The sequence below is a fragment of the Cypionkella psychrotolerans genome (genome assembly GCF_001294535.1).
GTDB lineage: Bacteria > Pseudomonadota > Alphaproteobacteria > Rhodobacterales > Rhodobacteraceae > Cypionkella > Cypionkella psychrotolerans.
On the sequence record NZ_LGIC01000065.1, the window covers coordinates 166,741 to 221,691 of the forward strand.

Here is a 54,951-nt window from a genome sequence, read left to right on the forward strand (position 1 = left end):
CTTCACGTCGCCCTTGAAGCGCTCTTTCAGTGAGTGCAGCGCTACAAGATTGTTCCCCTTGATCAGCAAGTTGTCTGAGACTTGAAACTCCCCGACAGGCTTTGCCTTGCCCGCCTTCACCGCGTCTGCGTCCCAGCGTTCCCAACCCGTCAGCACCTTGGGTTCAAACAACCGTGTGATGTCATCGGGGGCAAGGGTGGTGTTCCAGAACACCTCGTCGCGGCCTTGATCCTCTTTGGTCATGCCGCCTTCCAGTACGCAATCCTTGTAGGGCCATGACAGCACCACATCGCGCGATTGGCTGATGTAGTCGCGCCCCGTGGTCAGGCCGATCCGGTTGCCGAAAGCGGTGTAGCTGTCAGGCAGGAAAGCCTTGTTCGACACAAAGTCCTGAAACCGCACCTTGTCGAACACCAGCGCCCCAGCGACTTCGGTGAAGAAGTGCGCCTTGATTGGTTCGGATTGCAGGAGCAAGGCCAACAGTTTCGGGTCCATCTTAAGCGCGGCCTCGATCACCGCGTTCTTCAGAATCGTACCATCCGAAATGAAGGTCTGATCCTGTTGAAGAACGGTTTCCAAGTCTTGCAGAAGGTTCTGTTGCGCCATGCTTTTCGATCTCTCGCCGTCACTATGTTTCACTGATTTTCAATAGGTAGGAATGGGTTAGGAAACCTGCCTTGCCGCACCATCGCAGATTGAGTACTATCTTGCTAGGTGCCGCCGTGCCAACTTCCGCAGTGTATCCATTCCGATGAGTTAGGTCAGGCTTCGGCATCCCGAAACCGTTCGATGGCCTCTTTCAACTGCGACACCTTGTAGCCTTCGCTGAAATAGGTCTTCGCAGTCACCCCTTCCTTTTCATGTCCGACAAGAGTTTGCACCATGGGCAAGGCGACCCCGGCTTGTTGCAGCCTCGTGACTATCGTGTGCCGCAGGCTGTGGAAGACGTGCTGTTCTGTCTTCAAGGCAAGAGCCGGGAGGAAAGTTTCGTTGAACCAGCGCCCCTGATTTCGCCCGAAACCATGCTTGGGGCTGTAAGGGAAGTCGGGAAACAACCTTGCTTGCGGTCCGTTTTGCCGCCTGCGGTCAACAAAACCCAACACGCCCATTTCGATCAGTTTCGAATGCAGCGGAACAAACCGCCGTGCTGCGACAGTCTTCAGGTGCTTTTTCTTATCGGGGTCATCGTTGTTGATGCTGATACACCAAATGCCGTCGATTTCTTGCACATCGCTTGCCCGGAGTGCGCAGACTTCGTTCAATCTTGCACCTGTGAATATCGCGATCAGGCTAGCCCAACGATAGCTTTCCTTCTTCACCAACGGACTGTCAGCCGCAGTTAGTTCCCTGACCATCTTTACAATGGCCTCTGGCGGGAATGGCTTTCTTGTTTCATCCACACCTGCCGCCCGATTGCCTCCTCGAACCTTCATGCCTTCGAATGGATTTTCCTTGGCATATCCATTGTTTACAGCCCATGCGGTGAAGGTGTGAAATGCACTCAAGTATGCATTAAGCGTCACTGGACTCATAGGCTCGATACCTGGCACCTTTGCTGCATCTCGAAGACTCAGGTTTCGTGTAAACGGGTTCTTGTTCTTGTTTGGTGGCAAGGCAAGCAACACAGACTTAACATCTTGAGCATTCTTCTTGCTGATTGAAGCCATGGCGGTTGCACTGCCGACAAGTTCGACAAGGACACCCAGTGTTGCTTCTTGCTTTGCGCGGGTTCTTTCTACCCATGCCCCAATGCCGTCCTGTTCCTTGATGTACAGGGCAACCACTTCGGCAAGCGTCCTGCTGTCGCTGTCCGGTTGTTCCTGCTGAATTGCGGCATCCTTCTGCCTCGGATGCAGCCCAGTCGTCAGGTCCACGGATTGCAGTTTCTTTCGGTGATCATCAACCGCGTTCCAGTAGGCCAGCATGCCCGTTCGGAAGAGTTCCAGCACATCAGATTTGCTCGCCTCTATCTCAGTCCGAGGACGCCCCGAAAACGATGCAACCTTTTCAAGCGTCTTTTCGACCTCTTCAGGTCCGACCATTTCCCAGTAGTCTTCGGCCCCGGCAGCAAGGATTGAACGCGCGTTGTCTTCTGCAACCGGGTTGTACTTGTGAAGTGGCCCCTGATTGTCCAACCGCGCAATGGTATGCTGCAGCGTCTGCTGCAACACACCCTGAACAATGGTCCGAATTTCATCGTAACGCATGGAACTGCCAACCACCTGCAATCGAAGGCTTTCTCCGCAAGATGCAAGGTGTCGTGCCAGAAAGCCAGCCCGTTTCGGACACCGTGTTTGCAGGGAGATTCGCAGCCTTTGCCGCGAGACTGGGGCATTTGGGATAGGCCAGCGGAAGTAGAAAACCCCGTGCCGTGACCGGGAAAGGTAGGCTGCAAGTTTCATCGTGTGGCACCCTTGTGTGGCACACCTGAAAATCTGCAGTCTAAGTCATTGATTTAGAAGGAACTGGTGGAGCCAGGGAGGATCGAACTCCCGACCTCTTGAATGCCATTCAAGCGCTCTCCCATCTGAGCTATGACCCCATCTTTGGCACAACGTTGGGCGCGTCGTGATCGTCTTGGTGGGCGGTGTTTAGGCGAGGGCGCGGGGGGGTGCAAGAGGAAAATGCAAGCCTCCCCACGCCCGGCTTGATCAGCTTAAACGTCTTCCTCGTCGCCGGCCACGTCAGTCAGATCATCCAGCGACACGGTGTCGTCGGCGTCATCTTCCAAGAGCTCATCGTCGAGTTCGGCATCATCGGCGACGCCTGCGACCAGCAGATCATCATCTGCCTCCAGATCATCAACCAGCACCGCATCATCGTCTTTTTCAGGCTGCACACGCGCGATCACGGCGGCAGCCATTTTGCGGCGTGCCGATTCGATGTCCACGACCTCACCCGTGTACGGGCTGACGATCGGGCTGCGGTTCAGGTCGTAAAAGCGCTTGCCGGTGGTCGGGCATACGCGCTTGGTGCCCCATTCTGCCAATGGCATGGTTTTCCCTTTGTTCAGGCTGGCCCTTGCGGGCTGTCAATTCGGAATGTAGCCGCTTGCCACAGGCTTGAGCGACTGTCAAAGGCTTTTGTCAGTGTTACCGCAGTTGCGGCTGCGATGCAGATAGGTATGCTGCGGTCCCATGTCCAGAGGTGCGATTTTGCTGCTTCCCGGCCCACCCCCAATAGAGATCACTCTGCGTCGCAATGCCCGCGCGCGGCGGTTTTCCTTGCGCGTATCGCAGACCAATGGCGCGGTGACACTGTCGTTGCCGACGCGGGCGCGGGAGGCCGAGGCGATGGCCTTTGCTCGCGCGCAGGAACCTTGGATCCGTGCGGCGGTAGCGCGGATGCCGCAGGTGGTCGGGGTTGGTATCGGTTCGGTGCTGCCGTTTGAAGGGCGGGCCTTGCGGCTGGAGAACGGCGCAGGGCGGTCGGTGCGGGTGGAGGGCGATTCGCTTGTCGTGCCGGGCGATCCTGAACGCGCAGCGGCGCGGGTGTCAGCTTTTCTGCGGGTGCAGGCACGCAATCGGTTGGTGGCGGCATCGGATCACTACGCCGGGCTGATCGGGCGTAAAGTTAGCCAAGTAACGCTGCGCGACACCCGCTCACGGTGGGGATCTTGCACCTCGGATGGGTCGCTGATGTATTCGTGGCGGCTGATCATGGCGCCGCCTCGGGTGCTGGACTATGTCGCAGCCCATGAGGTGGCGCATATGCTGGAGATGAACCATTCGGATCGGTTCTGGGCTGTGGTGCAGCACTTGTTTCCGGGCTGGCAGGCAGAACGCGGGTGGTTAAAGCGGGAAGGCGGGGCGCTACAGGCGATCCGGTTTGATGGCGGCGATCTTGATGGCGCTTGACCGCAGCAAGCTCTGGGTGCTTGGCTAGGCCATGATTTCACCCTATCCCATCCCGCCGCGATTGGCCGACCCAAATGCTGCCGCCCATGAGCGGGTGTATCGCAGCCTGCGCCAGCAGGTGTTGCATGGCGAACTTGCGCCCGGTCAGGCGATGACCCTGCGCGGTATTGCGGAACAATTTGGCGTCTCGATGACCCCGGCGCGCGAGGCGGCGCGGCGGTTGGTGGCTGAGGGGGCGTTTACGATGTCTTCGTCAGGGCGGATTTCAACACCGGAACTTACCCCGGAACGCATTGAGGAACTGGCCGCGATCCGCGCTATGCTGGAGCCGGAGATGGCGTCGCGGGCGCTGCCGCGAGCGCATTTCGCGTTGATCGACCGTTTGGCTGCGATCAATGCGCTGAACCAAGAGGCGGTGATGAACCAAGATGCGGTGGGCTATGTGCGCACCAATCTGGAGTTTCACCGCACGCTTTATCTGCGCGCCCAGACCCCGGCGATGCTGGCCCTGTGCGAGACGGTCTGGCTGCAACTGGGGCCGACAATGCGCGCGCTTTACCAGAAGTTGCGTAGGCGGGACATGCCGCAACACCACCGGATGATCCTCGCGGCCTTGCGGGCAGGCGATGAGCCGGGGCTGCGCTTGGCGGTGCGCACGGATGTCACACAGGGGCTGCGACATTTGGCGTCCTAGGCGACGGAATCGCTGGCCTGTGGCGTTTCAGCTGTGACTTACACAGGAGTTGCCATGCGCCCGCTTTCCACCATCGACCGCCGCACCGTCTTGAAGGCGCTTACACTCGCTCCATTGGCGATGCTGCCCGGCGGTCTGGCGACGCGGGCTGAAACTGCCGGGTTGATCTCCACCGATGTCTGCCAGTTGCAACAAGAAGTGACGGAGGGGCCGTTCTACATCGACCCCAAACTGCTGCGCTCCGATATCACCGAGGGCAAACCGGGCCTGCCTATGCAGTTGCGTTTGCAGGTGGTGACGGCGGATTGCGTGCCCGTGGTGGGCGCGCGAGTGGATGTGTGGCATTGCGATGCTTTGGGGGTGTATGCCGGCGTGCAGAATATGGGGGACGGCGGTGATACCAGTGGCCAAACTTTTCTGCGTGGCACGCAACAGACGGATAATGCTGGCACTGTGACATTTCAAACCGTGTTCCCCGGCTGGTATCGCGGGCGCACGACGCATGTGCATTATAAGGTGTTTCTGGATGCACAAACCGTGCTGACCAGCCAGATTTTCTTTGATGAGGCGGTCAATGCTGAGATTTACGCCGAGCATCCCGCCTATGCCCGCCAAGCTGAACGCGACATGCTAAACGCCGACGATGGCATTGCCGCTGATGCCGGGGATGGCGCTTATGCGCGGGTCAAAATGACCGAGCCGGATGGCGCAATGGAGGCGGCTTTGGTGGTCGGGATCAGCCCGGACGGAGGCTCTGCCGGGCTGCTGGATTGGCTGTGGAAAAAGGCCTGAGGCGGCGCGCGTCCCTGCCTTACGGGCGATCTTCGCATAAGCGAAGACGCCTGTAAGGGCGGAGGAGCGTGCTTAGGCGTGAATCGCACCGTCGCCACAAGCCAGCGCCGCTTCGCGCACCGCTTCGCTATAGGTGGGGTGGGCGTGGCAAGTCATCGCCAGATCTTGTGCTGACGCGCCAAATTCCATCGCCACGCAGACCTCGTGGATCAGATCGCCTGCGCCCGGCCCGATGATATGGCAACCCAAGATGCGGTCGGTGGTCGCATCCGCGAGCATTTTCACGAAACCCTCGGCCTGAAACACCGCTTTGGCGCGCGCATTGCCCATGAACGGGAATTTGCCGACCTTGTAAGCGCGGCCCTGTTCTTTCAGCTGTTCTTCGGTGGCCCCCACCGATGCCACTTCTGGCGAGGTGTAAACCACGCCGGGGATGACGCCATAATTCACATGGCCCGCTTTGCCAGCCATGATCTCGGCCAAAGCCATGCCCTCGTCTTCGGCTTTATGCGCCAGCATTGGGCCGACAATCGCATCACCAATCGCATACAAGCCGCTGATATTGGTGGCGAAATGTGCATCGGTCTTGACCTGACCACGCGGCAGCATCTCAACCCCCAACGCCTCTAGCCCCAGACCTTTGACGAAAGGTTTGCGCCCTGTCGCGACCAGAACCACCTCGGCTTCCAGGCTGGCTTCAGTGTCGTTCTTGCGCAGTTTGTAAGTCACCTGGGCCATGCCGTCTTTGGTTTCAACACCCTGCACGGCAGCCCCCAGAACGAACTTAAAGCCTTGTTTCGTCAGGATCCGTTGGAAGGATTTAGCCACCTCAGCATCCATGCCGGGAGTGATCGCATCCAGATACTCGACCACTGTCACCTGCGTGCCCAACCGCGCATAAACCGAGCCCATCTCCAGCCCGATCACACCTGCCCCAATCACCACCATGGTTTTCGGGATCGACGGCAGCGCCAAAGCCCCGGTGGAGGTCACCACAATCGTCTCATCCACGGTGACACCGGGCAGGCTCGACGGCTCGGACCCCGTTGCAATCACGATGTTTTTCGCCTCATGCACCTCGTCGCCGATCTGTACTTTGCCCGGCGCGGGGATAGTGGCCCAGCCTTTCAGCCAGGTGATCTTGTTCTTCTTGAACAGAAACTCGATGCCCTTGGTGTTGCCATTCACAACATCGGTTTTGTAGGACTGCATTTTCAACCAATCGACCGTCGGCGCGCCACCCATAAGCCCCATTTTCTCAAAGTTTTCATGCACTTCATGCAAGCTATGCGTCGCATGCAGCAGGGCTTTCGACGGGATGCAGCCGATATTCAGGCAGGTGCCGCCCAAAGTCTCGCGCCCCTCGACCACGGCCACGTTCAGGCCCAGTTGCGCGGCCCGGATGGCGCAAACATAGCCGCCGGGGCCAGCACCGATGATGATTGCGTCAAAACTTGCCATGGGTTTTCCTTCGTAGGGTTGGCGTGTGAGCCTGTACAGACTGTGTACAGACGCGTGTGTCAGATCAAAGCCGCCACGATCATGGTGAGGCTGGCGAAAAAGCCCACCGCCCAGATGGCCGAGCGCCATGGCCGCAGCCCAAAGGCATAGGCCGGGACGTAAAGCACGCGGGCGGCGAGGTAGATATAAGCGGCGTATTGGGTGACCGCGCTGGATTGGTTGCCCAAGGTCACCACGACGACGGCGAGGGTGAACAGGACCAGCGCCTCAAAATGATTGGTAAGGGCGCGTTGCAGCCGCGCGGTGCGCAGCGACAACTGCCGCGAAGGTGGGCGGTCGCGCGGGCTAGAGGTATAGCCGGTGCCCAGTTGCAGATTGGCCGGGATGGCGAACAGCGCGTATTGTCCGACTTGCAGCAGGCCTGCGAGCGCGAGGGCGGTGAGTTCGGGGGTCATTCTGCGGCCACTTTCTTTGCACGTTTGCGACGTTGATCCCACAGCTTGCGGTTCTCGGCGGTCAGGTAGCTGTCGCGCTGCTGTACCAGCCAAGCCAGCGCAGTTTTGTGCTGGGCCCGCAACTGCGGATCGGCATCATAGGTGGCCAGACGCGCGTTGACGCTGGGAAGATGGCGCTGGATCGAGCGGTCTTCTCCGGTGGCGCGTTCGGCAATAGTCCACATCTTTGAACCGAGCACATGGTTGGCGTGTTGCTTTGCCATGCCGTCGCCGCGGATGTTTTTCAGCAGGAACACATCTTCCGAGCGCACGAAATAATGGTGAATGTCGGCGTTCACCCAAGTCAGGTCTTCATCCTTGATGCCGCGATAATTGGCGGAAGTCGGGTGTGACTGGCCACGATTGGGGATTTTGCGGCCCGCGCTGTTGCGCACGATCACATCGGGGGCGAGCGGGTCTTTCGGCATATGGTCGATGGCGCGGGCAAAGCGGTTGGGGCGGAACAGGGATTTGTGGAACACCAGTTGTTCCTCGATCTGGGCGGAGCACTGGGTTTGCTCGGCCAGCAAGCTGCCACCCTGCCAGATTTGCCGCCCACCGCTGGCGATAAACCGCCACGCGATAGCGACGGTATCGCAGGGGCCGACGGCTTGCAGCAGGTCGCCCACCATACCCGCCCCGGTGGTGATGTTGAGAAACTCATCGGCATCAATGTGCAGCAGCCATTCCACATCCGCCATCGCCGGATGCGCTAAGGCTCGGGCGAGGCCTATGGCCTGCGGGGCCTCACCGGGGGTAACCTCATTGCGGATGTGAATTACAGGCTCCAGTTCCGCCAGTCGATCCGCCATCAGATCGGTGCCATCCTGACAGGTGTTGGTGACCATAAAGATGCGGTCAAAACCGATGCTGAGATGATAGGCCACCCATTCCAGCACAAACACCGCCTCGTTGCGCATACACACCACAACGGCGCGCTTGGTGCGGGGGGAGGGTGTGGCAGAGGTGGACATCAGAGTGGCGAGTTCGAGGGTCATGAAACGATCTGTTCTTTGGCTTTGGAAAGCCATTTAATTAGAGCTATACTTACTGCAATTTCTATTATTGTAATCGCATACATAAACAGAGAAAATATCCCGATCATGTTGCTACTGATTGCATCAAGTAGAGTGTCGCCTGCCCAAAGCAAAAATAACATCATAGCAATCTTGTTGCGTTTTTTTATAAACACAAAAAAAATGCAAAGAATAGCAGCGGTTATAAATCCAGAAATAAAACTCCAACCGGGCGTTGCCAAGTAGAATTGGAACGCTGTAGATAATAGGCTTAAGAATAAACGAAGGAAAATCTCAACTTTAAGCCCAAGCAGAGCCGCACTAATTGCACGATTCTGATCCCCATAGCTGATTACTTCGGCTTCTGGCACTTGTATAATCCTTAAGATCAACTCTTATGGTTTGAATGGGGTGCGCAATAGATGCGCACCCTAGATTTTCACAAATCCATCAACAACCGACGCGGATCTTCCAACGCTTCCTTCACCCGTACCAAGAACGTCACCGCGCCCTTACCGTCCACAACCCGGTGATCGTAGGACAAAGCCAGATACATCATGGGACGGATGACGATTTGGCCTGCAACCACGACCGGGCGGTCCTGGATTTTGTGCATCCCCAGAATCCCCGATTGCGGCGGGTTCAGGATCGGCGAGGACATCAGCGAGCCGTAAACGCCGCCGTTCGAGATGGTGAACGAACCGCCCTGCATTTCAGCCATCGACAGCTTGCCATCCCGCGCGCGCAGGCCGAGTTCCGAGATTTTCTTCTCAATCGCGGCAAAGCCCATCTGGTCGGCATCGCGCACCACAGGCACGACAAGGCCGTTCGGAGTGCCGACGGCGACGCCCATGTGGACGTAGTTTTTGTAAACCACATCCTGCCCGTCAATCTCGGCGTTCACTTCCGGGATTTCTTTCAAAGCATGGGTGCAGGCTTTGACAAAGAACGACATGAAGCCCAGTTTCACGCCGTGCTTTTTCTCGAAGATGTCTTTGTATTCATTGCGCAAAGACATGATGCCGGACATGTCCACCTCGTTATAGGTGGTCAGCATGGCGGCGGTATTTTGTGCGTCTTTCAGACGGCGCGCGATGGTGGCGCGCAGGCGGGTCATTTTGACGCGTTCCTCGCGGGCGGCGTCGTCAGCAGGCACCGGTGCGCGCGGGATGGCGGCTACGGCAGGGGCGGCGGCAAGCGGGGCTGCGGTTGCGGCACGCGCCACGTCTTCCTTCATCACCCGGCCATCGCGGCCAGTGCCTTGGACTTGATCGGCAGACAGACCCGCCTCGGCCATCGCCTTCTTGGCGGAAGGCGCGTTTTCCACGTCGCGCGGGGTCAGCACTTCTGGGCCGGCACCGGGCGAGCCGACCGTCGCGGCAGCAGCCACCGATTTCGGCTCTTCGGCTTTCAACGGAATCGGCGCTGCGGTTTTGGCACCCACAGCACCTTCGGTCACAATCGCGAGCCGCGCATTGGCGGCCACGGTTGTACCTTCAGGGGCGAGGATTTCCGTCAGAACGCCCGCCACGGGGGAGGGCACTTCGACGGAAACTTTATCGGTTTCCAACTCGCACAGCATCTCATCCAGCTTGACCACATCGCCGGGTTTTTTGAACCAAGTCGATACGGTGGCTTCGGAGACGCTTTCGCCCAAAGAGGGCACCATTACATCCGTCATATCATTCTCCTGCGCGGGCGGTGGTTGGGGACGGGCCGCCCAGCGCCTCATTCACCAAGGTTTGCTGTTCGTATTTGTGTTTGGACGCAAGGCCCGTGGCCGGCGAGGCCGAAGCTGCACGGCCAGCATAGCGGGGCCGGGTGTTGGTTGCACCGATATTGGTCAATAGCGCCTCTAGTTCCGGCTCGATGTGCGACCAAGCGCCCATGTTCTTCGGTTCTTCTTGGCACCAAACCCATTCCGCGCCCTTGAACCGCGAAAGTTCAGCCGTGAGCGATTGCTTGGGCACCGGATACAACTGTTCGACCCGCAAAAGATAGGTGTCGGTCAACCCGCGTGCATCACGCTCAGCCAGCAGATCGTAGTAGACCTTGCCCGAACACAGCACGACGCGCTTGATGCCATCATCGGCATTCAGCTTGGTTTCCGAATGACCCTTTTGCGCATCATCCCACAAAACGCGGTGGAAGTAGCTGGCTTCGGTGAAATCCGACGCATCCGATACAGCCATCGGGTGCCGCAGCAGGGATTTCGGCGTCATCAGGATCAGCGGCTTTCGGAAATCGCGATGCATCTGACGGCGCAGGATGTGGAAGTAGTTTGATGGCGTGGTGCAGTTTGCCACGATCCAGTTGTCATGCGCTGACATCTGCAAGAAGCGTTCCAGCCGCGCCGAAGAGTGTTCCGGCCCCTGTCCTTCATAGCCATGCGGCAACAGACAGACCAGGCCCGACATCCGCAGCCATTTGCTCTCACCCGAGTTGATGAACTGATCGAACATGATCTGCGCGCCATTGGCGAAATCACCGAACTGCGCTTCCCACATCGTCAGCGCGTTGGGTTCGGACAGCGAATAGCCATACTCAAAGCCCAGAACCGCATACTCCGACAGCATCGAGTCGATCACCTCATAGCGCGCTTGCCCGGCGCGGATGTGGTTCAGCGGGTAGTGGCGTTCTTCGGTGGTCTGATCGACAAAGGCCGAATGGCGCTGGCTGAAGGTGCCGCGGGTGCAATCCTGACCTGACAGTCGCACTGGGAAGCCTTCAACTTGCAGGCTGCCAAAGGCCAAAGCTTCTGCCGTCGACCAATCGAAACCCTGCCCGGTTTCAAACATCTTCTTCTTGGCTTCGAGCTGACGCGCTACGGTTTTGTGGATGTCAAAGCCCTCCGGGATGCGGGTCAAAGCGGCACCCACTTCGGCCAAGGTCTCGGGTTTGATCCAAGTGTTGCCGCGCTGGTAATTGTCCAAGTCTTTGGTTTTCATCGACTTCCAGCGGCCATCCAGCCAATCGGCCTTGTTGGGCTTATAGTCTTTGCCGACCTCAAACTCTTCATTCAGGCGGGCTTGGAACGCCGCCTTCATATCCTCAATCTCGCCTTCGGGGATCAGCCCATCGGCAACCAGACGGTCGGTATAAAGCTGCAAGGTGGTTTTTTGCTTGCGGATCGTGGTGTACATCGCCGGGTTGGTGAACATCGGCTCGTCGCCTTCGTTGTGACCAAAGCGGCGGTAGCAGAAGATGTCCAGCACCACATCCTTGTGGAAGGTCTGGCGGAATTCGGTGGCAACTTTCGCTGCATGAACAACGGCTTCCGGGTCATCGCCATTGACGTGGAAAATTGGCGCTTCGACCATCAAAGCAATGTCGGTGGGGTAGGGGCTGGAGCGGCTGTAGGCTGGTGCGGTGGTGAAACCGATCTGGTTGTTGACGATGATATGGATCGTCCCACCCGTGCGATGGCCCTTCAGACCGGACAGGCCAAAACATTCAGCAACCACTCCCTGACCCGCAAAAGCCGCATCGCCGTGTAGCAGCACGGGCAGCACCTGACTGCGTTCGGTATCGCCAAACTGATCCTGCTTGGCGCGGACCTTGCCCAGAACGACAGGGTTTACTGCCTCTAGGTGTGAGGGGTTCGCGGTAAGCGACAGGTGAACCGTGTTGCCGTCAAAGGTGCGGTCCGACGAGGCGCCAAGATGATATTTCACATCGCCCGAGCCATCGACATCTTCCGGCTTATAGCTGCCGCCCTGAAATTCGTTGAAAATCGCGCGGTAGGGCTTTTGTAGTACGTTCGAGAGCACGTTCAGACGACCGCGGTGCGGCATCCCAAAGATCACCTCGCGCACGCCCATCGCGCCGCCGCGTTTGATGATCGCCTCCATCGCCGGGATCAGCGCCTCGGCGCCGTCCAGACCAAAGCGCTTGGTGCCCATGTATTTGACATGGAGGAATTTTTCGTAGCCCTCAGCCTCAACCAGCTTGTTCAGGATCGCCTTGCGGCCCTCACGGGTGAAGGCGATTTCTTTGCCGTAGCCCTCAATCCGCTCTTTCAGCCAAGCCGCCTGTGCGGGGTCGGAAATATGCATGAATTGCAGCGCGAAAGTGCCGCAATAGGTGCGCTTCACAATGTCGATGATCTGCCGCATCGAGGCCATTTCCAGCCCCAAAACGTTGTCGATGAAGATCGGGCGATCCATATCGGCCTCGGTGAAACCGTAAGACGCCGGATCCAACTCGGGGTGATTGCCGCGATCGGTCATCCCCAACGGATCAAGATCGGCGGCTAGGTGGCCACGGATGCGGTAGGCGCGGATGATCATGATGGCGCGAATGCTATCCAACACAGCACGCTGCACCTGCGCATCACTTAACGAGACGCCCTTTTCCGCAGCTTTTTCGGCAATCTTCTTGCCCGCGCCTTTCGGCTCTGCCGCCACAGGCCATTCACCCGTCATAGCACCAGTGACATCATCCGAAGGCGTCGGCGGCCAATCGGCGCGGCCCCAAGACGGGCCAGTGGCCTGCCGTTTGGCGTCCATCTCGGGTTCCGCCAGCGAACGGAAAAAGTCCGCCCATTGCGCATCGACCGAAGCCGGATCAGCGGCATAGTTTGCCGCCAGCTGGTCAATATAATCCGCATTGGCGCCTTGCAGGAAGCTGGAGGCGTGGAATTGGCTGTTGGGGGATTGTTCGGTCATGGGGTTACCTCAAGGGGGTTGGGACCGTAGGAATTGGAGTTGGGTTGCGATGGCCGGGAAAGGGGAATTGCAAAGACAAGCAAAGCCAGCAATGCAAAAGGTAGGCCCAAAAACACTGTGATGAACCCGATGCCAGACAGGGATTCGGTGCTGTAGATGTGGAGCTGTTCCAAGGCGACCAATACGTTTCCGCAAATGGTGTATGCGATCAGGATTGTCAGCATTACTGCTTGAAATGGCCACTTAAGCCGTGAACCGGTGTCTGCGAGACGGCGAGCCCCTGCGGAAATCATGGCGAGGCTGAGAGCGGGAAACACTACGAACAATAGCGAGTACAAGACGGCGGGCTTTTCGAATATTGAGCTAACGTCGGCAAGCGCAACAGTCGCCAAGACCACAATAATTGGCACGGGTGCAAACCACCAGAACTCGGCGCGGGATGCCCGCCCCGAGAATTGGAAAGACTTGGCAAAACCAGTCCTGATGGCCTGCGCCGGTCCCATGATCAGCCCTTGATCGCTTTCAGCACGGCCTCGCCCAAAGTCGCTGGGCTGTCGGCCACCACGATCCCGGCCATTTTCATAGCCTCGATCTTCGATTGCGCGTCGCCTTTGCCGCCTGCGACGATGGCACCGGCGTGGCCCATGCGGCGGCCTTCGGGGGCGGTGCGGCCTGCGATGAAGCCGGCGGTAGGTTTCCAGCGGCCGCGCTTTTTCTCATCGGCAAGGAACTGGGCGGCGTCTTCTTCGGCAGCGCCGCCGATTTCGCCGATCATGATGATCGAATGGGTATCGGGGTCAGCAAGGAACATCTCAAGGATATCAATATGTTCCGAGCCTTTGATCGGATCGCCCCCGATGCCAACAGCCGAGGTTTGGCCCAAGCCTACGTCGGTGGTCTGCTTCACGGCCTCATAGGTCAGCGTGCCGGAACGCGACACAACCCCGACCGAGCCTTTCGAGAAAATGCTGCCCGGCATGATGCCGATTTTGCATTCACCCGGTGTCATCACGCCGGGGCAGTTCGGCCCGATCAGGCGGGATTTCGAATTGATCAGCGCGCGCTTGACCTTCATCATATCCAGCACAGGAATGCCTTCGGTGATGCAAACGATCAGCTCCATCTCGGCATCAATCGCCTCAAGGATGCTGTCGGCTGCGAACGGCGGCGGCACATAGATTACGCTCGCATTGGCCCCGGTGACCGCGCGGGCCTCGTGAACGCTGTCAAACACCGGCAGGTTCAGGTGGCTGGAGCCGCCCTTGCCGGGAGTGACGCCGCCGACCATTTTGGTGCCGTAAGCGATAGCCTGTTCCGAGTGGAACGTGCCTTGGCTGCCAGTGAAGCCTTGGCAGATGACGCGGGTGTTAGAGTTTACAAGAACAGCCATGATATTATCCCTTCACCGCTTTAACGATCTTCTGTGCGGCGTCTGACAGGTTGTCAGCGGCGATCACGTTCAGGCCGGAATTGCGGATGATGTCTTTGCCGAGTTCCACATTGGTGCCTTCAAGGCGCACCACCAGCGGCACTTTCAGGCCGACTTCTTTCACTGCCGCGATCACGCCCTCGGCGATGATGTCGCAGCGCATGATGCCGCCGAAGATGTTGACGAGGATGCCTTTGACCTGCGGGTCAGAGGTGATGATCTTGAACGCCTCGGTGACCTTTTCTTTGGTAGCCCCGCCGCCGACGTCCAAAAAGTTGGCAGGCTCGGCCCCGTACAGCTTGATGATATCCATCGTCGCCATCGCAAGGCCCGCACCATTGACCATACAGCCGATTTCGCCATCCAAGGCGATGTAGTTCAGATCGAATTTCGACGCGGCGAGTTCCTTCGGGTCTTCTTCCGTCTCATCGCGCAGGGCGGCAATATCGGGGTGACGATACATCGCGTTGCCGTCAAAGCTCATCTTCGCGTCGAGCAACTTCATGTTGCCGTCGGTCATCACCACAAGCGGGTTGATTTCCAGCATATCCATGTCTTTTTCGACGAACAATTTGTACAGGTTCTTCACGATGCCGACGCATTGCTTGACCTGATTTCCGGTCAGACCCAGTGAGAACGCAACGCGACGGCCGTGGAAATCGGAATAACCGGTGGCCGGATCGACGCTGAACGACAGGATCTTTTCGGGCGTGTCGTGGGCGACGTCTTCAATCGACATACCGCCTTCGGTGGAGCATACGATCGAGATGCGGCTGGTTTGGCGATCAATCAGCAAAGCGAGATACAACTCGCGCTCAATATCGCTGCCGTCTTCGATATAGATCCGGTTGACTTGCTTGCCAGCCGGGCCGGTCTGCACCGTCACCAAGGTCCGGCCCAGCATTTGACGGGCAAATTCTGCCGCCTCACCGACCGAACGCGCCAGCCGCACGCCACCTTTTTCGCCCGCCTCAGGCTCCACAAAATGGCCCTTGCCGCGACCACCTGCGTGGATCTGTGCCTTGACCACCCAGAGCGGGCCATCGAGTTCGCCCGCCGCAGTCTTGGCCTCTTCAGCCTTTGTCACGGCGCGGCCATCGGACACCGGGATGCCGTAGCTGCGCAGCAGAGCCTTAGCCTGGTATTCATGGATGTTCATGGATTTGTCCCATCAGCTTGGATTTGAAGGCGGTGTGGCATAAATTTGGGCAATAGGAAAACTCGAATTAGGAGGCATCGGCGGAAAACCGACATTTGTGATCACACGCAAAAAAAATGTGATCACATGAAGGGTTTCCTTAAGTTTTTCAGGGCTTGCCGTTGGCGCTAACGCTCGGCATTGTTCACGCACAGGTGTAAAACGGGATGGCAACAGTTCAATGAAACCAACTTGGGCAGTGGTTGCAACCCTGGATGAGCCTAGCCCGCTGGCGGCGGCTTTCGCTGCGCATCATCTCGCTCAGGGGGCCAGTAAAGTGCATCTGTTCCTGGATAAGCCCGACCCAGAGGCCCAAGCGATGCTGGCAAAGCTGCCGGGCTGTGAGGTGACGGTTTGTGATGCGGCGTATTGGGCCACGTCCAAGCGGGGCGCGCGTCCGGGGCAGCACACCAATCGGCAGGTGCAGAATGCGCGGCGGGTTTATGCGGCCTGCGATGCCGATTGGCTGCTGCATTGCGACGGTGACGAATTTATTCGCGATGGCACTGCTTTGCGCGCGGAACTTGAGACGGCCCCGGCGCGGGCGATGTATATGCGCCTGCTGGTGGCAGAGCGGGTCTATCCCAAGGGCGCTGTGGGGGAGACGATTTTTTCGGGGATTTTTCGCCATGAGCTGCCGGAATATAGCCGCAATGGTGCTAAGGTTTATGGCGAGATGCGGGATTTTTTCCACTTTGGCTTGACCGGGCACAAGGCGGGGAAAGCGCTGGTACGGGTGGGGGCTGGCATGGAAATGGGGCTGCACGCGCCGACAGGCAAGCCGGCGCATCGGCCGATTTTGACCACGCGGATGTTGCATTTTGATGGGCTGACGCGGTTGCATTTCACCCTGAAATTGCTGCGCCGGGCCAATGAGCCGCCGAGCCACGCCAGCAACCGCCACGGCGAGGCGCGCACCACGCAGTTTTTGTCGATGTGCGAGGCGATGGCAGAGCCAGAGATGCGCGCGGCGTTGGTGGCAGTGCTGAAAGAGGTGGAGCCTGATCAGATTAGGCAGTTGCGGCGCTTTGGTGCTGTGGACGAGACAGGCTTTGATCCACGCCCGGTTTTGGCCGCAGCGGGCCTTGCGCCGGATCTGTCAGAGGCGGCGTTTGATGCCAGTTTGCGCCTGCGCTATGCTGAATTTTTGCAGAAACACGCGCCGGATTTGGCCTGAGTTAGTTCAGATAAAACGACAGCATCACCGCCTCACCGCCCATCATCTGCTCAAACGCGCTCCAGTTCTGGTCGCTGACAAGCGTGCCTTTTTCCAGATAGGGCACGGCGGCCCAGCCTTGGATCCAGCCTGCCAGATCGGCGGGGCGCGGATCGGTGAAGATCTTGGCAATGTTCACCCCGGCCGCCCCCTGCTGCCGCCAATAGGGCGCGAGTTTGGTACCTTTCAGCAGTCCCTCGGCATCGTCCAGCACCGAAAGCCACACCGCCCCGGTGCCCGGTGGCAGAGTGACCCCCAAAGCCGATTGCTGTTTGTCATTCGGCAACCATTCGGCGGCATTGTCCGTTTCCTGCGCGACGGTTGCCCAGAACCGGCGATTGTCGGCGATCATGCTCAGGAAATGTATTTGCGCACTGGTCATTCGGGTTGCATCGGGTGTTTGTTGCAAAGCGGCAATCGCGATGGCGATCACGTCCAACTCGTCCAGCCCATCGCTTCCTGCACCCGTGAAAAAGCTGGGGCTGACAACGCCGAGGCGTTGCATCGCGGCTCGGGTCTGTAGAATTCGGTCAATTGGTTCAGTCGGGTCGTAGGCCAGCACGACATCGGACACGCCTTGCAACAGATGGGTGTAGGCCGAAAGCCAAGCCGCATCGGCTGCATCGAATGTCACAACCGGGGCGGGGGTGGCAGGGTCACGGCTGGCCCATTGCCAACCCAATAGCATCGGTCCCAATACCGCCATCGCATCCTCGCCTTGGTCGCGGCTCTTGTTGGCATTGATGTCAAACCACAGATCTGCAAAGTTGATCTCTAACTTGAAATCAGAGACATCTGGGATTCCGGCCAGCGGTTCGCGGGCCAGTCCCAACTTGGCGTCGATGCTACGAAACAGATCAGCGATCATCGCGGGCTGGAATGGCTTGGGGGCGAAATTGTACGGCAAAGGCAGGCGCAGGAACGGCAGCATCCCTGTCTGGTCCGTCATCCCGGCGCTATAGCGCAGTTGCAAAGCCGTCTCGACAGATCCCAGAAACCGCACACCCCCCAAAGCAAATCGTTCAGCGTCAGTCGGTGCGGGCAGGGCGGCCAGCCGCGTTTCGGTTGCAGCCAGCCCCCTACTGCCAATCTCGGCGCTAAGGGTTTCGGCTTGCAAGGGCGCTGCAAGGCACAGAAGCGGCAAAAGGGCGGGCAGCAGGCGCATGGCAATCTCCACTGGGATTTGGCGTAGGGTGCGCCAGGCGGTCTGCGATGGCAACTGTGGGATTCCAGACCCTAGGCTGGGGTGGCCACGAACAACACCTGCCCGCGCGGTAGGCGGGTTTGGTGTTGATCCACTGCAAAACCCGAAGCGCGGGTCAGCTGCAGAACGTCTTCTGCCAGCATGTGATAGGGCGCGCGGGTATCATGGGTGACCACGCCGTCGGGTTGTTTGACCGGAAGCAGGCTGGCGCTGGCATCGGGGGCAAGAAAGGCGGTGAACATCAGCTTTTGCAAGGCCGGAAAGCGGGCGCGGATCTGGATCAGCGCCCGGCGTAGATGATTGGTGGGCAAATGAGTGAACACCGCAAAGGCGATGGCATGGGTGATATTGTCGGGCACGCCGGGGAAGTTGAAATTGGCATCCTCAATCAGCTGCGCGGGCGAGAGGCGGGATTTATCCGCGATTTCCGTCTCGTAGCCGCGTTTGAGCAGCGCGCCGGACAGATCGGTCGCCCAATAGTGGCCGGGGGTCAGGTATTGCACCGCCTTGCAGCCTAGGCGCAGCGATCCCGCGCCAATGTCGAGCAACCGATGGCCGGGGTCAAGGCCAGCCCCCAGCAAAATCTCCATTTGGATGCGGCCTGTCTCGTCCCAGCGCCCGCCAACGATGTCACGGTGACGGCCTTTTGCGAGGGCATCAGCGTAGAAATTCGGAGCATGATAGGGCGAGATGTGCTGGGCCATGTGGTTTCTTGCCACAAACGCCGGGGGTTTCCCACCCCCGGACCCCCGTGGGATACTTCGGCGCAGAGGATGAAAATTTGAACTAAGTTTTAGGCTTTGCCGCTTCTTGGACGAGTGCAAGACAGAACGCGGTAGCTTGGCCCATATCCTGCACCGAAATCCACTCCAGCGGGCCATGAATATCCTGCATCCCGGTAAACAGATTGGGGCAGGGGATACCCATCTCGGTCAGCCGCGAGCCATCGGTGCCGCCGCGGATCGGGACAGAGACAGGTTCAATCCCAAGGGAGCGGGCGGCGTCGCGGGCAAGGCCGACAGGGGTCATGTCTTTTTCCAGCCAATAGCGCATGTTGCGGTATTGCGGCTTGATCACGCAGGTGATTTCAGCGCGCGGTTCGGTGGCGGCGACGGCGGCGCAGATCTGTTGCAGCAGCGCGCCTTTTTGGGCAAGGCCATCGCGTTCAAAGTCGCGCAGGATGAATTTGAGGATCATTTCCGAGGAGCCGCCGGTCATATCGGTGGCGTGGATGAAGCCGTCGCGGTCGGACGTGGTTTCCGGAGTGAGCGTGGCTTGCGGCAGGGTTTGGATGATCTTGGCGGCGAGGTGGATGGCGTTGACGAGTTTATCCTTGGCCAAACCGGGGTGGATCGAGACGCCTTTGATGGTGACGACGGCGCTGTCGGCTGAGAAGCTTTCGTATTCGATTTCGCCGACAGCACCGCCGTCAAAGGTGTAGGCGAAATCGGCTTTCAGGTCCGCAGGCAGGTTGGAATGGACGCCGCGACCGATTTCCTCATCCGGGGTGAAGGCGAGGCGCAGGGTGGGATGCAGGATCCCGGGGTTGGTCAGCAGGTGGCGGGCGGCGGTCATCAGGATCGCGACGCCGGCTTTATCGTCGGCCCCGAGCAGGGTCGTGCCGGAGGCGGTGATGATGTCGTGGCCTTGTTTGGTGCCGAGGTAGGGGTTGTGCTCGGGCGTAAGGGTCAGGGTGGGGTTGTCGGGAAAGCTGATCGCGCCGCCGTTGTAGCCCCGGATCACCCGGGGTTTGACGCCCGCGGCGTTGAATTGCGGGGCGGTGTCGATATGGGCGAGCAGGCCGACAGTCGGGCCGGGTGCGGTGCCGGGGATGGTGGCGAGGACCGTGCCGTAGGGGGTGAGTTGCACGTCGGTTGCGCCGATGTCTTTCAGTTCGGTCTCCAGCAGGCGCAGGATGTTCAGCTGGATTTCGGTGGAGGGCGAGGTGGCGGAGCTGTCGTTGGATTGGCTGTCAATGCTGGCGTAGCGGATCAGGCGGGTTTCAAGCTCGACGTGGAAATCGGTCATCTTGGCCTCCGGAGGTTTGGGCGGAGTTGGGCGGAGGCAGAGGGGGGTGTCAAGGGGGGATGCGGGGAGGAATTGGGGTGGTCCCAACTCGGGACCATTTTAGTGTGTTTAGAATCAATGGGTTGGGGTGGTGATTTTAAGGATTTGTTTAGGATTGCAGCCGGGGGCTGGCGGCGCGGAGTGGACAGGATCGGGATACCCGCCTAAGCTTGCCCGGCGGACTAGAGGGAGGCTCGGGCCGGTTGCGATGGAGTGTTGTTGCCACAGTCAGTGAGCCTGCGCCGCTAATCATCAGCTTTGTCGCGGCCAGTTTTGCGCGGGGTGCGGCAGAGGTACATCTTTATCTCGACACGCCGCAGCCAGCGCTAGAGGCCGTATTAGCGCGGGTGCCGGGTTGTGTGCTGATCCGCTGCGACGCGGCCTATTGGCGCGCAGCCCCGGAAGGGCGGCCTTGGGCGCCGTCGGACCGGCAGCGCTATAATTTGCAGCGCGCCTACGATGCGAGTGCGGTGGGTTGGCTGCTGCATATCGACAGCGACGAGTTTTTGTCGGCCAGCGGCGATGTCGCTTTGGCATTGGCGGCTTTGCCTACCAGTTGTCTGGTGGCGCAGGTGGCGGTGGCGGAGCGGGTGTATCTGGCGGCACCCGACCCGGAGAATATCTTTGACGGGGTGTTTCGGCGGCCCAACCCGCCACGGCTACAGGCGCAGGTGGATGCGATTGACGGTGCTGTGGCGCAGTTTCTGCGGCAGGGCATGACCAGCTATCCGTCGAGCAAGGCGTTCTTTCGCACCGGGCGGGGCTTGCAGGAGGATGTGCATTCGGCGCGCAATGTCAGCGTGGCAGAGGTCGGCACCTTGCAGGGCTGGCGGCTGTTTCATTTCGACGGGTTGACGATGCAAAGCTGGATCAGCAAGAAACAGCGGACGCTGGCGCAGCAGCCGGGGTGGCAGGCTTTTGCCCCAGCCCGGCGGGCGCAGCTGGCGGCGATTGCGGCGGCGGATGCGACGCAGGGCGGGCTTGAGGCGCTGTATCTGTCGATCAAGCAGTTGAGCCCGGAGCGGGCGGCGGCTTTGCGGGCGCTCGATTTGATCACGCCGGGGGATTTGGATTTGCGCGGCGATCTGGCGCGGGTGTTTCCGGGACTGGCGGTGGATCTGAGCGTGGCGGGGTATGACGGCCATGCGGTCAGCTATGTGGCGCGGCGGGCTGAGGGCTGGTTGGGTCGGATTGGCGCGGGGCTGCGGCGGCGGATCAGGCGGCTGCGGCGCGGGGTTTAGGGGGAAGGTCCCGGATTGGGACTTTTGAAATGTGTTTTTGGTCAAGGGGGTGGGGAGGGGCGTTAGGGGTTTGTTAGGGATTTGAGACAGAGAAGGTGGGGGTTTCACACCCCCAGGCTCTTGGCGAAGGGCCAAGAGCCTCCCCCGTGGGATACTTGAGCCAAGATGAAAGCGGGGGAAGTGAATTGAGGTTGACCCAAACTTGGGTGTTATGATGGGTTGGTGATCTTGGTTGGCACTGAATGGGGGCTGTTTTGCAAGATCGCTACGCCGGTGACGTTGGGGACTTTGCAAAGGTTGCTTTGCTGAGGAGTCTTGGGGACGGCAAAAAGCTGGGAGTGGCTTGGTATCTATACCCAGATGAGGCGCACAATTCTGACGGACGGCATACGCAATATCTCAGAGACCCTGAAAAATGGAGACACTTAGACTCAGAGGCTTTTGATGCCCTAAGTGCTACGGCGCATGATGCTACCCTTGGACGGACAGTCGAAGGAATCGAACGCGCTGGTTTTTTACAGGGAACTTTTTTCAATGAGCGGCTGCTAACTGCGAGTTTGCCTCATGGGCAACGATCAGAATGGCGGAAGAATTGGTTTGAAAGGCTTCAAATCAAACTCGCGGACTCAGATTTGGTTTTTGCGGATCCTGACAATGGTTTGATTGATGATACGGCAAAGCGGCGATCACAAAAAACGTTTGGCAAGCAAATGCCGTTGCTGGAAGCTAAGGCACTCGCGGTGAACAGAACGGCAGTGCTCTATCATCACAACACACGCAGAGCCGGGGGGCATTCAGCAGAGGTGCAGCATTGGATCGAGCAACTGGGCGAAGGCACGGTTGCGGTTCGTGCTAACGCCTATAGCTGTCGTACTTTCTTTATTGTGAATGCGGATGGAGACATGAAAGAAAAGGCCCGAGCATTTTGCCAGCGCTGGAGTAAGCACGCGGTCAAATTTCAGGAATAATAGGGTTGTTGGCTCATTTGGTGTATCATTGGGTAAGTTGGTCCAGCCACCCTACGCCGTGACTAGGGTCCAGACTCATTGATCGTCAAAGCCAGAAGATGACAGTTGCGGCGAGGGCGACGGCGGAGAGGAAGGTCTTTGCGCATCGGTCGTAACGGGTTGCAACGCGGCGCCAGTCTTTCAATCGGCCGAACATGATCTCGATCCGGTTGCGGCGCCGGTAACGTCGTTTGTCGTAGCGGACTGTCTTGCCGCGCGACTTCCGGCCGGGGATGCAGGGGCGTATCCCCTTGTCTTTCAACGCATCCCGGAACCAGTCGGCGTCATAGCCTCGGTCGGCGAGCATCCATTCCGCAGCGGGCAAACTGCCCAGCAGGGCTGCGGCTCCGGTGTAGTCGCTGACTTGGCCTGCGGTCATGAAGAACCTCAGCGGCCGCCCCCTCGCATCGGTGACGGCATGCAACTTGGTGTTCAACCCACCCTTGGTGCGACCGATCAAGCGCCCCCGCTGGTCGTCAGGCCCCCCTTTTTCGCCCGCAGGCTCGAAGCCGTGCGATGCGCCTTCAGATAGGTCGCGTCGATTATGATGGTCTTCTGCTCGGTGCCTTTTGAGGCCAGCCCCTCCATCATCCTGGCGAAGACCCCCATGTCACCCCACCGCTTCCATCGGTTGTAGAGCGTCTTCGGCGGGCCATATTCCTTGGGCGCATCGCACCACCTCAAGCCATTGCGATTGATGAAGATTATGCCGCTCAAAACCCGCCGATCATCGACGCGCGGCTTCCCATGGCTCTTCGGAAAGAACGGTCTCAGCCGCTCCACCTGCTCGTCCGTCAGCCAGAATAGATTGCTCATGATCACCCCCGTAGCTCAGGGGCCTTGAATCACGCAGCGGCGGCAGCCTCAAGCAGATCAATGGGTCCTGACCCTAGCCAGTTTAGACACGAACCTAAGTAGAAAAACGCAAAATGCGTGCCCTCGCGAGCACGCATTTTAAAGTTGGTGCGTGAAATCACGCACCCTACCCGGTTGCCAACCGCGACTTACGCCAACGACGGATCAATCGCCTTGCATGCCGCGACGAGGCCCTTCACGGCGTCGACGGATTTGTCGAACATGGCTTGCTCGTCTGCGGTCATCTTGATGTCCACGATACGCTCAATGCCGCCCGCGCCGATCACGGTGGGGACGCCGACGTACATGCCTTTGAGGCCAAGCGCGCCGTCAACGTAAGCAGCACAAGGCAGCAGGCGTTTTTGGTCTTTCAGGTAAGCCTCGGCCATTTCGATCGCCGATTGCGCCGGGGCGTAGAAGGCCGAGCCGGTTTTCAAGAGGCCGACGATTTCCGCGCCGCCATCGCGGGTGCGCTGGATGATGCCGTCGAGTTTTTCTTGCGTGGTCCAGCCCATTGCGACCAGATCGGGCAGCGGGATGCCGCCGACGGTGGAGTAGCGCGCCAAGGGCACCATGGTGTCGCCGTGGCCGCCCAGAACGAAGGCGGTCACATCGCGCATCGAGACGTTGAATTCGACCGACAGGAAGTGGCGGAAGCGGGCAGAATCCAGCACGCCTGCCATGCCGACGACCATGTGGTGCGGCAGGCCGGAGAATTCGCGCAAAGCCCAAACCATCGCATCGAGCGGGTTGGTGATGCAGATCACGAAAGCGTTCGGGGCATGGGCCTTCAGGCCCTCGCCAACCGCTTTCATCACTTTCAGGTTGATGCCGAGCAGGTCATCGCGGCTCATCCCCGGTTTGCGGGGCACGCCTGCGGTGACGATGCAGACATCAGCACCGGCGATATCGGCGTAGGAATTGGCGCCTTTCAGCGAGGCGTCAAAGCCAGCGGAGGGGCCGGATTGCGCGATATCCAGCGCTTTGCCCTGCGGGGTGCCCTCGGCAATATCAAACAGAATGATATCGCCAAGTTCTTTGATGGCGGCGAGATGGGCGAGCGTGCCACCAATCTGACCTGCGCCGATCAGCGCGATTTTTGGGCGTGCCATTTGAGTCTCCGAAGGGTTTGTATACTGTGGTATGCTAAACCCGTTTGGCCTCTGAACGCAAGTCGCTGCACTGCGGCAGGGTAAGCTGCTGGCCTGCTTGGACTGTTTGCGCTAAACGGGCGCTGGCAGCTTTGGGCTTCGGCGATAAGCTTGCGATTCAGGGGCCGCCGGGATCGGCAACGCGGTGATCATGGGTGATTCCGCAGGCAGGGGAAAGAGCCATGATGGATGGATTCGCGTTTTGGGCGCTGGCGGTGCTGGCCTCGGTGTTTGTCGGCATGGGCAAGGGCGGTTTGCCGGTGGTGGGGATGCTGGGGGTGCCGGTGTTGGCACTGGTGCCGGGGATCCATGCGGTGACGGCGGCGGGGCTGCTTTTGCCGCTGTATGTGGTGTCGGACATGTTCGGGCTCTACGCCTATCGGCGGGAGTTTGACCGTCGGGTGTTGGCGATCTTGCTGCCAGCGGCGACTTTGGGAATTGCGATTGGCTATTTCACCGCGACTCTGGTGTCAGAGGCTTGGGTGACGGTGCTGATCGGTGTGATCGGTGTGGTGTTCGCGCTGAACCTGTTGATCAAGCGGCGGGTGGTGGTGGAGCGAAAGCAGGCTGAAGTGGCACCGGGGGTGTTCTGGGGGGCGGTGACGGGGTTTACCAGTTTTGTCAGCCATTCTGGCGGGCCACCTTATCAGGTCTACACCATGCCTTTGGGTCTGAGCAAAGCGGTGTTTGCGGGCACCTCGACGATTGCCTTTGCCTATATCAATGCGGTGAAGCTGATCCCGTATTACCTGCTGGGGCAGATCAATTTGGCCAGCCTTGAGAAGGTCTTGGTGCTGATGCCGATTGCCGCAGCCTCGGTGTTTCTGGGGGTGCGGCTGGTGAAATGGCTGCCAGAGAAGCTGTTCTTTCAGCTGGTGACTTGGGCGCTGCTGTTGGTGTCGATCAAGCTGATGTGGGATGGGTATAAGGCGATCTGAACGGGGGCGGCTTCGGCTGCGTGAACGGCGAGGATCAGGCCTGCGAAGCCGAGTGACAAAGCGAAGAAGGTCTTTTCCATTGCAGTCTCCGGTTGGGGTTTGAGCTGAGGCTGCGCGGAAGATGCGAGGATAGTGTTAAGGCTGCGCACGGTTTTTCTGCGCTGCGGCATTTCTAGGCTTGCTGAAAGTGGCAAAATGGGGTCGGTTGGCGCAATATTGTTGCTGGAGAGAATCATGACCTCTATCGCGTCGGGCCGCCCCTTCCGTTCTGTGCTGTATATTCCGGGCTCGAAAGAGCGGGCGCTGGAGAAGGCGCGCAGCCTTGCGGCGGATGCGATCATCTTCGATCTGGAGGATGCGGTGGCCCCTGAGGAAAAGGCGGCAGCGCGCGAGGTTTTGGCGCAGGCTTTGGCCGAGGGTGGCTTTGGTCATCGGGCGCGGATTGTGCGGATCAACGGGTTGGATAGCCCATGGGGGGCCGAAGATCTGGCGGTGTTTGGGGCGCATCCGGGGGTGGAGGCTGTGCTGATCCCCAAGGTAAACCGGGCTGCGGATCTGGATGCGGTGGCGGCTGTGTCGGCTAAACCCTTGTGGGCGATGATGGAAACCGCGCTGGGCATGTTGAACGCGGTGGAAATTGCCGCGCATCCCAGCCTGCAAGGCATGGTGATGGGCACCAATGATCTGGGCAAGGAATTGGGCGCTCGGCACCGGGCGGATCGGTTGCCGCTGCAGGCGGGGTTGGGCTTGTGTCTGCTGGCGGCTAAGGCCTATGGCCGGGTAATCGTCGATGGCGTCTATAATGCGTTCAAGGATGATGCGGGGCTGCTGGCGGAATGTGTGCAGGGCCGCGACATGGGGTTTGACGGCAAAACCTTGATCCATCCGGCACAGTTGGAGATCGCCAATGCGGCCTTTGCGCCGTCGGTGGCGGAGTTAGACCTCGCCCGGCGGCAGATCGCGGCTTTCAACCAAGCACAGGCGGCGGGGCAGGGCGTGGCGGTTGTGGATGGAAAGATCGTCGAAAACCTGCATATCGTCACCGCACAGGCGGTTCTAGGGAAGGCCCAGATGATAGCCGCGCTGTCTGAATAGGATTTTGCGATGATCTGGCTGATTTTGGGACTGGCACTTTGGGTGGGCGCGCATTTCTTCAAACGTGTGGCACCGGATATGCGGGCTGGCATGGGCGACAAGGGCAAGCTGGTGGTGACAGGGCTCTTGCTGTTGGCGGTGGTGCTGATGGTGGTGGGCTATCGCGCGGCGGACTGGGTTTCGGTTTACACGCCGCTTCCGGGGATGGGGCATCTGAATAACACCTTGATGTTGGTGTCTTTATTCCTGTTCGGGGTGGGCGGTACCAAGGGCATTTTGTATCCGAAGATGCGGCATCCAATGTTGTGGGGTGCTGTGGTCTGGGCGGTGGCGCATTTGCTGGTGAATGGCGATCAGGCGTCTTTGGTGCTGTTTGGCGGTATCGGGATTTGGGCCTTGGTCGAGATGCTGCTGATCAACCGGGCTGAGGTTTGGGTGGCCCCGACCAATGGGCGCGGCATCAAGGGCGATGCGATGAACCTTGTGGGGACGGTGGTGCTGCTGGGGGTGATTGCGATGATCCATCAGTGGTTGGGCCATCCGGTGTTTTTGGGGACGTATTCCTGATGCAGCTGTATCGGTTTTTGTCGGACGACGACACGTCTGCGTTTTGCCACAAGGTGAGTTTGGCACTGAGCAAGGGCTGGGTGCTGCATGGCGGGCCGACCTATGGCTTTGATGCGGCGCGCGGCGTGATGCGCTGCGGGCAGGCGGTGGTGAAGGATGTGCCGGGGACATATGACCCGGAGATGAAGCTGGGCGAGGCATAGCAGTGGTGGGTTTCACCCACCCTACGGAGGGTGAGATGGCAGCGGTCAAGACCAATGCGGGGCGGTTTTTTGAGGATTACCGGGTGGGTGAGGTGATCACCCATGCGGTGCCGCGCACGGTTTCGGGCGGGGAACGCGCGCTGTATCATGCGCTGTATCCGGCGCGTCATGCGTTGTATTCCAGCGATGTGTTTGCCCAAGATTGCGGGCTGCCGTTCAGCCCTTTCGATGGTCTGGCAGCCTTTCATGTGGTGTTCGGCAAGACCGTGCCGGACGTTTCGCTGAACGCGGTGGCGAATTTGGGCTATGGCGAGGGGCGCTGGCTGCGGCCTGTGTGGCCGGGCGATACTCTGCGGTCTGAAAGCACGGTGATCGGGGTTAAGGAAAATTCGAATGGGCAGTCGGGCGTGGTTTATGTCCGCACGGTTGGGCTGAACCAGCATGAGGAAGCGGTGCTGGAGTATGTCCGTTGGGTGATGGTGAAGAAGCGCGATTTTGGCGCGGCCGCCCCGGTGGCGGTGGTGCCGGAACTGGCTAAGGTGGTGGAGCCTTCCGCGCTGGTGATCCCGCTGGGGCTTGATTTCTCGCGCTATAATTTCGCACTGGCCGGCGAGCCGCACCGGATGCGGGATTATGCGGTGGGTGAGGTGATTGACCATGTCGATGGTGTGACCATTGAGGAAGCCGAGCATATGCTGGCGACCCGGCTGTGGCAGAACACCGCCAAGGTGCATTTTGATGCCACGCAAAGGCCGGATGGCAAGCGGTTGATTTACGGTGGGCATGTGATCTCGCTGGCGCGGGCTTTGAGCTTTAACGGTCTGGCCAATGCGCAAATGCTGGTGGCGCTGAACGCAGGCGCCCATGCCAATCCGTGCTTTGCGGGGGATACGGTGCGGGCGTGGTCGGAAGTGCTGGATATGGTCGAGACGGATGCCAAGGGCGTGGGTGCGATCCGGCTGCGGTTGGTGGCGACTCGCGGCGCTGCGGGGGCGCTACGGGCGGCGGATGGCAAATATCTGCCCGAGGTGCTGCTCGATCTGGATGTTTGGGCGTTGATGCCGGTTTAACATTTGCGCGCTAAGCGTTGTCTGGTTTGGCTCGCCGTGGCAGGTTGGCCGAAACTTGGGGGGATCATGCGGCAATTTCTATGGCTGGCGCTTTGGGGCGCGATGGCGACGGGTGCGGCGGCCCAGACGGTGTTTCAGTTTCCCGAGGATGAGGAAGAATCCGCTTTCATTGCCAATGAGGTGATCGCGACCTTCTATCACGAGGTCGGTCACGCGATGATCGACGTGCTGCAACTGCCGGTGTTGGGCAAAGAAGAAGACGCGGCGGATCATCTGTCGGTGATCCTGATGAATGACATCTGGGAAGAAGAAGCTGCGGCGAACATCCTTGCCAGCGACGCCACTGCCTATGCTTTGCAGTCCGATCAGCGCGAAGCGGGCGGGGAGGAGCCGTCCTATTCCGACGAGCATAGCATGGACATGCAGCGTTATTATTCCGTCGTCTGTCTGTTCTACGGTGCCAACCCCGAGGCGCGGCAGGGGATGGCTGATGAATTGGGCCTGCCAGCGGCGCGTGCCGAGCGCTGCCCTGCGGAATGGCAGGCGGCGGCAGGGTCTTGGGATGCGGTTCTGGCGGATGCGACTCCGGGCGGGGATAATGTCGGGCTGGTGATGCAGACGGGGCAGGAAGGCCAGCCGCTTGCCGATCTGATCGCCGAGGAAGTTGTGGCCATCAATGAGCGCTATGGCCTTCCGCTGGAGGTCAGCGTGGTGGTCGCCGATTGTGGTGAGGCGAACGCCTATTACAGCCCCAGTCAACAAACTATTACGATTTGCAACGAATATGCCCAGAACCTGCAAGCGATGTGGGAAGCCTCGCCAGATTGATGGATTTTGTGATCACGCGATTTTTCCATGTGATCACAAAGGCGAAAAACTGTGGCTGATAGCGAAAACATTGTGCAGTTGCGGCGTGGTTTGGGGTGACATGCGTGATATAAGCGCTATTGAGGAATAAAGCCGCGCAGTCGTCAGGCGATATCTTGGCGGGGCGTGCGTTGGATCAGACCCGGATCAAGAGGCCCGGACCAAGAGGAGGGGACAAGTTATGGCCGAAGTGAAGCGTGTAGAGCGCCCCCTGTCGCCACATTTGCAAATCTATCGCCCGCAACTGACCTCGATCACCTCGATCCTGACCCGGATCACCGGCAACGGGCTGATTGTCGGCGTGATGCTGGCGGTGTGGTGGTTGTTTGCGGCGGCGGTGTCGCCCGAATATTTCGCGGTGGCCAATGCGGTGGCGACAAGCTGGTTCGGCGATCTGGTGTTCACCTGTTCGGCCTGGGCGGTGTGGTATCACTATCTGTCGGGGCTGCGGCATCTCTATTTCGATGCGGGCCATGGGCTGGAGATTGCCACTGCCGAAAAGCTGGGCTGGGGCATCATCGCGGGGTCGTTCCTGTTCACCGCACTCACCATTCTGATCGTGTAAGGGGCTGAATATGCGTTATCTTACCGCGCGCAAACGGGCTGTGGGCAAGGGTGCCTCGCACACTGGCACGGCGCATCACTGGTCGATGACTTTGTCGGCTGTGGCGCTGGCCTTCATGGTGCCGACTTGGGTTTACATCGTCGGCCACGCTTTGGGACAGGATTATGAGGCGGTACGGGCGACCTTTGCGCGCCCCTTCCCCTCAATCCTGACCGCCTTGGTGCTGGTGATCGGGATGCGGCATTTCGCGATGGGGGCCACGATGATGATCGAAGATTACGCGCAGGGCACCACGCGCAAGATGCTGATCATGTTTGTGATCTCGCTTTCCACCGTGATTGCGGCGACGGGGCTGTATGCGCTTGTTCGCATTGCACTTTAAGGGGCTGATATGACTGCTTATCCGTATGAAGTGCACGACTATGATGTGGTCGTGGTGGGTGCTGGCGGCGCTGGGTTGCGCGCGACCTTGGGCATGGCGGAGCAGGGTCTGCGCACGGCTTGCGTGACCAAAGTGTTCCCGACGCGGTCGCATACTGTCGCGGCGCAGGGCGGCATTGCTGCCTCGCTTGGCAACATGGGGCCGGATTCTTGGCAGTGGCATATGTATGACACGGTGAAGGGCTCGGATTGGCTGGGCGACACCGACGCGATGGAATATCTGGCGCGCGAGGCCCCGAAGGCGGTCTATGAGCTGGAGCATTACGGCGTGCCGTTTTCGCGCACCGAAGAGGGCAAGATCTATCAGCGCCCGTTTGGCGGCCATACCACCGAATATGGCGAAGGCCCGCCAGTGCAGCGGACTTGTGCTGCGGCTGACCGCACCGGCCATGCGATTTTGCATACTCTGTATGGGCAGAGCCTGAAGAATAATGCCGAGTTCTTTATCGAATACTTCGCGATTGACCTGATCATGACCGATGGCCGCTGCACCGGTGTGGTGGCGTGGAAGCTCGACGATGGCACGATCCATGTGTTCAACGCCAAGATGACCGTGCTGGCGACAGGCGGTTACGGGCGAGCCTATTTCAGCGCGACTTCGGCGCATACTTGCACCGGCGATGGTGGTGGTATGGTGGCCCGCGCTGGGCTGCCGTTGCAGGATATGGAGTTTGTGCAGTTTCACCCAACCGGGATTTACGGCTCGGGCTGTTTGATCACTGAAGGCGCGCGGGGGGAAGGTGGATACCTGACCAACTCCAACGGGGAGCGGTTTATGGAGCGGTATGCGCCGCACTATAAGGACCTCGCGCCACGGGATTATGTGTCGCGCTGCATGACGATTGAAATTCGTGAGGGGCGTGGCGTGGGGCCGAACAAGGACCACATCCATTTGCACCTGAACCACCTGCCGCCGGAAACTCTGGCGCTGCGCTTGCCGGGGATTTCGGAAAGTGCGCGGATATTTGCGGGGGTTGATCTGCACAAAGAGCCGATCCCGGTGCTGCCGACGGTGCATTACAACATGGGCGGGATTCCAACCAACTACTTCGGCGAGGTGCTGAACCCGACGCATGCGAACCCCGATGCCACCGTGCCGGGGCTGATGGCGGTGGGCGAGGCGGGCTGTGCTTCGGTACATGGTGCGAACCGTTTGGGGTCCAATAGCCTGATTGATTTGGTGGTTTTTGGCCGGGCGGCGGCGATCCGGGCGGGGGAAATTGTGAACCCGAAGGAGCGGGCTGCGGATGTGAACCGGGCGGAAGTCGATAAGGCTTTGGGGCGGTTTGATGCGACGCGGCAAGCCAATGGCGCGATCCCGACCGCCGATCTGCGGCTGGAGATGCAAAAGACCATGCAGGCCGATGCGGCGGTGTTCCGCACCGACAAGACCCTTGGCGAAGGTGTCACCAAGATGACCGCGATTGCAGGCAAGATGGGTGACATCAAGGTGACGGATCGGTCCTTGGTATGGAACTCGGATCTGATGGAAACGCTGGAACTTCAGAACCTTATGCCGAACGCGCTGGCGACGATTGTGGGCGCTCATGCCCGCACCGAAAGCCGGGGTGCGCATGCGCATGAAGATTACGCCACGCGCAATGACGCCGATTGGCGCAAGCACACGCTGGCTTGGGTTGACGGAAATTCGGTCAAGCTGGACTATCGCCCGGTGCATACAGCACCCCTGACCTCGGAAGCCGATGGCGGGATTTCACTGAAGAAGATCGCACCGGCTGAAAGGAAGTTCTGATGCGTGGCGTCGCCCTGCTGCTGCTGGCTTTGACGGCCTGCGTCGACAGTGGCGCGGCCTCGCAACCTTCGGTGACGGTGGTTGAGCAATGCAGCGCTGAGTCAGGATTTACCGCGCGGGCGGCGGCGGCGCATGCATCCGGGGTGCAGGGCGACATTCCCGGCACGCCCAAGGAACTGGCGGCGATCAATGCTTGCGTGAAAGCGAAAGCCTCGATGGCTCCAAGTATGGCGGGCCGAAGGACGGTCGTGGAAACCCAAGGTAGCAGCGGCACGATGACCGTTGAAACCTACACCTCGGGCGCATCTGCGCCGAAACCTGCGGCCCCGCCTGCGCGGCCGGTCCGCCAAGCCTGCCGCAATACGTTTACCGGAGGAGATGGCTATGCCTGTTTGCCGATTTAGGGCGCTGAGCGCGCTGGTAGCGTTTGGCCTGCTTGCCGCTTGTGATCCGCAGGTTCTCGCGGATAAAGCGATGCGGCGGACGGCGGAAACCGTGGTGCGTCCGGTTTTGGCGCGCGAACTGCCAGGCAATGTCGCCGAGGCTGCGACGCAATGCGTGCTGGATGCGGCAGGGTCTGATGAAATCCGGGCCTTGGCGCGGGATGTCGGCGTTGAGGCGGGCACGTTGACGGTGCAGAATATCCGCAACCTTGCCACAAGGCCCAGTGCCACGGCCTGCTTTGCACGCAATGGCGTGCCGCCGTTGAAAGGGTAGCCGATGCGTCCAACCCTTGCCTTGCTTGCGTTGTTGCCGCTGATCGCCTGTGGGCCGATCCCGCGCGCGCAGGCCGAGCGCGAGTGCTTTGAGCGCGCCCGTCTGGCCGAGCATCCACGCGGCGAGGTTGGGGTTGGCATCGGCTCGAACGGGCGTAAAACCACGTTTGGCGAGATCACCTTCAGCTCGGATTATCTTCAGGGCAAAGACCCTGACCAAGTTTACCAAAATTGCGTCTATCACCGCTCGGGTGAGATGCCGACGCGTCCCTATAGCAGCATTCCCGCCAAGCGATACTGACGCGGAAAAGAACAAAAGGTCTGAGACATGGTTCAGTTCACCCTGCCGAAAAACTCGAAAATCCGCACTGGCAAGACCTGGCCGAAGCCTGCGGGCGCGAATGTGCGCAAGTTCCAGATTTACCGCTGGACCCCGGATGACGGCGAAAACCCACGGGTGGACACCTATTTCGTTGATATGGACAGCTGCGGCCCGATGATTTTGGACGCGCTGATCAAGATCAAGAATGAGATCGACCCGACGCTGACCTTCCGCCGCTCTTGCCGGGAAGGGATTTGTGGATCCTGTGCGATGAACATCGACGGCATCAACACCCTGGCCTGTATCTACGGTTTGGATGAGGTGAAGGGCGATGTGAAAATCTATCCGCTGCCGCATATGCCGGTGGTGAAGGATTTGATCCCCGACCTCACGCATTTCTACGCCCAGCACGCCAGCATCATGCCGTGGTTGGAGACCAAGACCAACAAGCCTGCGAAAGAATGGCGGCAGTCGATTGAGGATCGCTCCAAACTCGATGGGCTGTATGAATGCGTGATGTGCGCCTGTTGTAGCACGTCTTGCCCGTCATACTGGTGGAATGGCGATAAATACCTGGGGCCAGCGGCTTTGCTGCACGCTTACCGCTGGATCATCGACAGCCGGGATGAGGCGACGGGTGCGCGGCTTGATGATCTGGAAGACCCGTTCAAGCTCTATCGCTGCCATACCATTATGAACTGCACCAAGACCTGCCCGAAGGGGCTGAACCCGGCTAAAGCGATTGCCGAGATCAAGAAGATGATGGTCGAGCGGGTGGTGTAACGGCTTTGTCAGCGCTTGAAAATTACAAAAGGCGTGCCCGGATGGCACGCCTTTTTGCGATGGTGCTGGCCTGCGGTTTGGGCCTGATCATTGGCCTGCCGCTGCTGCGCGAACTCGCGCGCGCCTTCCCCTGCATCTGGACGCCGGGGCAGTGCCACGACACGGGGGCCTATGCGCAGGATTTCTTCGCGGATCTGACGCCGATTGCGGCGCCCTTGGCCAGCCGACGGTTCTCGGAAGGCGTGGTGCAGAGCAATCTGAACGGCTTTGATTGCACCTATGCCATCGTGGCGCTGGATCAGCGCGCGCCCGTCATTCCGCCCGCGCGACGCAAGACTGGCACGCCAGATATGGATTGGGGCGGTGGTTGGCGGGCGGTGACGGTGCTGACTGAAAAAGAGAATCAAGACCTGCGCAGTTTGCTGGCTGTTTGTGGCGGCTATTGGCCAGTTGCACTGCAAAAGCAACTGGCCGAGGCGCTGGCGAACCGTCGGATGCTGATCTCGGGACGGGCCCCCTATCGGCAGGTTAATCTTTACCTGCCACCCGAAGCTGGGGTGGGCTTGGCGGCGCGGATTCGCTTTGGCGACTAGGCAGGTTTAACTGTCAGTCAGCGCCAGCAAAGCCGCTTGGGTTTCCGGCGAAAAGCTTTCAAGCCCTTCGGTCAGATCGTGCAGATCATCGACAATCTGGGCAATCTCGGCGCGCTCGGCGGCGGTGAACTCCGGCCCAGTTTTGGTCACGCCCGCGATGGTGCGCGAGGTTTGCGGCCCCACCGCATAGGTACAGCCGTTGTGCAGCCCATGCGCCAGCGCGTCACGGATGACGCCTTGCGGGTCTTGATCGGCGAGGTCCGCCCAGTTGACAGCACCTGTATGCGTCAGCCCCCAATGCACGACCGGGTCGCTGAGCATGAACCCGCGCTCGCTGTAGTGCTCAATCCACGCCTGATCATAGGTTCTGTACAAGATCGAAGGGCGCGTGTAGCGGATGTGGATCGCCAGAGCAAAGCCACTGTCGCAGAGCGCCCGCAGCCGGGCTAAGCGTTCTGCAACTGCAGCCACTTTCGTCATATCCTTCACGATCACTCACCCTTTGGATGCTAGAGGTTGCGAATTACACTTTATCCGGGCAATATCTACGAGACGAGGCTATGACGTGGTAGAGCCCTCGGCAACTGTTTTGAGCATATGACACTTCTGCAGGCGATGAAAAATCAGATCGAACATATAGCCCCGGCGGGTTCTTATGTCGCTTTGCGGGTTGGGTTCTCATTTCCTGAGGAGGAGATGAACAATCTGCCTGACATATGGGTGGAGTTTTACACAACCCATGGCTTAGTTGTGCAGGATCCGGCGATGCGCTGGGTGTATGGCAATGTCGGTGGCATCCGGTTCTCGGAAATGGCCGCGACCGATCCGCATCAGGTGCGCGCCCATGCCGCGGTGTTCGGCTTGGGTCATGGCGCTGCGGTGTCGGTGATGACGCCACGGGACAAGGGCCGACGCAGCTACGGGCTGTTTTTCCGCGATGACCGCGACTTTGAAGATGCCGAGATGGAGGGGCTGCTGCGAATCATGCAGCAGCTGCATGCAGGCCCGGAGGATGAGAAAAGCCTCACAAATGCCGAGGTTGAGGCGCTGAAACTACAATCTGAGGGCTTGCGGCTGAAACAAATTGCCGCGCGGCTTGGAATTTCGGAAAGTGCTGTGAAAGCCCGGCTTAACAACGTCAAGCGTAAATTGGGCGCGCGGACACAATCCCAAGCGGCTTCGATCGCTGCTGCGCGGCGGATTCTTTAAGCGCCGCTGATAATCCAGCAAATTTTAACTATTGCGACAGTCGCGCTAAATTTGCGGACTGTCGGCAAATACAACTTCCGGGGTATTGTCGCTGTATCAGAAACGATTCAGCATGTTTAGGAGTATCCTATGGACAATATCCGCTTCGATTTTTCCGATTTCCATCGTTACGGTTCGGCATTTTACGACTTTTTGGCTTTGCGCAAGCAGGTGTTTGTCGACCAACTCGGCTGGGATGTGCCGCATAATGCCAAGGTCGAAATGGACCAATATGACACGCCAGTGGCGCATTACTCGTTGGTTTTAAGACACGGTCAGGTTGTAGGCGGCGCGCGCGCCATGGCCACGACCGCAACCTGGGGAGAGCATACCTATATGCTGCGCGATGCCTATTCCGGCAAGTTGCCGCATATTCCGTCGCATGTGATGTCGGTCGAAATCGCCACGCCGCATGTCTGGGAATGTACGCGGTTGGTGATCTCGGATGCGCTGACGACGGCGGCAGAGCGCAGCGAATGTCTGACCTTGATTGTGGACGGTTTGGTCGAAATCACCCGCGCGCAGGGCGGTGAGGAGTTGATTTGTCTCTCGTCACTGACCCTGATGCGGGCTTTGCGCCAGATCGGCTATGAAGTGTCGCGGCTGGGAGACACTTACCGCAATGATGAAGACGGGCGGCAATATGCGGTGCTGCGGATGCCGGCCGAATTCTCGCGTGCGCGGCAGTTGCGGGTCGCCCCGATCCCGTTCCCAGCCCATCGGCTGCGGGCAGAGCCGAGCTTCTTGCAGGGGGCGACGGCTTAGGCCATGCTGGGGACGATGAAAAGGAAGCCCTATGCCATTGTTATTGCTGGTTCTGCTGGTGTCGGTGTTTGTCTATGCTTGGCTGGCACGCCGCAACTCCACCCTGACGCGCAACTGCCGCTGGCGGTTGGATCGACGGGCGGGACCCAGCAGCTATCACTGCACCGCCTGTGGCGCGGTCTGTGATCCGGGAGCGGGCCGCGCGCCAAGGCAATGTTTGCGCGCGGCTTGAGGGGGAGGGATTGGGCGTGCTGTCACAATTTGGGAGAAAGCCATGAAACCAGACCAGCCAACTCATGCCGCCCCTGCTGACGCAGAGGCGCGCAAAGCTGTAAAATCGGTGATCTGTTATCCGGTCTCGGGCCTGCCGCGGCCGGATCTGGCACCCTATCTGGCGGCACGGGCCGGGTGGAGCAGGGTGGCCGAAGTGCTGGTGCCGGCGCGCGAGGCGCGGTGTTTTGATGTGCCTAGCGGGCATTTCTTTCGCATCACCAGCGTTGAGGGGCCGCAGGTGGGCGATCTCAATCTGTGGAACGCAGCAGACCTGAATGAGCGGTTTTTCTCGGGCAAAACCCGTGCGTTGCACGGCACGCATCTGTCAGCGGGCGATCGGATGTGGTCGGCGCTGCCTTATCTGCGCGAGATGGCTCTGATCACCGAGGATACGCTGGACTGGTACGGGTTCGATGCGTTTGGCGGCAGCGTACATGACGTGATCGGCACGCGTTGTGATCCCTACACCAGCAATCTGCTGTCGGGCGGGCAGTATCATCATTGCTGCCATTCCAACCTGACGCGGGCGCTAGCCGCGCGCATGGGTCTGCCGCTGTGGCAGGCTGAAGCACATGTGCATGACGTGCTGAACGTGTTCATGTGTACCGGATTCACCCGCGACACCGGTCAGTATTTCATGAAAGCCAGCCCAGTGCGGCCCGGTGATTACATCGAGTTTTTCGCCGCGATGGACCTGATCGGCGGCCTGTCTGCCTGTCCCGGTGGTGATTGCTCGTCAGAGCATTCCTCGGATCAGGCGGCCTGTTATCCTCTGTTGGTTGAGGTGTTTAAGCCGTCGTCTTTGCCCGCAGGATGGCATCCGGCGGTGGCAAACGGCTATGACCGCAGTCACGGAGTTTAGGCGCTCTACAACCCGGCAGAGCGCCATTTCGATACCTAGCAGTACCGCTCAATCGCCAGCAGTTGATGATCACCGTAACGGTCGCCGGCAGCGAAACCGGGGGGGAGGATGCGGTCAATTTCGGCGTGATCGTCAGGGGTGAAGACGATCTCGGTGGCCTGCGCCCATTGCTTGAGGTTTTCCGCCCTGCGGGTGCCGGGGATCGGGATCAGGTGATCGCCTTTCGCCAGAACCCACGCCAAAGCGGTGGCTGGCGTGGACCAGCCGCGCGCTGCACAAAACGCCCGGAACGCATTGATTGATTGGGTGTTTTCGCTGAAGTTTGGCTCCGTGAAGCGAGGGTTCTGCGCGCGAAACCCGTCGGTTGGCTTAGCCAGCGCCACGTCGCCCAACATGCCGCGTGCCAGCGGTGAGAACGGGATGAAGGCCACGCCAAGCGCTTTGCAGGCTTGGATCATGCCCAGTTCGGGCTGGCGGCTCCACAGCGAATACTCGTTTTGCACCGCCATGCAGGGACGGATTTTATGGGCGGCGCGCAATGTGTCGGGGGCGATTTCTGACATGCCGTAGCCGCCGATTTTGCCTTCCTCGATCAGGCGTGACAGGGAGCCTACCACCTCGGCCAAGGGGCGGCTGCGCTCGCGGCGGTGAATGTAGAACAGCTCGACATGGTCGCGGTTCAGCCGCTTCAGCGAGGCCTCCAACTCGGCGCGCAGATGGTGTTCCGAATTGTCGATGCGGCGCGGCGGGCCGGAGACAAAGCTGGCTTTGGTGGCGATGGTGACATTCGGGCGGCGGGTGGTGAGCCATTTGCCGATGATGGTTTCCGAAATCCCCATGCCGTAGATATTGGCGGTGTCAATAAAATCTATACCTTGGTCTAGCATCGCATCCAGACAGCGCAGGCTTTCGGCCTCATTCGTATCGCCAAAGATGCCGCCGAAGGACATAGCACCCAGGCCAATGGCGGATACATTTGGGCCGTTTTGGCCGAGTTTGCGGGTTTTCATGGGCGTCTCCTGCTGAGGGGATCGCAATAGACGCCCACGAATCGGTTAGGTCAAGGGTGCATATAGTGCAGGCCTTGGAAGTTTTGCCGCAATGCGGCGGTACGGGGGGCGAGTGTTTCGGGCGCGTTCGAGCGCAGGCCTTCAGCGATCAACGCGGCGAGGGCAGGGGCGTGGTTCGGGGTGACTCCGCGGCGCACCAATTCGGGCGTACCAATGCGCAAGCCGTTGAGATCATTAGAGACCTCCGCGATGGGCAGACCGATACCGCAGGCGAGGAAACCGGCTTTGCGCAGAGTTTTCGAGGCGGTCTGACCGCCGCCAAAGCCTGCCGCTTCAATCGCGAATTGATGGCTTTGGGTGCTGCCTTTGTCTGCGGCAAAGATCGGCAGGCCGAGCGCGCTGAGTTCTCGCGCCAAGGCCTGCGCCAGATCGACCATCGCCTGCGTATAGGCCGCGCCAAAGTCGCGCCAATCCAGCAGCGACAGCGCGAGGGCTGCGGATTTGGCGGCGTCAAAATTCGCGGTCATGCCGGGATAGGCGATGTGATCGAGGCGCTCGGCAATCACGGCATCATTGGTGACGATCAGCCCGCCTGCCGGACCGCCAAGCGATTTATAGGTGCTCATCGTCATCAGATGCGCGCCTTGGCTCAGCGGGTTGGCCCAAAGCCCGCCCGCGATGATGCCGCATTGATGGGCGGCGTCAAACAGCACCTTTGCCCCAACCTCATCGGCAATGGCGCGGATTTCAGCGACTGGATGCGGGAACAGATTGAGGCTGCCGCCGACAGTGATCAGCCTGGGTTTAACCTGATGGGCGAGAGCGCGAAGCTGTTGCAGATCAATGGTATAGCCGTCGGCATTGGCCGGGGCGGGATGGGTGATCAGCCCGTAAAGCCCGGCACATCCGGCGGCGTGATGGGTAACATGGCCGCCGATGGTCGCGGGTGGGGCGATGATCACATCGCCGGGTTTGGTTAGCGCCATGAAGCCATATAAGTTGGCCAAAGCACCAGAGCCGACGCGGATTTCGGCATATTTCGCTTGGAAAATCTCAGCGGCGAGTTCGGCGGCGATGACCTCAATCTCCTCGATCGCCTCCAGTCCCATTTCATATTTATCGCCCGGATAGCCCAAGGAGGGACGGCTGCCGAGGCCGCGCGACAGGGCGGCTTCGGCGCGGGGATTCATGATGTTGGTGGCGGGGTTGAGGTTGAAGCAATCGCGGTCGTGGATTTGTGCATTGGCTTGGATCAGCGCTTCAATCCGGTTTGCGACCTGTGCTGATGGCGCGGTGGCGTCACTGGCAAGGCGTTGGATCAGGGCTTCGCAAGCATCAGGAACCCAAGGGCGGCGGGAAAGATGGGGCATGGTGATCTCCTTTTATAGCAGCAGACCAGAGCGGGGGCTTGCGGGCAAATCAGAATTGCAGAAAACTAGGGTTAGAAAAATTATGGTGTGAAAAACTAAGCTTAGAAAAATTGAGGTAATATGGCTGTTGCACCACCCCGCCCGAAAGACTTGGCCCTGTCGGCGTTGCGTGCCTTTGAGGCGGCGGCGCGGCTGGGCAGTTTTGCGCTGGCTGCGGCCGAGTTGGGGGTGACGGCGGGGGCGGTGACTGCGCATGTGAAAGCGCTGGAGGCTGCGTTGGGATCGCCGTTGTTTCAGCGTGCTGGGCGCGGCGTGGTGCTGACGGCGGCAGGGGCGCGGGCGTTGCCCGAGTTCACTTTGGCCTTCGATGCGCTGGGGGCGGCGGTGCAGGTTCTGCGCGCCGAAGCAGCGCCCCGCGTGGTGCATATCGCGACTTTGCCGTCGATTGCGCAACTGTGGCTGTCACCGCGCTTGCCTGCTTTGCGCGCTGCGGCCCCCGAGATTGAAATCTCGATCACCGCGATGGAGGCGCCGCCGAACCTGAAGCGATTGCCCTATGATCTGAGCCTGTTTTACGGCGAGGGCGATGAGATTATCGCGCCGGATGTAATTTTTCCTGTGTGTTCCCCGTCGCTTGCGGCAAAGTTGCAACGGCCCGAGGATTTGGCACTAGTGACCTGCCTGACCGACGCGAGTTGGGCGCAGGATTGGCAAATCTGGGCAGAGGCCGCAATGCCGGGGGCAAATTTCACCCCGCGTGGACCGATGTTTTCGCTCTACGCGCTGGCGGTGGAGGAGGCCGCGGGCGGCGCCGGCGTGCTGATGGCGCATCAGGCCTTGGTCGCTTCGCATCTGGCGGCAGGGGCGTTGGTGGCCCCATTTCAACAGCGGGTGACGCTGCCGGGTGGCTTGCGATTGTGGTCGGCCCGGCCGATGCGGCCGGGCTCTGCGGTGCAGCGCGCCGCGCGGTTTTTGCAGGTGGCAGGCGCGCGGGTTTAGGCGAAAGCGGCCTCCAAAGCCACTTCGACCATCGCGCCGAAGCTGGTTTCGCGCTGGTCGGCGGGCAGGGCTTCGTGGGTCAGGATATGGTCGGAAATCGTCAGCACGGCGAGGGCGCGCCGGTTGTAGCGGGCGGCAAGCATGTAAAGTTCAGCGGCCTCCATCTCAACGCAAAGCGTGCCGTGGCGTTGCAACTGATCCGACAGGTCGGGGCGTTCGTCATAGAAGGTATCGGACGAGAAAATCCCGCCGACATGCACCGGGGTGCCGATTTTCAGTGCGGCTTTATGGGCGGCGGACAGCAGGCCAAAGTCGGCGCAGGGGGCGAAATTCAACTCGCGGAACAGACTTTGCGACGGGCTGCCGCAGGTGCTTGCGGTCTGCGCCAAAACCACATCGCGGACGTTGACATGAGTCTGCAAAGCCCCCGCCGAGCCGATGCGGATCAGGGTTTGTGCGCCATAATCTTTCATCAATTCATTGGCATAGATCGACAGCGACGGCATCCCCATCCCGGAGCCATGGATGGTGACCCGGTGGCCGCGCCATGTGCCAGTATAGCCCAACATGCCGCGCACCTCGTTCACCAAAACCGGGTTTTCAAGGTATTTCTGCGCGGCCCAGCGGGCGCGGTAGGGGTCGCCCGGCAGCAGCACGGTTTCGGCAATCTCGCCGGGTTTGGCCCCGATATGGAAGGTCATTGCATTCTCCGTTTTCGGCGAAGCTATGACGTTTTGCGGGGCAGGGGAAGCCTTAGAGCAGACCCGCCGCAAAGCTGGTTTTGTTCAGGCAAAACTCGGCATCCGAGGGTTTGGCGAGCGCGCCGCGGTCCAGCACCTTGCCGCAGTTTTTGCGGTCTTTGCACTGGCCACAGGTGTAAAGCAGTTCATGGTAGCGATCGTGGTCGGCGCGGACCTGCGCTTCGGTCAGCCCGAAAATCTGCGCCATGGCGATCACGCGATCGGGCACATCTTGCGGCATCCGCGCGAAGGCTTCGACCTGATCGCGAGTCATACCCAGATCGTCCAAGTCGCGTTGGCTCAGCTGTGCGATCTCTTTCAGGTCTTGCCAGCGGTGTTTTAGGGTCTTGATCCGGTCAAACATGTGTGTCTCCTCTGCTGTCCGAGGGGTGCCATGAATTGCCGGGGGCAGATTTGATCTAGCGCAAAGCTTGCGCGGATTGACGAAGTTTCGTCATTCTGCCGCAAGCGTGGTTTTGTCGACCAGACCGACGATATCGAGCATGATGCGGTTCAACTCGAAGTCTTTCGGGGTGTAGACGGCGGCGACGCCCATGGCGCGTAAGGCGCGTGCGTCATCTTCCGGGATGATGCCACCGACGACAAGCGGGACGCCCGACAACCCGGCCTCGCGCATTTTCTGCAAGGTGTCGCGGATCAGGGGAATGTGACTGCCGGAGAGGATCGACAGGCCGATGACATGGGCGTTTTGTTCGACAGCAGCGGCAACGATTTCGACGGGAGTCAGGCGGATGCCTTCGTAATGGATGTCCATGCCGCAATCACGGGCGCGGGCGGCGATTTGCTCGGCGCCGTTGGAATGGCCGTCAAGCCCCGGTTTTCCCACGAGAAACTTCAACGGGCGGCCAAGTTTGGCAGAGAGGGTTTGCACCGCCTCGCGGATTGGCTCCAACCCTTCAGTGCGGTTGGAGGGGCTGCGGGACACGCCGGTCGGCGCGCGGTATTCGCCGAAAGCCGCGCGCACCATCAGGCCCCATTCGCCGGTGGTGGCTCCGGCTTTTGCGGCGGCAATGGAGGCGGGCATGATGTTTGCGCCGGAGGCCGCAGCGGCTCGGAGGGCAGTGAGGGCGGCCTGCACGGCGGTCTCGTCACGGGTTTCGCGCCACGCGGTGAGGCGGGTGATCTGATCGGCCTCGGCCTTGGGATCAGACAGCATGATTGAGCCATCGCCAGCGGTCAGCGGGCTGGGCGTGGTTTCCACCCAAGCGTTGACACCAACCACCGTGGTTTCTTTCGATTCAATCTTGGCAATGCGTTCGGCATTCGCCTCCACCAAGCGGCCCTTCATATAGTCGATGGCAGCGACCGCGCCGCCCATTGCGTCAATCTGCGCCAGTTCGGCCCGCGCGCCTTCCTTCAAAGCCGTGACCTTGCGGTCAATCGCCGGGTTGCCGTCGAACAAGTCGTCATATTCCAGCAGATCGGTCTCGTAGGCGAGGATTTGCTGCATCCGCAAAGACCATTGCTGATCCCAGGGGCGCGGCAAACCCAAAGCCTCATTCCAAGCGGGCAGTTGCACGGCGCGGGCGCGGGCGTTTTTCGACAAAGTCACGGCCAGCATTTCGATCAGGATGCGGTAGACGTTGTTCTCGGGTTGCTGCTCGGTCAGGCCCAAAGAATTGACCTGCACACCGTAGCGGAAGCGGCGGTATTTCGCCTCGGTGATGCCGTAGCGGGTCAGGCAAATCTCATCCCAGAGGTCGACAAAGGCGCGCATCTTGCACAGCTCGGTGACGAAGCGGATGCCGGCATTGACAAAAAACGATATTCTGCCGACCATACTGGGGAAATCATGCGCAGAAACTTTACCTTTTAGATCATCTAGCACGGCACAGGCCGTGGCCAGCGCAAAGGCCAGCTCCTGCTCCGGCGTAGCACCCGCTTCCTGCAAATGGTAGGAACAGATGTTCATCGGGTTCCACTTTGGCAGGTGTTTTTGGGTGTAGGCCGCGACATCGGTGATCATCCGCAGGCTGGGTTTCGGCGGCGCAATATAGGTGCCGCGCGAGAGGTATTCTTTGATGATGTCGTTCTGCACCGTGCCTTGCAGGGCGGCCACATCGGCACCCTGTTCTTCGGCGACGGCGATATACAGCGCCAGCAGCCAAGGCGCTGTGGCGTTGATCGTCATCGACGTATTCATTTGTTCCAAGGGGATATCCTTGAACAGGGCCCGCATGTCGCCCAGATGGTTTACCGGCACGCCAACCTTGCCGACCTCACCGCGCGCCAATTCGTGATCGGAATCGTAGCCGGTTTGGGTTGGCAGATCGAAGGCGACCGAAAGCCCGGTCTGCCCCTTGGCGAGATTGCTGCGATAGAGCGCGTTCGAGGCGGCGGCGGTGGAATGGCCAGCATAGGTGCGGAACAACCACGGGGTTTCTTTGCGCGCCATCTCGGCCTCCTGAATCGCATCGGCAATATTCTTGCGTCAGTGCAGCACTAAGCGCAATTTCACGCAAGTGTCAATTCGCTGCGTTGCGGCGAAGGCTTGGGAATTTCGCGTGACCAAGAACATGACAGCCCTTGTCATTGGAAAACGTCCCGCAGTTGCGGCACATCTAAGCCCAGCCAACCTGAACCCAGAGGATACCATGCTGAACACCTCCCTGCGCCTGAGCCTTGCTGCCCTCGCCTTGACTGCCACCACCTTGCAAGCCGCCGCCTATGACCGGACGGTGCGGATTCACAACGACACCGGGCTGACGCTGGTGCGCTTTCAATCGACCAATTCGGGGGCCTCGCGCTGGGGCAGCGATGTGATGGGGTCTGCGACGCTGGCGAACGGGGCCTCGATGAAGCTGCATTTCGACAATGCGCAGGGCTATTGCGAGTTTGATTTCAAGGCGGTGTTTGCCGATGGCACCGTGCTGCAAAAGGCCCGCGTCAATGTCTGCGAGACCGGGGATTACTATTACACCGAATGAATTTACCCGATCTGGCGGCATTTGAGCCAAATTTGACTTTGAAAGACGGCGCTTTTCAAGACGGCGACGGGCTGCCAGTATTGCGGCATGACAGAACCCGTCGCCGTGCCTTTTTGGCTGCTGCTGCTGATCCTTGCTTTTGCGGCGATCACTTTTGCCTCGCATTTCCTGTTTCCCTCGGTGCGCTGGTTTTTTCGCAAACGCGCCGAGAAGGCGCTATCGCGGCTGAACCGCCGCTTGGACCGCCCGATTGAGTTTTTCAAACTGGCGCGCAGGCAGGACATGATCGTGCGATTGTCCTATGATCCGCGTGTGCTAGAGGCTGTGGCCGATCATGCAGCGGAAACCGGGGTGCCGGGGTCGGTGGCGTTTGAAGAAGCCCGCCGTTACGCGCGCGAGATCGTGCCGGGGTTTTCGGCGACGCTGTATTTCGGTGTGGCGATCCGGCTGGCGCGTTGGCTGTCGCGGTTGGCGTATCGGGTGCGGATTGGCAAGGTGGACGCGGCTTTGGCGCATATCGACCCGAAGGCCACGGTGATTTTCGTGATGAATCATCGCTCTAACATGGATTATGTGCTGATCACCTGGCTGGTGGCGAACCGCTCGGCGATTTCTTATGCGGTGGGGGAATGGGCGCGGATATGGCCTCTGAGCGCGCTGATCCGCTCGATGGGGGCGTATTTCATCCGGCGCGGCAGCCGCAACACGCTCTATCGCAGGGTGCTCGCGCGCTATGTGCAGATGGCGACGGCAGAGGGCACGACGCAGGCGATTTTCCCGGAGGGCGGGCTAAGCTTGGATGGTCGGGTGGGGGCGGCGAAGATGGGGCTGCTCAGCTACATCGTCTCGGCCTACGAGCCCGGCGGGCGTGACGTGGTGTTTGTGCCGGTGGGACTGGCCTATGATCGGGTGCTTGAGGATCGGATTTTGACCAGTGCGGCGGAGGCAGGCACACGCAGGTTTCGCGGCAAGCCCTTGGCGATCATCGGGTTTTTGCTGCACAATCTGTGGCGCAAGTTCCGCGGTCGCTTCAAGGGGTTCGGCACCACAGCGGCTGGCTTTGGCCCGCCCGTGTCTCTGCGCGCCTTTCTGGCCGAGGCACCGAATCGGCCGACCGAGGAGTTGGGGGCCTACCTGATGTCGGAAATCACCAAGGTGGTGCCGGTGCTGCCGGTGCCTTTGGTGGCGGCGGCACTGTTGGGAAAACCTACAGATCGGGCGGCACTGAGCGCCGCAGTGACCGCGTTGCAGGCGCGGCTCTCAGCGCAAGGGGCTGTGCAAAAGCTGCCGCCGCAGGGGCTGGAGGCCAGCTTGAACGAGGGCCTCATGCCGCTGATCAACCGGGGTTTGATCGACGCCAATCTGCAAATCACCCAAGGCTCTGCCGCGCTGATCGCCTTTTACGCCGCCCCGGTGGTGCAGCGATTGGAGGCCTAATCGTAGAATTGCCGCAACGCGGCGGACATAAAATTACAAAATATCCATCAAGACTATTGCAAAGTTGCGCAATGGCCCGCTATCAATGCCGCAACCCGCCCCGATTCTGCGGCGCGGCATTTGTTGGAGGCAAGCATGGCGTTGGATATCAGCACGGCAATCACCCCCTATGAGGCTCCGGTCAAGGATCTCTATGAGATTGGTGAAATGCCCCCTTTGGGTCATGTTCCGGCGAAAATGTATGCCTGGTCGATCCGGCAGGCGCGGCATGGCGAGCCGGATACCGCGATGCAGGTTGAGGTGGTCGACACTTGGAAGCTCGACAGCCAAGACGTGCTGGTCTTGGTGATGGCGGCGGGGGTCAATTACAACGGCGTTTGGGCGGCGTTGGGCGTGCCGATCAGCCCGTTCGATGGCCATAAACAGCCGTTCCACATCGCAGGCTCGGATGCTTCGGGCATCGTCTGGGCGGTGGGCGATAAGGTGAAACGCTGGAAGGTCGGCGATGAGGTCGTGGTGCATTGCAACCAAGACGACGGCGATGACGAGGAATGCAACGGCGGCGATCCGATGTTCTCGCCCAGCCAGCGCATCTGGGGTTATGAGACGCCGGATGGGAGTTTTGCGCAGTTCACCCGGGTACAAGCGCAGCAGTTGATGCCACGTCCCAAGCATCTGACTTGGGAGGAATCGGCCTGCTACACCCTGACTTTGGCGACCGCCTACCGGATGTTGTTCGGGCATGAACCGCATGATCTGAAACCGGGGCAGAATGTGCTGGTCTGGGGGGCTTCGGGCGGGCTTGGCTCTTACGCGATCCAACTGATCAACACGGCGGGCGCGAATGCGATCGGGGTGATCTCGGAAGAAGACAAGCGCGCGTTTGTCATGGGGTTGGGCGCTAAGGGTGTGATCAACCGCAAGGATTTCAAATGCTGGGGGCAACTGCCGACGGTCAATACGCCGGAATATAACGACTGGTTGAAGGAAGCCCGGCGTTTTGGCAAGGCGATCTGGGACATCACCGGCAAAGGTGTCAGCGTCGATATGGTGTTTGAACATCCGGGCGAGGCGACCTTCCCGGTGTCCTCATTGGTGTGCAAAAAGGGTGGCATGGTGGTGATCTGCGCGGGAACCTCGGGTTTCAACTGCACCTTTGATGTCCGCTATATGTGGATGCATCAAAAGCGCCTGCAAGGTAGCCATTTTGCGCATCTGAAACAGGCGGCGGCGGCGAACAAGCTGATGATTGAGCGGCGGCTTGACCCCTGCATGTCCGAGGTTTTCCCTTGGGCAGAAATCCCGGCGGCGCATATGCTGATGCGCACCAACAAGCACAAACCCGGCAACATGGCGGTGCTGGTGCAAGCGCCGCGCACGGGACTGCGGACCTTTGAAGACACGCTAGACGCCAGCCTGAATCGCTGAAAGGGCTTTCCGCCGCATCACCCCCGAGGATATTTGAGCCAATGCGAACCTCTGACAATTTCACATTGGCCTAAATATTCCGGGGGGAGCGTCAGCTGGGGGGCTGGCCTCCCTCGCGATCTCCGGTCGCGCTCGTTTGCAAAGCCCCTCCCCGGCAGCGCTGTTTTAAGGGGCTCGATGCCCCGCGAAACGGCCCTTGGGTTCAGGTCTGGCCCTTGCACGCAACCTCGCTTATGGTCGCGCCATGACCGAACTTGCCCCCGTGAAGCTGACCTTTTCCGACGATCAGGCCGAAGCCTATGACCGCGTTTCGGCGGAATTGTTCAGCATGGGCATTGATCTGGACAATGGTGGGCTAGAGCCTCGGCCAGAGGATAAGTCTTCCGTTCTAGCGGTGGTCGGCAAGGCGGGCTCGGGCAAGACCATGCTGCTCGCCAGTCTTTACAAGGCTTTGGTGGCGGCGGGGGTTGATCTGGTCTCGGGTGATTACGAGCCGAAAAAGCGCAAAGAACGCCGCAGCTTGGCGATTTTAGCGCCGACCAACAAGGCCGCGTCGGTGTTGCGGATGCGCGGCGTGCCTGCGACGACGATCCACCGGATTCTCTACACGCCGGTCTATGATCCGCAGTATGAGAAAATCGCTGAATGGCTGACCGGGCAGGGCCCGCGCCCCGTTGTCGAAGGGCTGACCGAACTGGCGCTCGACCGCGCCCATGCGTTCTACCAGAATGTTGCCTCGATTCCCGGGGCGCTGGCGGCGGCGGGGTTGCGGGGTTCGGATTTTATCAAGGGCTGGAAGCGGCGCGAGGAACCCCTCGACATCGGCTTCGTCGATGAATCCTCGATGCTGGATGAACGCGCGCTGGCCGATTTGCGCGAGATTTTCTCAACTTTGGTGCTGTTCGGCGATCCGGCGCAGTTGGCCCCGGTGGGGCTGTCGGGCGAGATGGTGTTTGACCGCCTGGGCGAGGGCCGCAAGCTGGTGCTTTCCCGCATCCACCGTCAGGCGCAGGACAATCCGATTTTGGATTTGGCGCATGCTTTGGGCGACCCAAATCTGGGGTTCGATGAGTTTGAGCGGATGGTGGAGGCAGCCTCTAAGAAGGATGAGCGGGTGGTCTGGGCGGAACGGGTCGATGCCGACCTGATGGCGCGCAGCCCGGTTTTGGTCTGGCGCAATGCGACGCGAATACGGCTGATTACGGCGTTTCGGGCGGCGCATGGCGCGCCGGATGATCAGTTGTTGCCGGGGGAGCCGTTGATTTGTGATGGCATTGAACTTCCCTTGAAGCACCGCAAGAAGCGGATTGATCTGGAAGCGCGCGGGCTGATCAAGGGCGCGCAGGTGATCTATCTCGGGCCGGGGAACCGGCCGGGGTTTGCGAAGATCCATGTGGTGGGGGCGGAAGACCCGCAGGTCTCTGCCGCCTCAATCATCAAGATTGAGCGCCCGGATGAGGATGAGCCGTTCATCGCGTCCGCGGCGACGATGGGGGCGGCGTTTCTGCATGGGGCGGCGGTGACGATCCATAAGGCGCAAGGCAGCCAGTGGGAGACGGTGCAGGTGTTCGCGCCGGATTTGTATGCGGCGGCGGCGGCGGGGCGGTCGGAGGCGGGGGTGCCGCTGTGGAAACGGCTGGCTTATGTGGCGATCACACGGGCGCAGCATCGCTTAATGTGGGTGGTGCGCAACAGGCTGGCGCGGCCTTTGCAGGGGTTGACGGTCGAGGATTTGCGGCCTGCTTCGGTGCCGCTGACGCTGACCGGGCAGGGGGATGACTAGACTCTGGCGGGGCTTTCGCGGAAGGTGGGGGAAACTTGTGAGGCATCATGATCTGCGTGTTCGTTCAATTTCGCTGCACCCCCGGGAAGACCTATGAGGTCGCCACCGCGATTTATGATCGCGAGGTGGTTTCTGAGTTATATTCCACCTCGGGCGAGTATGATTTGATCGCGAAAATCTATATCCCGGAGGATGCCGATGTTGGGCATTATCTGTCGGAAAAGCTTTTTGATATTCCGGGGATTGTGCGGACTTTGACGACGATGACGTTTAAGGCGTTTTAGGCCGAAGCCGTTTGGCCACGCGTGGACACGGGTGCGATTTTAGCAAAATCAAAGGCTTGGCATAGCCTTGTTCATCTGGCGTTAACCTTCAAACATCACCGCGAGTTTGTTGCCAGAGGGGTCGCGCAGGTAGGCTGCATACCATGTTGGGCTGTAAATTTCGCGGATGCCGGGGGCGCCTTCGTCTTTTGCGCCAAGGGCGATGGCTGCGGCGTGGAAGGCATCGACCTCGGCGCGATTGCGGGCGGGCAGGCAGAGCATTTGGCCGTTGCCGGGGGTGGCGGGTTCACCGTTGAACGGCGGACAGACCCAGAATTTGAAGCCTTCGCCTTTGCCGCCTTCTGAGTAACATTTCCAGCCACCGGGAAAATCGGCATGGGCGAACCAGCCGATGGTTTTCAGCACGGCATCGTAGAAGGCGTGCGATTGCGCGGGGTCATTTGCGCCAAGCGTGATGTAGGCGGGCATGGGGGGAGCCTCCGGCGGGGATATTTGGGCCAATGTGAAATTGCTGGTGTTGGGAGTGGGTGAGACGGGGGAGCGCGCCGGGCGGGAGTATTTAGGCCAAGGTGAAATTACTGGCTTTGCGAGGGGTGGAGCTGTCGGAAGCCTCCGGCGGGAGTATTTCAGAAAGAGCAAATGCTTTTGGGCTCGCGCCTTTTGAAAACGGTGCTAGCGCAGGATCGGGGGGCCGTCTTGAGTAGCGGCTTGGACGAAGGCGGTGATCTTGGTCGGGTCTTTGATGCCGTGGCTGGATTCCACGCCTGAGGAGACATCGACTTGGCGGGCGTTGGTCAACCGGATCGCCTCGGCGACGTTATCGGGGGTGAGACCGCCTGCCAGCATCCAGGGTTTCAGCCAGCGGCGTTGGGCGACCAGTCTCCAGTCGAAACTTAGGCCATTGCCGCCGGGGAGGGCGGAATTCTTGGGTGGTTTGGCATCGACCAGAATTTGGTCGGCGGCGAGCGAGTATTCCAGCAGGACGGCGAGATCGCCCTCATCGGCAACGCCAATGGCTTTCATCACCGGCAGGCCGTAGCGAGCGCGGATTTCGGCGACACGTTCTGGGGACTCATGGCCGTGAAGTTGCAGCATATCCAAGGGCATCGCCTCGGTGATCGCATCGAGCAGGGCATCGTCGGCATTGACCACAAGGGCGACTTTGGCCAGACCCACGGGGGCGGCGAGGGTGAGTTCTCGGGCTTGCGGGATGGTCAGGTGGCGCGGGCTTTTGGGGAAGAACACAAAGCCTGCGTAGGCGGCTTTGGTCGCGGCCACGGCGGCCACGTCGTCTAGGGTGCGCAGACCGCAGATTTTGACGCGAATGTCAGGCATGGTGGACTTTGGGCATTTACTTGGCCTTAGGGCGGTCGAGCAGAGCGATGATGTCGTCTTGCGGCAGCGAGGTGGCGTCGCGCATGGTGGCGAGTTCACGCTCGAGCCGGCTGACTTCGCGGGTTTTGGTCGAGGCGGTGGCGCGGTGCTTATGCTCGCGCGCCCATTCCCACAGGAAACCCACCAGCACACCAATCACGATGCCGCCGAACAGCACCACGAACACCGGCAGTTCCATCTGCCATGTCAGACCGAGGAAGGCGGCAAAGTCATCGGGCATGGCTTTCAGCAAAACCGGGGTGCGGTTTGCCAAAGCCACGATCAGCAGGGCCAAGCCAACGGCCGCCAAAGTCAGATAGCGCAGGTAACGAAACATCGGACCGCCTTTTCGCTGGTTCTGCCGCTATATTGCGGCAGAAGCGCCGGGGTGCAATGCGGCTTATTTGGCGTTGAGCCGATCGCGCAGCAGTTTGCCGGTTTTGAAGAACGGAACCTTCTTATCCTCGACGCTGACAGCCTCACCGGTGCGGGGGTTGCGGCCAACGCGGGCATCGCGGGCCTTCACCGAGAACGCGCCGAAGCCGCGCAGTTCGACCCGGTCGCCTTTGGCGAGGGCTTCGATGATTTCCTCAAACACCGTGTTGACGATGCGTTCAACATGACGCTGCGTCAGGTGCGGATTTTCATCCGCGATTTTTTGGATCAGTTCAGACCGGATCATCCGCGATATCCCCCTAGTGGTGCCGCGCCCCTTGATGGGATTCTCGGCCGTGCCAACCTGTTACGCATTGGACTATAGGCATAATTTCCAAAGGCACAAACAAAATTGCAAGCTAAAGCTGCCAAAGCAAAGGACCCCGTGTTGCCACGGGGTCCCTTTTCACCAACCGTTAAGGTCAGATCAGTTCTTGTCGCCCTTCAGAGCGGCACCGAGGATGTCGCCCAAGCTGGCGCCCGAATCGGACGAACCATACTGCTCGACAGCTTCTTTCTCTTCAGCGATCTCACGCGCTTTGATCGACAGACCCATGCGGCGGGTCTTCGGATCAATGTTGGTGACGCGCACGTCGATCTTGTCGCCAACGCTGAAACGCTCAGGGCGTTGGTCAGCGCGTTCCCGCGACAGGTCCGAACGGCGGATGAAGGATTTCGCGCCGTTGTATTCAACCTCAACGCCGCCTTCTTCAATCGCGGTCACCACGACGGTGATGATACCGCCACGTTTCACGCCATCAACCGCATCAGTGAAGGTGTCTTCGCCCAAGGCTTTGATCGAGAGCGAGATACGCTCTTTTTCAACGTCAACTTCGGTGACCGAAGCGGTGACGGTGTCGCCTTTACGGTAGTTCTGGATCGCGTCTTCGCCGCGCTGATCCCACGACAGGTCAGAGAGGTGAACCATACCGTCGATGTCGTTGTCGAGGCCAACGAACAGACCGAATTCGGTGATGTTCTTGACTTCGCCTTCGATGTTGGTGCCGATCGGATGGGTTTCGGCAAACACTTCCCACGGGTTGCGCTGGGTCTGCTTGAGGCCCAGGGAAACGCGGCGTTTGGTGCTGTCGATTTCCAGAACCATAACTTCCACTTCCTGCGAGGTCGAAACGATCTTGCCGGGGTGGACGTTTTTCTTGGTCCAGGACATTTCCGAGACATGGACGAGGCCTTCAACACCGGCTTCCAGCTCCACGAAGGCGCCGTAATCGGTGATGTTGGTGACGCGGCCTTTGTGCACGGTGCCGATGGCGTAGAGTTTCTCAACGGCATCCCACGGATCGGATTGCAGTTGCTTCATGCCAAGGCTGATGCGGTGGGTGTCTTTGTTGATCTTGATGACTTGCACCTTGATCGTCTCACCAATCGCCAGAATCTCCGACGGATGGTTGACACGACGCCAAGCCATGTCGGTGACGTGCAGCAGGCCGTCAACGCCGCCCAGATCGACGAATGCGCCATATTCGGTGATGTTTTTCACAACGCCGTCAATGGTTTGGCCTTCGGTCAGGTTGCCAATGACTTCAGCACGCTGTTCTGCGCGCGACTCTTCGAGGATGGCGCGACGCGACACCACGATATTGCCACGACGGCGATCCATTTTCAGGATCTGGAACGGCTGCTTCATGCCCATCAGCGGGCCAGCATCGCGCACGGGGCGCACGTCAACTTGGCTGCCCGGCAGGAAGGCGACAGCGCCACCCAGATCCACGGTGAAGCCGCCTTTGACACGGCCAAAGATCGCGCCATCGACGCGGGTCTCGGTCGCATAGGCTTTTTCCAGACGATCCCAAGCTTCTTCGCGGCGGGCTTTCTCGCGCGAGATTTGGGCTTCGCCGCGGGCATTTTCCACGCGGTCGAGGTAGACTTCCACGGTGTCGCCGACGTTGATATTCGGAGCTTCGCCGGGATTCGCGAATTCTTTCAGATCGATGCGGCCTTCCATCTTGTAGCCGACGTCGATGATGGCCTGGCCCGCTTCGATAGCGATAACCTTGCCTTTGACAACCGTTCCCTCTTCGGGGGTGTCAATTTCGAAGCTTTCTTTCAAAAGTGCTTCAAATTCGTCCATAGCTTTGGAGTTCATGTAGTTTGGGTCCTTTTCGTATATGTCACTGGCCATGCGGTTGGCTCCGCCGGTCTTGGCTGCAATAAGGACAGGGCCGTGGCTTGTGCCCGACCCTGCAATCGTTGGCGTCTTTAGGCGGAATGGCGGGATTCTGCAAGCATTATAGGGCGGCGCGCGCGCTGGACCGCCGATAAATCGTCGGATTGGCGCGCGGTGGGATGCCCTACTTCATCGTTGCCAGATAGGCCGCCATATCCTCGGCCCCGCTGGCCATTTTGAAGGCCATTTTGGCGCTCAAAGAAGCATCGCCGGATTCTTCTTTCACCCAAGCGGTCGGGTTGGTGATATAGGCGGCGAGTTTCGCTTCGTCCCAGACATCGCCTTTGGCATTCAGCGCCAGCAGGCCGGTGCCGTATTTGAAATCGGGGAAGCTGCCGATCGGTCGGCCAATCACGCCAAACAGGTTGGGGCCGGTTTTGCCGCCCATTTGCAGCTTGGTGCCGTCCGCCGCGATGATTGAATGGCAGGCTTTGCAGCGGTTGAACAGTTTTTCGCCTTTGCCCGCGTCACCTTCGGCGAGGGCGGGGGTGGCGACCAGCAGGCTGAGAGCGAGAAGGGCTGATTTTGGTGCGGCGGCTTTCATCGGGGCGGGCTCCTTTATAGGGCTGGCAAGCGGGGGCGGTGATTGCACCCGCTTGCCAGAACATAGTGCGCGCGGCGCTGATTCACATCAACTTTTGCAGAGTGCTTCAAACAGCCGCGCCACGGCCTCGGCGCCGGGGTCGATGTGGCCGCTGAGGTTGCCTGCGTTGATATAAGCGGCGCGGCCCGCTTTGGCGGTCAGCATGGTGGCGGTGTGGTTGGCCCCGGTGCGCGCGGCATCTGCGGCGGCTTGCAGGCCATCGTCCAGCGCATCAAGCGCGGGTTGCAGCGCGTCAATCATCGTGCGGTCGCCAAGTTTTGCGCCGCCGATTTGCTGCATCCGATCAAGCCCGGCACGCAGGGCGTCGCGCATGGTCAGGCCACTTGACGCGGCATCGCCCGCAGCGGCGAAGAAGATCGCCAGCAGCACGCCGGAGGAGCCACCCATGGTTTGGCTGAGTTCCAGACCGATGGCGCGGTAAAGTTGGGTGTGATCTGACAGCGGCAGCTGATCGACAGCGTCGATAAGGGCGTGGGCGGCACCTGCAAGGGTCGATCCAGTGTCGCCGTCGCCGGATTTGGCATCCAGCGCGTTCAGGTCAGATTCCAGCGAAATCATGATCTGACAGCATTTGATCAGGAAATCCTTGGTGGGTTGATGGTGCGATGGAATCGGGCGGATCGGGGTGAGACCGTCCGGCAAAGCCCGTGTTTTGACGGCGGTGCAGCGGTGACAGCCGGGCCAGGCGGCGAGGGGCACATGGCAGGTCAGTGCCGCTTCGTCCTCGGGCGTCAGCGGGCACAGCGAGATTGATACCCCGCGCATATCCAGCGAGGTCATCATCGCGGCAGGCCCGATGATGTATTTGATCTGCGCGGCCAGCGGTGCGCGCAAAATCTCGTAGGTCAGCACAGACATTTCCAACACCGAAGCGCCGCCGAGGTTGTTCAACAGGGCGACATAGGGGCCGCTGCCTGCCGCAATCGACAGCTTGTCAATCA

60 protein-coding genes and 1 tRNA gene (2 of these 61 cut by a window edge) are annotated in these 54,951 nt (G+C 59.9%); 30 read left to right on the forward strand and 31 right to left on the reverse strand.

Going from position 1 to position 54,951, the window contains the following annotated elements; all coding sequences use genetic code 11:
- The 4 genes from AKV04_RS13960 to AKV04_RS13975 all read right to left on the reverse strand — a co-directional run.
- Positions 1–606, reverse strand: the 5' portion of a protein-coding gene (locus AKV04_RS13960) for a DNA methyltransferase (RefSeq protein ID WP_054007017.1). Its footprint begins 1,335 nt before the window's first position; the window shows 606 of its 1,941 coding nt (coding positions 1–606); the start codon lies at positions 604–606; the stop codon falls past the left edge of the window.
- A 155-nt stretch (positions 607–761) separates the two neighbouring features.
- Positions 762–2,207, reverse strand: coding sequence for a site-specific integrase (locus AKV04_RS13965; RefSeq protein ID WP_054007018.1), 1,446 nt, complete (start codon positions 2,205–2,207; stop codon positions 762–764).
- A gap of 259 nt (positions 2,208–2,466) precedes the next feature.
- Positions 2,467–2,542 (reverse strand) — tRNA-Ala (locus AKV04_RS13970).
- Between the two features lie 114 nt (positions 2,543–2,656).
- The gene (locus tag AKV04_RS13975) at positions 2,657–2,995 is read right to left on the reverse strand and encodes a TIGR02300 family protein (protein WP_054007019.1); all 339 of its coding nucleotides are present in this window, start codon (positions 2,993–2,995) and stop codon (positions 2,657–2,659) included.
- A 142-nt stretch (positions 2,996–3,137) separates the two neighbouring features.
- On the opposite strand from AKV04_RS13975, the gene AKV04_RS13980 reads away from it, so the two are divergent.
- The 3 genes from AKV04_RS13980 to AKV04_RS13990 are packed head-to-tail and all read left to right on the forward strand — an operon-like array spanning position 3,138 to position 5,343.
- The gene (locus tag AKV04_RS13980; protein ID WP_407638439.1) at positions 3,138–3,857 is read left to right on the forward strand and encodes a M48 family metallopeptidase; all 720 of its coding nucleotides are present in this window, start codon (positions 3,138–3,140) and stop codon (positions 3,855–3,857) included.
- Positions 3,858–3,888: 31 nt separating this feature from the next.
- Positions 3,889–4,551, forward strand: a complete 663-nt coding sequence (locus AKV04_RS13985; RefSeq protein WP_054007020.1) for a GntR family transcriptional regulator — start codon at positions 3,889–3,891, stop codon at positions 4,549–4,551.
- 54 nt (positions 4,552–4,605) lie between these two features.
- Entirely contained in the window at positions 4,606–5,343 is a 738-nt protein-coding gene (locus AKV04_RS13990; RefSeq protein WP_054007021.1) for an intradiol ring-cleavage dioxygenase, read from the forward strand.
- A gap of 72 nt (positions 5,344–5,415) precedes the next feature.
- Here AKV04_RS13990 and lpdA read toward each other — a convergent pair whose 3' ends face one another.
- The 9 genes from lpdA to sucC all read right to left on the reverse strand — a co-directional run bounded on the left by lpdA (position 5,416) and on the right by sucC (position 15,569).
- Positions 5,416–6,804: a dihydrolipoyl dehydrogenase gene (gene lpdA / locus AKV04_RS13995; protein ID WP_054007022.1), complete on the reverse strand. Its 1,389-nt coding sequence runs from the start codon at positions 6,802–6,804 to the stop codon at positions 5,416–5,418.
- 59 nt (positions 6,805–6,863) lie between these two features.
- Positions 6,864–7,259 carry an MAPEG family protein gene (locus AKV04_RS14000; RefSeq protein ID WP_054007023.1) on the reverse strand — a complete coding sequence of 132 codons (396 nt, stop codon included), beginning with the start codon at positions 7,257–7,259 and terminating at the stop codon, positions 6,864–6,866.
- The gene (locus tag AKV04_RS14005) at positions 7,256–8,296 is read right to left on the reverse strand and encodes a glycosyltransferase family 2 protein (RefSeq protein ID WP_054007024.1); all 1,041 of its coding nucleotides are present in this window, start codon (positions 8,294–8,296) and stop codon (positions 7,256–7,258) included. The genes AKV04_RS14000 and AKV04_RS14005 overlap by 4 nt, the downstream gene beginning before the upstream one ends.
- Positions 8,293–8,685: a hypothetical protein gene (locus tag AKV04_RS14010; RefSeq protein ID WP_156317539.1), complete on the reverse strand. Its 393-nt coding sequence runs from the start codon at positions 8,683–8,685 to the stop codon at positions 8,293–8,295. Before AKV04_RS14010 ends, AKV04_RS14005 begins: the two co-directional genes overlap by 4 nt.
- 68 nt (positions 8,686–8,753) lie before the next feature.
- Positions 8,754–9,995 (reverse strand): 2-oxoglutarate dehydrogenase complex dihydrolipoyllysine-residue succinyltransferase, encoded by a 1,242-nt coding sequence (odhB, locus tag AKV04_RS14015; protein WP_054007026.1) that lies wholly within the window; start codon positions 9,993–9,995, stop codon positions 8,754–8,756.
- Position 9,996: 1 nt separating this feature from the next.
- The gene (locus AKV04_RS14020) at positions 9,997–12,981 is read right to left on the reverse strand and encodes a 2-oxoglutarate dehydrogenase E1 component (protein ID WP_054007027.1); all 2,985 of its coding nucleotides are present in this window, start codon (positions 12,979–12,981) and stop codon (positions 9,997–9,999) included.
- Positions 12,978–13,484, reverse strand: coding sequence for a DUF805 domain-containing protein (locus tag AKV04_RS14025; protein WP_054007028.1), 507 nt, complete (start codon positions 13,482–13,484; stop codon positions 12,978–12,980). Before AKV04_RS14025 ends, AKV04_RS14020 begins: the two co-directional genes overlap by 4 nt.
- A gap of 2 nt (positions 13,485–13,486) precedes the next feature.
- Positions 13,487–14,371, reverse strand: coding sequence for a succinate--CoA ligase subunit alpha (gene sucD, locus AKV04_RS14030; protein ID WP_054007029.1), 885 nt, complete (start codon positions 14,369–14,371; stop codon positions 13,487–13,489).
- Positions 14,372–14,375: 4 nt separating this feature from the next.
- Positions 14,376–15,569 (reverse strand): ADP-forming succinate--CoA ligase subunit beta, encoded by a 1,194-nt coding sequence (sucC, locus tag AKV04_RS14035; protein ID WP_054007030.1) that lies wholly within the window; start codon positions 15,567–15,569, stop codon positions 14,376–14,378.
- A gap of 220 nt (positions 15,570–15,789) precedes the next feature.
- On the opposite strand from sucC, the gene AKV04_RS14040 reads away from it, so the two are divergent.
- Positions 15,790–16,785, forward strand: a complete 996-nt coding sequence (locus AKV04_RS14040) for a glycosyltransferase family 2 protein (protein ID WP_054007031.1) — start codon at positions 15,790–15,792, stop codon at positions 16,783–16,785.
- A gap of 1 nt (position 16,786) precedes the next feature.
- Here the strand turns inward: AKV04_RS14040 and AKV04_RS14045 are convergent, their stop codons facing one another.
- The 3 genes from AKV04_RS14045 to pepT all read right to left on the reverse strand — a co-directional run bounded on the left by AKV04_RS14045 (position 16,787) and on the right by pepT (position 20,056).
- On the reverse strand, positions 16,787–17,989 hold the full coding sequence (locus tag AKV04_RS14045) for a hypothetical protein (RefSeq protein ID WP_054007032.1): 1,203 nt from the start codon (positions 17,987–17,989) through the stop codon (positions 16,787–16,789).
- A 71-nt stretch (positions 17,990–18,060) separates the two neighbouring features.
- Positions 18,061–18,732 (reverse strand): class I SAM-dependent methyltransferase, encoded by a 672-nt coding sequence (locus AKV04_RS14050; protein WP_054007033.1) that lies wholly within the window; start codon positions 18,730–18,732, stop codon positions 18,061–18,063.
- 82 nt (positions 18,733–18,814) lie between these two features.
- The gene (gene pepT, locus AKV04_RS14055; RefSeq protein ID WP_054007034.1) at positions 18,815–20,056 is read right to left on the reverse strand and encodes a peptidase T; all 1,242 of its coding nucleotides are present in this window, start codon (positions 20,054–20,056) and stop codon (positions 18,815–18,817) included.
- A 242-nt stretch (positions 20,057–20,298) separates the two neighbouring features.
- On the opposite strand from pepT, the gene AKV04_RS14060 reads away from it, so the two are divergent.
- Together AKV04_RS14060 and AKV04_RS14065 are read left to right on the forward strand one after the other, a co-directional pair.
- Complete coding sequence (locus AKV04_RS14060) at positions 20,299–21,336, forward strand: glycosyltransferase family 2 protein (protein ID WP_156317541.1); 1,038 nt, start codon at positions 20,299–20,301, stop codon at positions 21,334–21,336.
- A gap of 254 nt (positions 21,337–21,590) precedes the next feature.
- On the forward strand, positions 21,591–22,304 hold the full coding sequence (locus AKV04_RS14065) for a hypothetical protein (protein WP_156317543.1): 714 nt from the start codon (positions 21,591–21,593) through the stop codon (positions 22,302–22,304).
- Between the two features lie 85 nt (positions 22,305–22,389).
- Here the strand turns inward: AKV04_RS14065 and AKV04_RS25610 are convergent.
- Both AKV04_RS25610 and mdh read right to left on the reverse strand, forming a co-directional pair.
- A protein-coding gene (locus tag AKV04_RS25610) for an IS5 family transposase (RefSeq protein WP_268871797.1) occupies positions 22,390–23,159 on the reverse strand; the annotation gives its coding sequence in 2 pieces (ribosomal slippage) (positions 22,390–22,823 and positions 22,823–23,159; 771 coding nt in all).
- A gap of 188 nt (positions 23,160–23,347) precedes the next feature.
- Positions 23,348–24,310, reverse strand: a complete 963-nt coding sequence (gene mdh, locus AKV04_RS14080) for a malate dehydrogenase (protein WP_054007038.1) — start codon at positions 24,308–24,310, stop codon at positions 23,348–23,350.
- Between the two features lie 224 nt (positions 24,311–24,534).
- Here mdh and AKV04_RS14085 point away from each other — a divergent pair, with 224 nt between their 5' ends.
- The 14 genes from AKV04_RS14085 (at position 24,535) to AKV04_RS14150 (ending at position 34,262) form a co-directional block, all read left to right on the forward strand.
- A complete protein-coding gene (locus AKV04_RS14085) occupies positions 24,535–25,287 on the forward strand; it encodes a sulfite exporter TauE/SafE family protein (protein WP_054007186.1) in 753 nt (250 codons plus the stop codon).
- Between the two features lie 234 nt (positions 25,288–25,521).
- The gene (locus tag AKV04_RS14090; RefSeq protein WP_054007187.1) at positions 25,522–26,382 is read left to right on the forward strand and encodes an HpcH/HpaI aldolase/citrate lyase family protein; all 861 of its coding nucleotides are present in this window, start codon (positions 25,522–25,524) and stop codon (positions 26,380–26,382) included.
- Positions 26,383–26,391: 9 nt separating this feature from the next.
- Positions 26,392–26,949: an NnrU family protein gene (locus AKV04_RS14095; RefSeq protein ID WP_054007039.1), complete on the forward strand. Its 558-nt coding sequence runs from the start codon at positions 26,392–26,394 to the stop codon at positions 26,947–26,949.
- A complete protein-coding gene (locus AKV04_RS14100) occupies positions 26,949–27,152 on the forward strand; it encodes a DUF1737 domain-containing protein (RefSeq protein ID WP_054007040.1) in 204 nt (67 codons plus the stop codon). The genes AKV04_RS14095 and AKV04_RS14100 overlap by 1 nt, the downstream gene beginning before the upstream one ends.
- Before the next feature lie 35 nt (positions 27,153–27,187).
- On the forward strand, positions 27,188–28,222 hold the full coding sequence (locus tag AKV04_RS14105; protein WP_054007041.1) for a MaoC family dehydratase: 1,035 nt from the start codon (positions 27,188–27,190) through the stop codon (positions 28,220–28,222).
- Positions 28,223–28,288: 66 nt separating this feature from the next.
- The gene (locus AKV04_RS14110) at positions 28,289–29,050 is read left to right on the forward strand and encodes a DUF4344 domain-containing metallopeptidase (protein WP_054007042.1); all 762 of its coding nucleotides are present in this window, start codon (positions 28,289–28,291) and stop codon (positions 29,048–29,050) included.
- A 220-nt stretch (positions 29,051–29,270) separates the two neighbouring features.
- Entirely contained in the window at positions 29,271–29,654 is a 384-nt protein-coding gene (gene sdhC, locus AKV04_RS14115; RefSeq protein ID WP_054007043.1) for a succinate dehydrogenase, cytochrome b556 subunit, read from the forward strand.
- A gap of 10 nt (positions 29,655–29,664) precedes the next feature.
- Positions 29,665–30,036: a succinate dehydrogenase, hydrophobic membrane anchor protein gene (gene sdhD, locus AKV04_RS14120; RefSeq protein ID WP_054007044.1), complete on the forward strand. Its 372-nt coding sequence runs from the start codon at positions 29,665–29,667 to the stop codon at positions 30,034–30,036.
- A gap of 9 nt (positions 30,037–30,045) precedes the next feature.
- Positions 30,046–31,848, forward strand: coding sequence for a succinate dehydrogenase flavoprotein subunit (sdhA, locus tag AKV04_RS14125; protein WP_054007045.1), 1,803 nt, complete (start codon positions 30,046–30,048; stop codon positions 31,846–31,848).
- Positions 31,848–32,252, forward strand: a complete 405-nt coding sequence (locus AKV04_RS14130; protein ID WP_054007046.1) for a hypothetical protein — start codon at positions 31,848–31,850, stop codon at positions 32,250–32,252. The genes sdhA and AKV04_RS14130 overlap by 1 nt, the downstream gene beginning before the upstream one ends.
- Positions 32,233–32,565, forward strand: coding sequence for a hypothetical protein (locus AKV04_RS14135; protein WP_054007047.1), 333 nt, complete (start codon positions 32,233–32,235; stop codon positions 32,563–32,565). The genes AKV04_RS14130 and AKV04_RS14135 overlap by 20 nt, the downstream gene beginning before the upstream one ends.
- Positions 32,566–32,568: 3 nt before the next feature.
- Positions 32,569–32,865 carry a hypothetical protein gene (locus AKV04_RS14140; RefSeq protein WP_054007048.1) on the forward strand — a complete coding sequence of 99 codons (297 nt, stop codon included), beginning with the start codon at positions 32,569–32,571 and terminating at the stop codon, positions 32,863–32,865.
- Between the two features lie 27 nt (positions 32,866–32,892).
- The gene (locus AKV04_RS14145; protein ID WP_054007049.1) at positions 32,893–33,669 is read left to right on the forward strand and encodes a succinate dehydrogenase iron-sulfur subunit; all 777 of its coding nucleotides are present in this window, start codon (positions 32,893–32,895) and stop codon (positions 33,667–33,669) included.
- 41 nt (positions 33,670–33,710) lie between these two features.
- Positions 33,711–34,262 carry a hypothetical protein gene (locus tag AKV04_RS14150; protein WP_054007050.1) on the forward strand — a complete coding sequence of 184 codons (552 nt, stop codon included), beginning with the start codon at positions 33,711–33,713 and terminating at the stop codon, positions 34,260–34,262.
- Between the two features lie 6 nt (positions 34,263–34,268).
- On the opposite strand, the gene AKV04_RS14155 is transcribed toward AKV04_RS14150, so the two are convergent.
- Positions 34,269–34,742 (reverse strand): autoinducer binding domain-containing protein, encoded by a 474-nt coding sequence (locus AKV04_RS14155; protein WP_235815650.1) that lies wholly within the window; start codon positions 34,740–34,742, stop codon positions 34,269–34,271.
- A gap of 216 nt (positions 34,743–34,958) precedes the next feature.
- Here AKV04_RS14155 and AKV04_RS14160 point away from each other — a divergent pair, with 216 nt between their 5' ends.
- From AKV04_RS14160 to AKV04_RS14175, 4 genes are all read left to right on the forward strand, one after another.
- Entirely contained in the window at positions 34,959–35,471 is a 513-nt protein-coding gene (locus tag AKV04_RS14160) for a helix-turn-helix transcriptional regulator (RefSeq protein ID WP_235815644.1), read from the forward strand.
- A 129-nt stretch (positions 35,472–35,600) separates the two neighbouring features.
- On the forward strand, positions 35,601–36,275 hold the full coding sequence (locus AKV04_RS14165; protein WP_054007052.1) for an acyl-homoserine-lactone synthase: 675 nt from the start codon (positions 35,601–35,603) through the stop codon (positions 36,273–36,275).
- 31 nt (positions 36,276–36,306) lie between these two features.
- The gene (locus tag AKV04_RS14170; RefSeq protein ID WP_054007053.1) at positions 36,307–36,507 is read left to right on the forward strand and encodes a hypothetical protein; all 201 of its coding nucleotides are present in this window, start codon (positions 36,307–36,309) and stop codon (positions 36,505–36,507) included.
- A 42-nt stretch (positions 36,508–36,549) separates the two neighbouring features.
- Positions 36,550–37,410, forward strand: a complete 861-nt coding sequence (locus AKV04_RS14175; RefSeq protein WP_054007054.1) for an urea carboxylase-associated family protein — start codon at positions 36,550–36,552, stop codon at positions 37,408–37,410.
- Positions 37,411–37,445: 35 nt separating this feature from the next.
- On the opposite strand, the gene AKV04_RS14180 is transcribed toward AKV04_RS14175, so the two are convergent.
- Both AKV04_RS14180 and AKV04_RS14185 read right to left on the reverse strand, forming a co-directional pair.
- Positions 37,446–38,420 (reverse strand): aldo/keto reductase, encoded by a 975-nt coding sequence (locus tag AKV04_RS14180; protein WP_054007055.1) that lies wholly within the window; start codon positions 38,418–38,420, stop codon positions 37,446–37,448.
- Between the two features lie 50 nt (positions 38,421–38,470).
- Complete coding sequence (locus AKV04_RS14185; RefSeq protein ID WP_054007056.1) at positions 38,471–39,790, reverse strand: serine hydroxymethyltransferase; 1,320 nt, start codon at positions 39,788–39,790, stop codon at positions 38,471–38,473.
- A gap of 120 nt (positions 39,791–39,910) precedes the next feature.
- Here AKV04_RS14185 and AKV04_RS14190 point away from each other — a divergent pair, with 120 nt between their 5' ends.
- Complete coding sequence (locus AKV04_RS14190) at positions 39,911–40,789, forward strand: LysR family transcriptional regulator (RefSeq protein ID WP_054007057.1); 879 nt, start codon at positions 39,911–39,913, stop codon at positions 40,787–40,789.
- Here the strand turns inward: AKV04_RS14190 and deoD are convergent.
- From deoD to AKV04_RS14205, 3 genes are all read right to left on the reverse strand, one after another.
- Positions 40,786–41,490 carry a purine-nucleoside phosphorylase gene (gene deoD / locus AKV04_RS14195; RefSeq protein ID WP_054007058.1) on the reverse strand — a complete coding sequence of 235 codons (705 nt, stop codon included), beginning with the start codon at positions 41,488–41,490 and terminating at the stop codon, positions 40,786–40,788. The genes AKV04_RS14190 and deoD overlap by 4 nt on opposite strands.
- A gap of 52 nt (positions 41,491–41,542) precedes the next feature.
- Positions 41,543–41,893 (reverse strand): DUF6455 family protein, encoded by a 351-nt coding sequence (locus AKV04_RS14200; RefSeq protein WP_054007059.1) that lies wholly within the window; start codon positions 41,891–41,893, stop codon positions 41,543–41,545.
- Between the two features lie 90 nt (positions 41,894–41,983).
- Positions 41,984–43,945, reverse strand: a complete 1,962-nt coding sequence (locus AKV04_RS14205) for a protein meaA (RefSeq protein WP_054007060.1) — start codon at positions 43,943–43,945, stop codon at positions 41,984–41,986.
- A gap of 109 nt (positions 43,946–44,054) precedes the next feature.
- On the opposite strand from AKV04_RS14205, the gene AKV04_RS14210 reads away from it, so the two are divergent.
- The 5 genes from AKV04_RS14210 (at position 44,055) to AKV04_RS14230 (ending at position 49,409) form a co-directional block, all read left to right on the forward strand.
- Positions 44,055–44,477 carry a hypothetical protein gene (locus AKV04_RS14210; RefSeq protein ID WP_156317547.1) on the forward strand — a complete coding sequence of 141 codons (423 nt, stop codon included), beginning with the start codon at positions 44,055–44,057 and terminating at the stop codon, positions 44,475–44,477.
- A gap of 87 nt (positions 44,478–44,564) precedes the next feature.
- Positions 44,565–45,914 carry a 1-acyl-sn-glycerol-3-phosphate acyltransferase gene (locus AKV04_RS14215; RefSeq protein WP_054007062.1) on the forward strand — a complete coding sequence of 450 codons (1,350 nt, stop codon included), beginning with the start codon at positions 44,565–44,567 and terminating at the stop codon, positions 45,912–45,914.
- 135 nt (positions 45,915–46,049) lie between these two features.
- On the forward strand, positions 46,050–47,342 hold the full coding sequence (gene ccrA / locus AKV04_RS14220) for a crotonyl-CoA carboxylase/reductase (protein WP_054007063.1): 1,293 nt from the start codon (positions 46,050–46,052) through the stop codon (positions 47,340–47,342).
- A gap of 244 nt (positions 47,343–47,586) precedes the next feature.
- Positions 47,587–49,125 carry an ATP-dependent DNA helicase gene (locus tag AKV04_RS14225; RefSeq protein ID WP_054007064.1) on the forward strand — a complete coding sequence of 513 codons (1,539 nt, stop codon included), beginning with the start codon at positions 47,587–47,589 and terminating at the stop codon, positions 49,123–49,125.
- A gap of 47 nt (positions 49,126–49,172) precedes the next feature.
- On the forward strand, positions 49,173–49,409 hold the full coding sequence (locus tag AKV04_RS14230; protein WP_054007065.1) for an Lrp/AsnC family transcriptional regulator: 237 nt from the start codon (positions 49,173–49,175) through the stop codon (positions 49,407–49,409).
- 81 nt (positions 49,410–49,490) lie between these two features.
- Here the strand turns inward: AKV04_RS14230 and AKV04_RS14235 are convergent, their stop codons facing one another.
- From AKV04_RS14235 to AKV04_RS14270, 7 genes are all read right to left on the reverse strand, one after another.
- Complete coding sequence (locus AKV04_RS14235) at positions 49,491–49,877, reverse strand: VOC family protein (RefSeq protein ID WP_054007066.1); 387 nt, start codon at positions 49,875–49,877, stop codon at positions 49,491–49,493.
- A 204-nt stretch (positions 49,878–50,081) separates the two neighbouring features.
- On the reverse strand, positions 50,082–50,744 hold the full coding sequence (locus AKV04_RS14245; protein ID WP_054007068.1) for a phosphoribosylanthranilate isomerase: 663 nt from the start codon (positions 50,742–50,744) through the stop codon (positions 50,082–50,084).
- Between the two features lie 16 nt (positions 50,745–50,760).
- Positions 50,761–51,120, reverse strand: coding sequence for a LapA family protein (locus AKV04_RS14250; RefSeq protein ID WP_054007069.1), 360 nt, complete (start codon positions 51,118–51,120; stop codon positions 50,761–50,763).
- A 63-nt stretch (positions 51,121–51,183) separates the two neighbouring features.
- Entirely contained in the window at positions 51,184–51,465 is a 282-nt protein-coding gene (ihfB, locus tag AKV04_RS14255; protein ID WP_054007070.1) for an integration host factor subunit beta, read from the reverse strand.
- Positions 51,466–51,645: 180 nt separating this feature from the next.
- On the reverse strand, positions 51,646–53,310 hold the full coding sequence (gene rpsA, locus AKV04_RS14260) for a 30S ribosomal protein S1 (protein WP_054007071.1): 1,665 nt from the start codon (positions 53,308–53,310) through the stop codon (positions 51,646–51,648).
- A gap of 220 nt (positions 53,311–53,530) precedes the next feature.
- Entirely contained in the window at positions 53,531–53,950 is a 420-nt protein-coding gene (locus tag AKV04_RS14265; protein ID WP_054007072.1) for a c-type cytochrome, read from the reverse strand.
- An 87-nt stretch (positions 53,951–54,037) separates the two neighbouring features.
- On the reverse strand, positions 54,038–54,951 hold the 3' portion of the coding sequence (locus AKV04_RS14270) for a dihydroxyacetone kinase subunit DhaK (RefSeq protein ID WP_054007073.1). The gene runs 709 nt beyond the window's last position; only the last 914 of its 1,623 coding nucleotides appear in the window; the start codon falls outside the window, past its right edge; its stop codon occupies positions 54,038–54,040.

Coding starts and splice junctions, on each gene's coding strand:
- AKV04_RS14110 (WP_054007042.1), top strand. CDS start 28,289: ATGCGGCAATTTCTATGGCTGGCGCTTTGGGGCGCGATGGCGACGGGT.
- AKV04_RS14170 (WP_054007053.1), top strand. CDS start 36,307: ATGCCATTGTTATTGCTGGTTCTGCTGGTGTCGGTGTTTGTCTATGCT.
- AKV04_RS14000 (WP_054007023.1), bottom strand. CDS start 7,259: ATGACCCCCGAACTCACCGCCCTCGCGCTCGCAGGCCTGCTGCAAGTC.
- AKV04_RS14230 (WP_054007065.1), top strand. CDS start 49,173: ATGATCTGCGTGTTCGTTCAATTTCGCTGCACCCCCGGGAAGACCTAT.
- AKV04_RS14045 (WP_054007032.1), bottom strand. CDS start 17,989: ATGCGCCTGCTGCCCGCCCTTTTGCCGCTTCTGTGCCTTGCAGCGCCC.
- AKV04_RS14175 (WP_054007054.1), top strand. CDS start 36,550: ATGAAACCAGACCAGCCAACTCATGCCGCCCCTGCTGACGCAGAGGCG.
- AKV04_RS14225 (WP_054007064.1), top strand. CDS start 47,587: ATGACCGAACTTGCCCCCGTGAAGCTGACCTTTTCCGACGATCAGGCC.
- AKV04_RS14040 (WP_054007031.1), top strand. CDS start 15,790: ATGAAACCAACTTGGGCAGTGGTTGCAACCCTGGATGAGCCTAGCCCG.
- AKV04_RS14235 (WP_054007066.1), bottom strand. CDS start 49,877: ATGCCCGCCTACATCACGCTTGGCGCAAATGACCCCGCGCAATCGCAC.
- rpsA (WP_054007071.1), bottom strand. CDS start 53,310: ATGGACGAATTTGAAGCACTTTTGAAAGAAAGCTTCGAAATTGACACC.
- AKV04_RS14150 (WP_054007050.1), top strand. CDS start 33,711: ATGGCACGCCTTTTTGCGATGGTGCTGGCCTGCGGTTTGGGCCTGATC.
- lpdA (WP_054007022.1), bottom strand. CDS start 6,804: ATGGCAAGTTTTGACGCAATCATCATCGGTGCTGGCCCCGGCGGCTAT.
- AKV04_RS14160 (WP_235815644.1), top strand. CDS start 34,959: ATGAACAATCTGCCTGACATATGGGTGGAGTTTTACACAACCCATGGC.
- AKV04_RS14085 (WP_054007186.1), top strand. CDS start 24,535: ATGGATGGATTCGCGTTTTGGGCGCTGGCGGTGCTGGCCTCGGTGTTT.
- sdhD (WP_054007044.1), top strand. CDS start 29,665: ATGCGTTATCTTACCGCGCGCAAACGGGCTGTGGGCAAGGGTGCCTCG.
- AKV04_RS13975 (WP_054007019.1), bottom strand. CDS start 2,995: ATGCCATTGGCAGAATGGGGCACCAAGCGCGTATGCCCGACCACCGGC.
- AKV04_RS14200 (WP_054007059.1), bottom strand. CDS start 41,893: ATGTTTGACCGGATCAAGACCCTAAAACACCGCTGGCAAGACCTGAAA.
- AKV04_RS14050 (WP_054007033.1), bottom strand. CDS start 18,732: ATGGCCCAGCACATCTCGCCCTATCATGCTCCGAATTTCTACGCTGAT.
- sucC (WP_054007030.1), bottom strand. CDS start 15,569: ATGAACATCCATGAATACCAGGCTAAGGCTCTGCTGCGCAGCTACGGC.
- AKV04_RS14250 (WP_054007069.1), bottom strand. CDS start 51,120: ATGTTTCGTTACCTGCGCTATCTGACTTTGGCGGCCGTTGGCTTGGCC.
- AKV04_RS14215 (WP_054007062.1), top strand. CDS start 44,565: ATGACAGAACCCGTCGCCGTGCCTTTTTGGCTGCTGCTGCTGATCCTT.
- sdhA (WP_054007045.1), top strand. CDS start 30,046: ATGACTGCTTATCCGTATGAAGTGCACGACTATGATGTGGTCGTGGTG.
- AKV04_RS13990 (WP_054007021.1), top strand. CDS start 4,606: ATGCGCCCGCTTTCCACCATCGACCGCCGCACCGTCTTGAAGGCGCTT.
- AKV04_RS14165 (WP_054007052.1), top strand. CDS start 35,601: ATGGACAATATCCGCTTCGATTTTTCCGATTTCCATCGTTACGGTTCG.
- AKV04_RS14090 (WP_054007187.1), top strand. CDS start 25,522: ATGACCTCTATCGCGTCGGGCCGCCCCTTCCGTTCTGTGCTGTATATT.
- AKV04_RS14205 (WP_054007060.1), bottom strand. CDS start 43,945: ATGGCGCGCAAAGAAACCCCGTGGTTGTTCCGCACCTATGCTGGCCAT.
- AKV04_RS14105 (WP_054007041.1), top strand. CDS start 27,188: ATGGCAGCGGTCAAGACCAATGCGGGGCGGTTTTTTGAGGATTACCGG.
- AKV04_RS14095 (WP_054007039.1), top strand. CDS start 26,392: ATGATCTGGCTGATTTTGGGACTGGCACTTTGGGTGGGCGCGCATTTC.
- ccrA (WP_054007063.1), top strand. CDS start 46,050: ATGGCGTTGGATATCAGCACGGCAATCACCCCCTATGAGGCTCCGGTC.
- AKV04_RS14130 (WP_054007046.1), top strand. CDS start 31,848: ATGCGTGGCGTCGCCCTGCTGCTGCTGGCTTTGACGGCCTGCGTCGAC.
- AKV04_RS14190 (WP_054007057.1), top strand. CDS start 39,911: ATGGCTGTTGCACCACCCCGCCCGAAAGACTTGGCCCTGTCGGCGTTG.
- deoD (WP_054007058.1), bottom strand. CDS start 41,490: ATGACCTTCCATATCGGGGCCAAACCCGGCGAGATTGCCGAAACCGTG.
- AKV04_RS14185 (WP_054007056.1), bottom strand. CDS start 39,790: ATGCCCCATCTTTCCCGCCGCCCTTGGGTTCCTGATGCTTGCGAAGCC.
- AKV04_RS14020 (WP_054007027.1), bottom strand. CDS start 12,981: ATGACCGAACAATCCCCCAACAGCCAATTCCACGCCTCCAGCTTCCTG.
- sdhC (WP_054007043.1), top strand. CDS start 29,271: ATGGCCGAAGTGAAGCGTGTAGAGCGCCCCCTGTCGCCACATTTGCAA.
- AKV04_RS14245 (WP_054007068.1), bottom strand. CDS start 50,744: ATGCCTGACATTCGCGTCAAAATCTGCGGTCTGCGCACCCTAGACGAC.
- AKV04_RS13965 (WP_054007018.1), bottom strand. CDS start 2,207: ATGCGTTACGATGAAATTCGGACCATTGTTCAGGGTGTGTTGCAGCAG.
- AKV04_RS13980 (WP_407638439.1), top strand. CDS start 3,138: ATGTCCAGAGGTGCGATTTTGCTGCTTCCCGGCCCACCCCCAATAGAG.
- AKV04_RS14140 (WP_054007048.1), top strand. CDS start 32,569: ATGCGTCCAACCCTTGCCTTGCTTGCGTTGTTGCCGCTGATCGCCTGT.
- sucD (WP_054007029.1), bottom strand. CDS start 14,371: ATGGCTGTTCTTGTAAACTCTAACACCCGCGTCATCTGCCAAGGCTTC.
- ihfB (WP_054007070.1), bottom strand. CDS start 51,465: ATGATCCGGTCTGAACTGATCCAAAAAATCGCGGATGAAAATCCGCAC.
- AKV04_RS14100 (WP_054007040.1), top strand. CDS start 26,949: ATGCAGCTGTATCGGTTTTTGTCGGACGACGACACGTCTGCGTTTTGC.
- AKV04_RS14180 (WP_054007055.1), bottom strand. CDS start 38,420: ATGAAAACCCGCAAACTCGGCCAAAACGGCCCAAATGTATCCGCCATT.
- mdh (WP_054007038.1), bottom strand. CDS start 24,310: ATGGCACGCCCAAAAATCGCGCTGATCGGCGCAGGTCAGATTGGTGGC.
- AKV04_RS14265 (WP_054007072.1), bottom strand. CDS start 53,950: ATGAAAGCCGCCGCACCAAAATCAGCCCTTCTCGCTCTCAGCCTGCTG.
- AKV04_RS14155 (WP_235815650.1), bottom strand. CDS start 34,742: ATGACGAAAGTGGCTGCAGTTGCAGAACGCTTAGCCCGGCTGCGGGCG.
- AKV04_RS14005 (WP_054007024.1), bottom strand. CDS start 8,296: ATGACCCTCGAACTCGCCACTCTGATGTCCACCTCTGCCACACCCTCC.
- AKV04_RS14145 (WP_054007049.1), top strand. CDS start 32,893: ATGGTTCAGTTCACCCTGCCGAAAAACTCGAAAATCCGCACTGGCAAG.
- AKV04_RS14135 (WP_054007047.1), top strand. CDS start 32,233: ATGCCTGTTTGCCGATTTAGGGCGCTGAGCGCGCTGGTAGCGTTTGGC.
- AKV04_RS13985 (WP_054007020.1), top strand. CDS start 3,889: ATGATTTCACCCTATCCCATCCCGCCGCGATTGGCCGACCCAAATGCT.
- odhB (WP_054007026.1), bottom strand. CDS start 9,995: ATGACGGATGTAATGGTGCCCTCTTTGGGCGAAAGCGTCTCCGAAGCC.
- pepT (WP_054007034.1), bottom strand. CDS start 20,056: ATGACCGATTTCCACGTCGAGCTTGAAACCCGCCTGATCCGCTACGCC.
- AKV04_RS14025 (WP_054007028.1), bottom strand. CDS start 13,484: ATGGGACCGGCGCAGGCCATCAGGACTGGTTTTGCCAAGTCTTTCCAA.